Source organism: Pseudomonas sp. P4_C8 (genome assembly GCF_056401975.1).
This window is the reverse complement of sequence record NZ_JBFUIH010000018.1, coordinates 56,706-109,530: the sequence shown is the minus strand read 5'-3', so window position 1 is coordinate 109,530 and position 52,825 is coordinate 56,706. Positions and strand designations below refer to the sequence as shown.

The following is a 52,825-nucleotide window of genomic DNA, read 5'->3' as shown; positions in this document are numbered from 1 at the left end:
ATTCGCAAGCAACACACAAATCTATTGCATACCCATTCGCTGGAGCGTGAACCGAAAGGTAAACGACCTGGCTACCGAATTTCTTGACGACCATAGAGCATTGGAACCACCTGATCCCATCCCGAACTCAGCAGTGAAACGATGCATCGCCGATGGTAGTGTGGGGTTTCCCCATGTGAGAGTAGGTCATCGTCAAGATTAAATTCCGAAACCCCTATCTGCGTATGCAGGTAGGGGTTTTGTTTTGTCCGCAGGAAAGTTCGTATCGTAGTGGTCTGACTCAGTTGGGAGGGCCTCCTGCTTGAGGGGCGCGGTCTTATAGAGCGCCGGAATTGATCAGAAAAAAACTACCTGAGTCAGCGAGCACACCATCATCAAGGTCCCAACCATGGCTTAGAGGCCGCGTAGCAGGCCCTAGAGGCTCGAATCAGGGCTCGTGATACGGAGAATGGCGCCCAGCTTTCGCCAATGCCCCTGACGTAGTCGTATGCCTTCAAGCATGGTTCGCCCTCGAGCGATGCTTGGCCCCGGCCGAGGAATGGCATTGCCCGGAATTGGTTCACCATTACCCACAAAAAAGCCCCAGACCCTACGGTCTGAGGCTTTTTCATTTGCGACGTATGGTGCACCAGGCGGGATTCGAACCCACGACCCCTGCCTTCGGAGGGCAGTACTCTATCCAGCTGAGCTACTGGTGCAAGCGGGCGCCATGATACTCATATGTGCAGCAGTCGTCCATGCTGCTGAATCGGCTGACTTTTTTGAAAGCGTAACGTGCGATTGCTACGTTGATCAGAAAAACTAGGCAAATGCGGCGTTTTCGTTCTTTTTTTCGAACAGCCTATTGTCCTTTACCCCCTTTGATCCTAGGATTCGTTTGAGATTTCAAACGCTCTTGTCTGGGTGCTGAACCGCACGGTATCAATCAGTGCGCTATTTATGTGCTTCAGCCCAGTGAATGATTTCCCTGACGGCAGCCTATAGGGCGCCTTTCTACAATCATAATTTGCTCCGCGCTTGCCGCGGTGCTGTTAAGGAAAGCCGACATGCAGCTTAAAGACACCCAGTTGTTCCGCCAGCAAGCCTTCATCGATGGCGCGTGGGTCGACGCAGACAATGGTCAGACGATCAAAGTGAACAACCCGGCAACGGGCGAAATTCTGGGCACTGTGCCGAAAATGGGCGCTGCCGAAACCCGCCGTGCGATTGAAGCTGCTGATAAAGCGCTGCCGGCCTGGCGTGCACTGACCGCCAAGGACCGCGCGAACAAGCTGCGTCGCTGGTTCGAGCTGATTATCGAAAACCAGGACGACCTGGCTCGCCTGATGACCCTCGAGCAGGGCAAGCCATTGGCCGAAGCCAAGGGCGAAATCGTTTACGCCGCATCCTTCATCGAATGGTTCGCCGAAGAAGCCAAGCGCATCTACGGTGACGTGATTCCAGGCCACCAGCCAGACAAGCGTCTGATCGTGATCAAGCAGCCAATCGGCGTTACCGCTGCCATCACCCCGTGGAACTTCCCGGCCGCGATGATCACCCGTAAAGCCGGCCCGGCGCTGGCTGCCGGTTGCACCATGGTGCTCAAGCCTGCTTCGCAAACTCCGTTCTCCGCGTTCGCCCTGGCTGAACTGGCTCAACGTGCTGGCATCCCGAAAGGTGTGTTCAGCGTTGTTTCCGGAAGCGCCGGCGACATCGGCAGCGAACTGACCAGCAACCCGATTGTACGTAAGCTGTCCTTCACTGGCTCGACCGAAATCGGTCGCCAGTTGATGGCTGAATGCGCCAAGGACATCAAGAAAGTGTCCCTGGAACTGGGCGGCAACGCACCGTTTATCGTGTTCGACGACGCGGACCTGGATAAGGCCGTCGAAGGCGCGATCATTTCCAAATACCGCAACAACGGTCAGACCTGTGTCTGTGCCAACCGTCTGTACATTCAGGATTCGGTCTACGACGCGTTTGCCGAGAAGCTGAGAGTGGCTGTGGCCAAACTCAAGATCGGCAACGGTCTGGAAGAAGGCACCACCACTGGCCCGCTGATCGACGAAAAAGCCGTGGCCAAGGTTCAAGAGCACATTGCTGACGCGATCAGCAAAGGCGCAACCGTTCTGGCGGGTGGCAAGGTCATGGAAGGCAACTTCTTTGAGCCGACCATTCTGACCAACGTGCCGAAGAACGCTGCTGTGGCCAAGGAAGAAACCTTCGGTCCATTGGCGCCGCTGTTCCGCTTCAAAGACGAAGCCGAAGTGATCGCGATGTCCAACGACACCGAGTTCGGTCTGGCCTCGTACTTCTATGCTCGCGACCTGGGTCGTGTGTTCCGTGTGGCTGAAGCGCTGGAATACGGCATGGTCGGCGTCAACACCGGGTTGATCTCCAACGAAGTCGCGCCGTTCGGCGGCATCAAGGCCTCGGGCCTGGGCCGTGAAGGCTCCAAGTACGGCATCGAAGATTACCTGGAAATCAAATACCTCTGCCTGGGCATCTAAGCTCGCAAGACAAGAGCCGGGCAAGGCATTGCTTCAAACGCAAAGGGCACGAGAGCGCTGTCCCTTTGCGACGCTTCAAACGGAATTTTCTCTGTGGTCGGGAAAGCTGTGGCAGTCGATCATCGCATGCTGCCGTAGTTGCCTCCCCGCTGCATTTTCCTTGAACCACACCGCCCGATGAGCGGTGAATGAGGACTTTATGAGCAAGACTAACGCATCCCTGATGAAACGCCGCGAAGCCGCTGTACCACGCGGTGTTGGCCAGATTCACCCGATCTTCGCCGAGTCCGCGAAGAACGCCACCGTGACCGACGTTGAAGGTCGCGAGTTCATCGACTTCGCCGGCGGTATCGCTGTGCTGAACACCGGTCACGTGCACCCGAAAATCATCGCCGCGGTGACCGAGCAACTGAACAAGCTGACTCACACCTGCTTCCAGGTACTGGCTTACGAACCGTACGTAGAAGTGTGCGAAAAAATCAACGCCAAGGTGCCAGGTGATTTCGAGAAGAAAACCCTGCTGGTGACCACTGGTTCCGAAGCTGTGGAAAACTCGATCAAGATCGCCCGTGCCGCCACTGGCCGCGCCGGCGTAATCGCGTTCACTGGCGCGTACCACGGTCGCACCATGATGACCCTGGGCCTGACCGGTAAAGTCGTGCCTTACTCGGCTGGCATGGGCCTGATGCCAGGCGGCGTGTTTCGCGCGCTGTACCCGAACGAACTGCACGGTGTGAGCGTCGATGACTCGATCGCCAGCATCGAACGCATCTTCAAGAACGACGCCGAGCCGCGTGATATCGCTGCCATCATCATTGAGCCGGTTCAGGGTGAAGGTGGTTTCTACGTCGCGCCTAAAGAATTCATGAAGCGCCTGCGTGCACTGTGCGACCAGCACGGCATCCTGCTGATCGCTGACGAAGTACAAACTGGCGCTGGCCGTACTGGCACTTTCTTCGCCATGGAACAGATGGGCGTTGCTGCCGACCTGACCACGTTCGCCAAATCCATCGCTGGCGGCTTCCCGCTGGCCGGTGTGTGCGGCAAGGCTGAATACATGGACGCCATCGCTCCAGGCGGCCTGGGCGGCACTTACGCCGGTAGCCCGATTGCTTGCGCCGCGGCCTTGGCCGTGATGGAAGTGTTCGAAGAAGAGCATCTGCTGGACCGCTGCAAGGCCGTCGGTGAGCGTCTGGTCACTGGCCTCAAGGCTATCCAGGCCAAGTACCCAGTGATTGGCGAAGTCCGTGCCCTGGGCGCGATGATCGCTGTCGAGCTGTTCGAAAACGGCGACAGCCACAAGCCAAACGCTGCTGCGGTAGCGTCGGTTGTGGCCAAGGCTCGCGACAAGGGCCTGATCCTGCTGTCCTGCGGCACCTACGGCAACGTTCTGCGCGTCCTGGTACCGCTGACTTCGCCAGACGAGCAGCTGGACAAAGGCTTGGCGATCATCGAAGAGTGCTTCTCCGAGCTCTGATTGATTTGTGAGCTGATCGACAAAAAACCCGCTTCGGCGGGTTTTTTTACGCCTCATGAAACACATTGAGGCCAATTGTTCTGTCTCGATTCGCCAGTGTTGGTTAAGGTTCAAGCATTGCGAGGGAGCGTGTTGCATGACTGTCGTTGATTTACCCGCTGCACCGAGAGTGTTGATTGCCGAGGCCGACCCGTGGTCTCGAGACTTGCTCAAGCAAGTGTTATTGAATGTGCGTTGCGACGCGCGACTGGACCTGTGCACCGATGGCCAGCAGGCAATGGATAAGCTGGCTGAAATTCCTTACGACCTGGTGATCGTTGACTGGGAGTTGCCTTGCGTCGATGGCCTGAATGTTTTGCGCAATGTGCGCCAACGCAAACGCAATCCGCCGTTACCCTTCATTCTGATGAGCAGTCGTAATGACAGTGCCAGCGTGCGCGAGGCTTTGCCTATGGCGCCCACGGCGTACCTGACCAAACCCCTGAACATGGAAAACCTGACCCGGCGTCTGCAGGGCTTGCTGCTGAATGCGGGTGAAGAGGTGTCCTGTGAGGTGCCAACGTTGGCGCCGGGCATGACGTTGTCGGTGTATCTGGAACGTCGTCGAGAACTGACGGACGGCGCGCCGCTGATGACTGACGTGCAGGTAGCGGTCCAGCGCAGTCTCAATCCCGGCGGTCTCGATCTGAAGCGACTGGAAGACGAAGTTCGCACCGATCCGCAGATTACCGCTGTGCTGATCGCCGCCGCGAACAGCGCGGGGCATCACATTGGCGACCCCGTGCAGACCCTGTCTCAGGCCTTGCATCGTTTGGGCTCCGGGCAAAGCATGAACCTGATTCTGGGTTTGGCACTCAAGCGCAGTGCCCGGCTCGTAGATCCGTTACTGGCGGACTATGCCGAGCGTTATTGGGAGCTGTCGCTGCACACCGCCGAGTACGCCCGTACACTGGCGCGCTTGCTGGATCTTGAACAAGAGCGCTGTTACTGCGCGGGCATGCTGCATCGTCTTGGCGACCTGGCATTGCTGGGGTGTTTGCAAGAGTGGAAGCAGGCCGGAGGTGAGCTGGATGAGTGGGAAGAGGTGGGTGATGCGCTCGCAGTGTTCGGTGCAGGCTACGGTTCGGCGTTGCGCACTCGTTGGCGTCTGCCGCTTGAGTTGCGAGAGCTGATTGCAGCGGTCTATCAGCTCGGTGGCGGGGTTTACTCCCGCGAAGCGTTGGTGATGAACATGGCGGCTCAATTGGCGCGTCTGACCGAGCACGAGGGCGTTGAAGTGTTGGCGAAAAGCCGGGCGGCACGGTTGCTCAAGATCGGCTTGCCGGAACTCATGCGATTGCGCAAAAAGTAGGCATAACACCAATCCCCCTGTAGGAGCGGGCTTGYTCGCGATAGCAGTGATTCAGTCGACATCACTTTGACTGTCACTCCGCTATCGCGAGCAGGCTCACTCCCACAGGGGTCAGGTGGTGGACCATTAAGCAGAGATGATGCGGTTCTTACCCTGCCGCTTGGCTTTATACATCGCCGCATCCGCGCGGGCGAACAGGCTGTCGAGGCTTTCGTCTTCTTCAGTGAGGCTGGTTAAACCCTGGCTGACGGTGATACCGAAGGTCTGCTCATCATGGCTGAAGCGCAATTGCTGAATCTGCCGTTGCAGGCGCTCGGCCACTTGCATGGCCATGTCGGGCGCGCAGCCGGGAAATACCGCCGCAAACTCTTCACCGCCGATCCGGCCGAACACATCCCCACGACGTAATGCGCTGCGACCGCTCTCTGCGATCTGTTGCAGCACCGTGTCACCTTGCGGGTGGCCGTACGTGTCGTTAATCACTTTGAAATCATCGATGTCCAGCAGCAGGAACGCCAGTGGCACACCCTGTTTGCGCGCTTGGGCAAACTCGCGTTGCGCGCATTCGAAGAAGTGTCGGCGATTGCTGCTTTGGGTCAGTACGTCGGTGGTGGCCAAGCGTTGCAGCTCGGCTTCCGTGCGCTTCTTTTCGGTGATGTCTTCGGCAATTCCGACAATGATCACCGGTTGACCGGGCTCGGCCTGACGGTTGATGAAGCATTTGTCGCTGAGCCAACGCACCTGCCCATCGGCATTGATGATGCGGTATTCACGGTCTTCAACCGCGCCTTTGACCAGCACTTCGGCCAGGCTGCGTTCGGCATAGTCCAGGTCGTCGGGGTAAATGCTGTCGCGCCATTCGTTGTAGTCGGACAGCAAACTGCCGGTGGAGCGGCCGAAAATCCGCTCATAGGCCGGGCTGACGTAGAGCACCTGACGGGTTTCCCAATTGAATGCCCAAAGCACCGCGTTGACGCTCACCAGCAACGAGCTGAACAGCTGTTCACGCTCACTCAGGCGCGCCACTTCGCTTTGAGCATGCATCAGCGCCATCAAGGTTTGAGCGGTGTCGGGTAACTGCGGAAGGGATGAGTCAAGCAGGTGTTTGGAGACCATCGGGACAAATCTCAAAGGGCGTGTGCCGCTCGAGGTTCGAAAGCGGCTAAAACGAAGCCCGCCGGGCTGGCGAAGTGTCTTTGAGATAGGGGATTCGGAGCTAAGTTCCGAAGGGTGCGCCCACTAGCGGGGCGCACCGATCAACGGCATCAAGCAGCGGAAGGGCGCAGGGAGTAGGTTTTCAACTGGTCGGCGAAATCGCGCAGGGATTGAATCCCGCTGGCTTCAGCTTCGTGTACCCAGTCCTTGATGGCGGCGAGCATGTCGTGACCATTTGAGCTGGTCTTGACCCAGATCTGCTGCAAGGCCAGGCGTTTCTCGTAAATTACCTTCAGCGCCTGACTGTGCTCGAGCATAGCCTGGATGCGAACGTGGTGTTTTTCGTCCAGCAGGCTGGTTTCCCGCGAGAGCAGGCGCTTGGCGCGGTGGAATTGATGGCGGACCGAGTGATCGACCTTTTCCAGCTCTTGCTTGACCAGCGGCGCGATCACCAATTTGCGGTACTGGGCCATGATCTGAAAGCGGTTGTTGAGGATCGCCATGGCGGTGTCCATGTCCAGGTTGCCTTTGCCTTCAACTCGGTGGGCAATCGGTGCAACGCGCTGGACCTTCGCCAGGCGGAAGAAACTGAAGACCTGGATCCAGGCCCAACCGAGGTCGAACTCCCACTTCTTCACCGACAATTTTGCCGAGTTAGGGTAGGTGTGATGGTTGTTATGCAGTTCTTCACCGCCGATCAGGATGCCCCAAGGCACCAGATTGGTTGCGGCATCGCGACATTCGAAGTTGCGGTAGCCGACAGCATGGCCAAGGCCATTGACCACGCCAGCGGCCCACACCGGGATCCACATCATCTGGATAGCCCAGATGGTGATGCCGATGGTGCCGAACAGCAGCAAGTCGATGATGCCCATGATCGCGATACCCAACAGCGGGAATCGGCTGTAGAGGTTGCGTTCGATCCAGTCTTCGGGGCAGTTCTTGCCGTAGATCCGCAGGGTTTCCGGGTTTTCCGCTTCCGCGCGATACAGCTCGGCGCCTTTGCGCAGAACGGTGGAAAGCCCCTTGATGACCGGGCTGTGCGGGTCATCGACGGTTTCGCACTTTGCGTGATGCTTGCGGTGGATAGCGGTCCACTCGCGGGTATTCTGTGCCGTGGTCAGCCACAGCCAGAAGCGGAAGAAATGTTTCAGGCCGGCATTGAGCTCAAGCGAGCGATGGGCTGAGTAACGATGCAAATAGACCGTGACGCCAATGATCGTGACATGGGTCATCAGTAGGGTGACTGCTACCAGTGACCAGGGCGACAAGCCGAGTAAACCTTCGTACCACATAGGCTGTAGGGCCCTCGATAAAGAAAAAAATAGCCGTTGCATTATCACTAAGCCCACGGATAAAACCAGTCGCCCTTTCAGATAAGAGTGGCTGGATGTGTCCTTGACCTATTATTCCGACCCTTCTGTAGGGACATGGACGGCCAAATGTCTGCCACCTATCGCGATGCCTTGCGTGCAGCGCTGCTTTATCTGTTGTTTTCAGTCGCCTGGATGGCGTTGAGCGGCTATTTATTGAACAGTTTCTTCGATAGCTCTGCCGAGCTATTGCGATGGCAACTGATCAACGGTTATGTCTGGGTGGTACTCAGCGCCGGTTTGATCTTCATTGCCCGGGCCCGACTGTTCCAGTGCCTGGGGATCGGCGCCAAACTGCGCGAGCGTCAGGCCGACCGCGAGCGATTGCGCCAGGCGGCTGCGGTGTTCGATTGCACCCATGAGGGCGTGTTGGTCACCGATAGCAACGGGCTGATTGTCCATGTAAACCGGGCCTTCATGGCGATCACCGGTTATCGGCGAGATGAAGTGCTGGGCCAGCAACCCAGTCTGTTCAAATCCGGCCACCACCCACCAGCGTTCTACCAGGCGATGTTTGCGACGCTCAACAGCACCGGCGAGTGGAGCGGGGAAATCTGGAATCGTCGCAAAAGCGGCGAAATCTACCCGCAATGGCAAACCATCCGCATCATTCATGATGATAGGGGTCGGCGAAGCCAATACGTGGCGGTGTTTTCCGACATCAGTGCGATCAAAAACTCCGAACACGAGCTCAAACACCTTGCTCATCACGATCCGCTGACCGATCTGCCCAATCGGCTGTTGTTCACTGACCGCGTCGAACAGGCGCTGGCATCGGCGAAAATCCACAAACGGGGTTGTGCGTTGCTGATGATCGACCTGGATCACTTCAAGATGATCAACGACAGCCTCGGGCACACCGTCGGTGATCAGCTGCTCAAGGCCGTGGCCAAGCACTTGAAAGCCATGTTTGGCCCAGGCGTTACGTTGGCGCGTCTGGGCGGTGACGAATTTGCGGTGCTTGCCGAAAGCTGTCCGCAAGTTGCGCAGGCTGCGGCGCTGGCGCAACGGATCATCGATGGCCTCCGGGAGCCGTTTTGCATCGATGGGAATCGACTGTTTATTAACACCAGTGTCGGCATCAGCCAGTTTCCCAGTGATGCCTTGAGTGCCGAGCAAATGTTGCGCAACGCGGGTTCGGCCTTGTCCAAGGCCAAGAGTGCAGGCCGGGATGGCTACGCGCTCTACACTGAAGAGTTGACTGTCCATGCCCAGCAGCGGGTAGAAATTGCTTTCCAATTGCGCCGCGCCCTGGAGAAGCAGGAGTTGCGCGTCCATTACCAACCCGTGCATGACCTCAAAACTAGTCGCCTGGTGGGCGTGGAAGCGTTGGTGCGTTGGGCGCATCCGCAGCGCGGGCTGGTGTCGCCAGCAGCATTCATCCCCATCGCCGAGCGTACGGGGTTGATTGCCGAGATCGATGCCTGGGTCATGCAGCAGGCCTGCGAGCAAATGTGCCAGTGGCAAGCCGCTGGCGTGGTGCTGTCGTTTGTTGCGGTGAATATTTCATCGCGACTGTTTGCCCGGAGCGAGCTGTATCAGCAGGTGGCTCGTGTGCTTGATGCGACGGGGCTTGATCCGGCGCTTCTGGAGCTTGAAGTCACTGAAAGCGCGGTGATGGATGATCCGGAAGTGGCGCTGGAGCAGATGCATCGCTTGCGCGAATTGGGCGTGCGGTTGGCCATTGATGATTTCGGCACGGGTTATTCGTCGCTGCTGCGGCTCAAGCGTTTGCCGGTGCAAAAACTCAAGATCGACCAAGGGTTTGTCACAGGCTTGCCAGGGGATGAGGATGATGCAGCCATTGTGCGGGTGATCATTGCCTTGGCGCAGAGCATGGGAATGCAGGTGCATGCCGAGGGGATCGAGCAGGTCGAGCAGGCGGGATTTCTGCTGGAGCATGACTGCGATCTGGGGCAAGGCTACTGGTTTGGGCGGCCGGTGCCGGCTGAGCAATTGGATTGGATTTACGCGCCCGTTATTCGCTGATCCGCCTTAAACCCGCGCCCCATCAAATAATATTTTCTAGTTATATAAACATTCTTAAATAGTCTTTTTAAGAATATCAACTCCTCACTACTATTGGTCTCACGCCGCAAGCAGTACCGCCACTGCCAGGCAACCTCTCAGTTGAAGGAGCAGCACCATGAGCGCATCCCTACGTAGTGTTGATGGCCAGGACGAAGCAACCATTTTGCGTGAGATCCAGAGCGCATTGCGCGATCTGCGCTTTGGGGCTGTGGAGATCACTGTGCATAACGCCCAGGTCGTGCAGATCGAACGCAAAGAGAAATTTCGTCTGCAGAGCCCGAGTAACAAACCGAGCTAAGCAACCGGCAACCCGCTTCCAGCACCTCATAAAAAGCCACCACAACCAGAATTCCAGGAGCTTTCACCATGTCGTCGATTCGTCATTTCGCTTTGGCCGCCCTGGCCAGTGCACTTTTTGCGGGTTCCGCGGTTGCCAAGGATTACGAACTGCTCAATGTGTCATACGACCCGACGCGTGAGCTGTACCAGGACTACAACGCCGAGTTCATCAAGCTCTGGCAGAAGGATCACGCCGGCGACAACGTAAAAATCCAGCAATCCCACGGTGGTTCGGGCAAACAGGCTCGTGCGGTGATCGACGGTCTGCGCGCCGACGTTGTGACCCTGGCCCTGGCCGGAGACATCGACGAAATCGCCAAGCTCGGCAAGTCCCTGCCGCCCGACTGGCAGACGCGTCTACCGGATGCGAGCACACCTTACACCTCGACCATCGTGTTTCTGGTGCGCAAGGGCAACCCTAAAGGCATCAAGGACTGGGGTGACCTGATCAAGAACGATGTGGCGGTCATCACCCCGAACCCGAAGACCTCCGGCGGCGCACGCTGGAATTTCCTCGCGGCCTGGGCTTATGGTCTGAAAGCCAACGGCGGTGACGAAGCCAAGGCCAAGGAATACGTACAAACCCTGTTCAAGCACGTGCCAGTGCTGGACACCGGCGCTCGCGGTTCGACTATTACCTTCGTCAACAACGGTCAGGGTGACGTGTTGCTGGCCTGGGAAAACGAAGCCTTCCTGGCGCTGAAAGAAGACGGCGGTGCCGACAAGTTCGAAATCGTCGTGCCTTCTCTGTCGATCCTTGCCGAGCCACCGGTGGCCGTGGTTGACAAGAACGCCGAGAAAAAGGGTAACGAGCAGATCGCCGATGCGTATCTCAAATACCTGTATAGCCCGGCCGGCCAGGAAATTGCGGCGAAAAACTTCTATCGTCCACGTGACAAGGACGTCGCCGCGAAGTACGCCAAGCAGTTTCCGACCCTGGACCTTGTGACCATCGACAAGAACTTCGGCGGCTGGAAAACCGCGCAACCGAAATTCTTCAATGATGGTGGCGTGTTCGACCAGATTTACCAGGCGCAGTAATCTTAAATAGCCATCAACGAGCCCCGATTTAACCGTCGGGGCTTTGCGCGTTCTCAACCAAGGACTTTTATGTCGCGTCGTATTTCCCCCGTCATACCCGGCTTCGGGCTGACGCTGGGCTACACCTTGGTGTACCTCAGCCTGATTGTGCTTATTCCTCTGGCGGCAATGTTCGTCCATGCCGCCCAACTCACCTGGGACCAGTTCTGGGCAATTGTCTCGGCGCCACGAGTGCTGGCGGCGTTGAAGTTGAGCTTCGGCACCGCGCTCTATGCCGCGATCATCAACGGCATTATCGGCACGCTGCTCGCCTGGGTCCTGGTGCGCTACACCTTCCCGGGACGCAAAGTCATCGACGCAATGATCGACTTGCCCTTCGCATTGCCCACTGCGGTGGCGGGTATTGCGCTGACTGCGTTGTACACCCCTACCGGTTTGGTGGGTCAGTTTGCAGCTGATCTGGGTTTCAAGATCGCGTACACCCCCCTCGGTATCACCCTTGCCCTCACTTTTGTGACACTTCCATTCGTAGTACGTACCGTACAGCCAGTATTGGCTGATATCCCGCGTGAAGTGGAGGAAGCGGCAGCGTGCCTCGGTGCAAAACCGTTACAGGTTTTCCGCCATATTCTGGTGCCAGCGCTGTTACCAGCCTGGCTCACCGGTTTCGCTTTGGCCTTTGCCCGCGGGGTCGGCGAGTATGGTTCGGTGATTTTCATCGCTGGCAACATGCCGATGAAAACCGAGATTTTGCCGCTGCTGATCATGGTCAAGCTCGACCAGTACGATTACACCGGCGCCACGTCCATTGGTGTACTGATGCTGGTGGTTTCCTTCGTCCTGTTGCTGCTGATCAATTTGCTGCAACGTCGCATCGAAACCCCATAAGGAGGCGCGAACCATGTCCCAATCGTCTATTGCTGCCGCCTCTTCGGCCAACGCCGCCCACCGTGGCAGTGCCACCTCGCGAAGAATCCTGATCGGTCTTGGCTGGTTGATTTTTGCGCTGTTCCTGTTGCTGCCGCTGTTTATCGTGGTGTCCCAGGGTTTGAAGAATGGCCTGGGTGCGTTCTTCACCGCGATCTTTGAACCGGACGCGCTGTCGGCATTGAAACTCACGGTGATCGCCGTGCTGATTTCGGTGCCACTGAACCTGGTGTTCGGTGTCAGCGCCGCATGGTGCGTGAGCAAGTATTCGTTCCGTGGCAAAAGTATGCTGGTCACGTTGATCGACTTGCCGTTCTCGGTCTCGCCGGTCATCGCCGGCCTGGTCTATGTGTTGATGTTCGGCGCCCAAGGCTTCTTCGGGCCGTGGTTGCAGGATCACGACATCCAGATCATCTTCGCCTTGCCGGGTATCGTACTGGCGACGATTTTCGTCACCGTGCCGTTCGTGGCGCGCGAACTGATCCCGTTGATGCAGGAACAAGGCACGCAAGAAGAAGAGGCCGCGCGCCTGCTTGGCGCCAATGGCTGGCAAATGTTCTGGCACGTCACCGTTCCCAATATCAAATGGGGCCTGATCTACGGCGTGGTGCTGTGTACCGCGCGGGCGATGGGTGAGTTCGGTGCGGTGTCGGTGGTTTCCGGGCACATTCGCGGGGTGACCAACACCTTGCCGCTGCACGTCGAGATCCTCTACAACGAATACAACCACGTGGCCGCGTTCGCCGTGGCGAGCCTGTTGCTGATCCTGGCGCTCTTCATCCTGCTGCTCAAGCAGTGGAGCGAAAACCGTATTAACCGCCTGCGCGCCAGCGCCGCGGAGGAATGATTTCATGTCGATTGAAGTGCGTAACGTCAGCAAGAATTTCAACGCGTTCAAGGCGCTGGACAACATCAGCCTGGACATTCAAAGCGGCGAACTCGTGGCGCTGCTCGGCCCATCGGGCTGCGGTAAAACCACGCTGTTGCGGATTATCGCCGGTCTGGAGACGCCGGATCAGGGCAACATCGTGTTCCACGGCGAAGACGTCTCCGGCCATGATGTGCGCGATCGCAACGTCGGTTTCGTGTTCCAGCATTACGCCTTGTTCCGCCACATGACGGTGTTCGACAACGTCGCGTTCGGCCTGCGCATGAAACCGAAAAACCAGCGTCCGAGCGAAAGCCAAATCGCAACCAAGGTTCACGAACTGCTGAACATGGTGCAGCTGGACTGGCTGTCGGATCGCTACCCGGAACAGCTCTCCGGCGGTCAGCGTCAGCGCATTGCCTTGGCCCGTGCCCTGGCGGTGGAACCAAAAGTCTTGCTGCTCGATGAACCCTTCGGCGCCCTCGACGCGAAGGTCCGTAAGGAGCTGCGCCGCTGGCTGGCGCGACTGCACGAGGACATCAACCTGACTTCCGTGTTCGTGACCCACGACCAGGAAGAGGCGATGGAAGTCGCCGACCGGATTGTGGTGATGAACAAAGGCGTGATCGAACAGATTGGCTCACCGGGTGACGTCTACGAAAACCCGGCCAGCGATTTCGTTTATCACTTCCTCGGTGATTCCAACCGGCTGCATCTGGGGGAGGACAACCATGTGCTGTTCCGTCCGCACGAAGTGTCGCTGTCGCGGCATGAACTGGAAGATCACCACGCAGCTGAAGTGCGCGACATTCGTCCGTTGGGTGCGACGACTCGGGTGACGTTGAAGGTCGAAGGTCAGAGCGAATTGATCGAAGCGGAAGTGGTGAAGGATCACGACAGCCTGATCGGGCTGGCGAAGGGTGAAACCTTGTTCTTCAAGCCCAAGGTCTGGCAAAAACTGGCCAACATCTAAAGCAAAAGCTTCGCGAGCAGGCTCGCTCCCACAGGGGTTCTATGTGCGCCATAGATCTAATGTGGGAGCGAGCCTGCTCGCGAAGGCGTCTTATGCCGCAGCGCGATTCGGATTGATTCGTACACCCCCAGCCCGCGCCTCGATCTGCTCTTTGAGGTCATGCCGCAACCCCAGCAAAAACATCAACTCCACCACCACAAACAACGGCCCGACAATCAGCCCGCTCACATCATCAACAAACGCCGGCTTACGCCCTTCATAGTAATGCCCGACAAACTGAATCACCCAGCCCGCCACAAACATCCCGATACCGCTCGACAGCCAGACCAGCGTGCTTTGCTGCGCCAGTGTCTGCCCCGCCCAAACGGACAGTCCCAGCAATACGCTCATCAGCACCCCGAGGCGCAACTCCAGGCGCAGGTAAAACCACGCCGACGCCAGCGACACCAGCACCGCAGGTGACAGCCAGTCGCCAGCCCATTGCGGCCGCGACAGCAACACCGCGACGGCCACCATAATCAACGGAATACCGATAAAGTGGCTGGCGATGTTGCGCGGATCACGGTGGTAGGCGGCGTATTGACTGAGATGGTCAACGAGGCTTTTCATTGTTATTCCTCCTGTAGGGTGATTGATCATGCCCCGGGTTCACTTTTGGCTCTGTCGGGCAGGCGACAATCTCTAGGAGTTTCCATGGATATGCAGGCCTGGCGTGCGCGCCTGATGACGGGGCAATGGTTCAGTCATCTACCTGTTCCCTTACAGGATAGTCTGCTGGCTGCGGCCCGGATTCGGCGTTTGTCGTCGGGGCAATTGCTGTTCAAGCGAGGGGATCCGCCGTGCGGGTTGTATGCAGTGCTCGAAGGTTCGGTGCGCATCGGCGCAGTCAGCGAGCAGGGCAAGGAAGCGCTGCTGAGCCTGGTGGAGCCGCCCCACTGGTTCGGCGAAATCTGCCTGTTCGATGGTCAGCCGCGTACCCACGATGCCTTCGGCGTCGGCCAGTGCGTGCTGTTGCACATTGCGCAGGCGACACTGCTGAAGTTGCTCGACGAACAACCGGTGTATTGGCGGCAACTGGCGTTACTGATGAGCCATAAATTGCGCCTGACCTTCATCAACCTCGAACAGCTGAGCCTGATGCCCACCCCGGCGCGTCTCGCCCATCGCTTATTGATGATTGCCGAGGGCTACGGCGAAATCGAACCGCCGCGCCGGGTGCTGCAACTGCCCCAGGAGCAGTTAGCTTCGATGCTGTCGCTGTCGCGCCAGACGACTAATCAGATTCTTAAGGGTTTTCAGGGTCAGGGGATTCTGAATCTCAAGTACGGCGAGATCGAAATTGTCGATGCCGAGCGGTTGCGGGCACTGGCGATTTTTTGAAACGCAACGTTATGGGTGGGCTTTGTCGGTGAAGGCGCCTAGCCTGTGACGACGATAATCGAGGTGTGCCATGCGTGTACTGCTAGTAGAAGACGAACCGGAGACCGCCAAACTCCTGGCCAACGGCCTGAATGAGGCGAGCTATTCGGTGGATGTAGCGCTAAACGGCATGGACGGCCGGCGCTTTATCGAGTCCGGCGAATACGAACTGATCATCCTCGACGTGATGCTGCCAGGGCTCAACGGCTGGCAATTGCAGCAGCAGATTCGCAAGCTTGGCGACACGCCGGTGCTGTTCCTCACCACCAAGGACGGCATTGAGGATCGACTGCGCGGGCTCGAACTGCATGAGGATGATTATTTGCTCAAGCCGTTTGCGGTGAGCGAACTGGTGACGCGGGTGCGCAAGTTGTTGCGGCGGGATCGTGGGCGCTGAGGGAATTTTGTGGTGTCTGGTCTTGCCTCATCGCGAGCAGGCTCACTCCCACAATTGATCTCCAGTAAACACAAATTTCACAACGACGCAGAACCACTGTGGGAGCGAGCCTGCTCGCGATGAGGCCGGAACATACAACGCACCTTCCGGATCAGTCAGCGCAACCCATCCCGAAACTGCCCCGGCGTCATCCCGGTCCAGCGCTTGAATGCGCGGCTGAAGCTGCTGGTATCCGCAAACCCCAGCAGGTAACTGACTTCACTCAACGAACAATGCGGATCACGCAGGTGTAGCAGCGCCAGGTTTTCGCGGCTTTCATTGAGCAGCGTATCGAACCGACAACCTTCGTCCGCCAAGTGCCGTTGCAGGCTGCGCAAGCTCAGGTGCAGGGCTTTGGCGATGAGTTCGGCGCTGGGTTCGCCTTCGGGCAATTGCTCTTCGATGGCGTCACGGACTTTGCGTTCCCAGGTCAACGGTTTCAGTTGTGCCAGGGTGCGTTTGAGCACGGTTTCGTTGTGTTCGGCTAGTTCCGGATTGGCGTCATCCAAGTGGCTGTCGAAATCCACCAGAGAAAACTCCACGCGGTCTTCGTCAGCCGAAAAGTACACCGGTGAGCGGAAAACTTTATGCCATTGGTGCGCATCGGCCGGTTCCGGTCGGCGCAGGTATACCGCCAGCGGTGCATAGTCGCGACCGAGGCGATTGCGGCAGGTGCGCACATAGATCGCCGTGAAGGCGTCGATGGCTTCGAATGCCGGCGCCGGGTTGCCGGCAGGGATTTTCAGGTGAAAGCGGTAGCGATCCTCGGCGCGGGTCAGTTCCAGTTCCAGGGCATCGCTGACCACCTGGTGATACCGCACGATGCGCTCGAACACCTCGCGCAAACTGCCGCTGGCCACCAGTGCATAACCGAGCGCATGAAACGTGGTGGGGCTGACGAAACGCGACACGCGCAGGCCAATCGCCGGATCGCCACTGACCTGCACGGCGATTTCCCACAGGCGCGTGGTGCCGGACAACGGGTAACGGGCGTTCGGGTCGTCCATCAATTGCGGATCAAGCCCGGCCTGATGGCACAGGGCGGTGCTGTCGAGGCCCAGCGCATCGAGTTGTTTGCGCAGGGCGCGGGTCCAGCTGGCGAGGGAGGTCGGTTCAGTCATGCTGATTGGCGCTTCCGGTCAACAGGTTGGCGTTCTCGGCTACCACCTTGCGTGGGGTCGCAAGGCAGGATGCGAACATCAATAACCAGAGGATGGAAGCATGCACGGTACTTCTGCAAGTCCCCAGCGACTGAATGCATCGCAACGATCAGCACATATTCGGGAAGTGGTGCTGGCCAGGGGCGTTGAATTGCGTCAACGCTACCCGATTCTCAACCATCAGGACGCCCTCGGCGCAGGTATTCTGGCCTTCGCCCTGGCCGGGATGATCGGTTCGGCGACGCTGTACATGACCGGGCACATGGCCTGGTGGGCGTGTTTGTTGCTCAACGCGTTTTTCGCCTCGTTGACCCACGAGCTGGAACACGACTTGATACATAGCATGTACTTTCGTAAACAGCGCGTGCCGCACAACCTGATGATGGGGCTGGTGTGGTTGGCGCGGCCGAGCACCATCAATCCGTGGATCCGCCGTCATCTGCACCTCAATCACCACAAGGTTTCGGGCACTGAAACCGACATGGAAGAGCGCGCCATCACCAACGGCGAGCCTTGGGGGTTTGCGCGGTTGCTGATGATCGGCGACAACATGATGTCGTCATTCATCCGCATGCTGCGGGCCAAGACCTGGGCGCAAAAATTCAGCATCGTCCAGCGCACTTTGAAGGTCTACGCGCCGCTCGCGCTGGTGCATTGGGGCGCGTGGTACATGTTCCTCGGCTTCCATGCGGCCAACGGCATCGCGTCTCTGATGGGGGCGCCGATTGAGTGGTCGGCGCCCACCTTGTCGGTGATGCAGGTGATCGACATCGCGGCGGTGGTGATCATCGGCCCGAACGTATTGCGTACGTTCTGCCTGCACTTCATCAGCTCGAACATGCACTACTACGGCGACGTGGAACCGGGGAACGTGATCCAGCAGACCCAGGTGCTGAACTCTCCGTGGATGTGGCCGTTGCAGGCGTTCTGCTTCAACTTCGGCAGCAGCCACGGCATCCATCACTTTGTGGTGAAGGAGCCGTTTTACATTCGCCAGATGACCGTGCCGGTGGCGCATAAAGTGATGCGTGAGATGGGCGTGCGGTTCAATGATTTCGGCACGTTTGACCGGGCCAACCGGTTTGTTCGCAAAGACGCTGCACAACCTCGGGAGGTTCGTGCCGCTCAGGTGTGATGGATAAAATCGGAAACTCAATCTCGAAATAAGCGATGGCAAAGGCGCTCGTCATCAATTTGACCCAAAGAGGCGATACGTTAAAGCACAAGCAGGGAGGCTGGGGGTCAACGTTTCGTTAGTCGATATATGCGCTTTGGATCTAATAAAGTAATTAAATATTCCTTTATAAGATAAGCGTTTCAATCAATCATCGCTTCACAGATTTTGAGTTTCCGGGGCCGTCTCCTTGGCAGGGTGCGGTCCTTTTTTTATTCCCATAACGTTCCTGGCTTATCTGACTAATCGCTGATTTGTCTACGGACCTGTTATTTCTGACAGTAGACGAGAGGAGGGGCAGCCCTACACTGACAATGTGGCCCTTATGGGCAACCAAAGCAGGTCAGGAAACGTTTTCAGGGAGAAACCGCATGAGCTATTTCGCAGGCCATTACACGATGAACAGGGCAATGACTCATTTGGTGATAGAGGGCGATGAGCGGATATCGGGGCACCTGGATTTAGAGGACGCCCATCGCGACATCAGTGATGGGAGGGTCCGTTATCGGTGCGGCCGTAGCCTTGAATTTATCACTGTGGATGATATTCACGAGGTCAAGGAGCGGTGGTCGCTCATGTTCAGTACCAAGCGCATGTCGCTTGTCGGGACATGCGAGCAGACCTTCAAGAACGGCAAAACCAACACCCGGACCGTGTTGTTTAAACGAGACGAGCCCACTGCAAAAGCGTGTTGAGTCCAGCTGACCCAAGATCTTTCCTTAGCGCATCAACCCGACAGTGATCGGGTTGAACATCTGCTGCTTGAAATACCTTGTATATTCTTTATAGATCTTAATAAATAGCTTCTTATTCCTTAACGAATATAACTCTCCTCCCTATACTCGACCAAGTACAGACACGCAGCAGGAGAGCTCCCCCATGCGCAACGAATCAATTCGCTACCTGATTGTGCCGGGCTGGCAAGGATCGCCGGACGATCATTGGCAAAGCCACTGGCAGAACAGCCTGCCGAATAGCGCGCGGGTGGAGCAGGCGGACTGGCTGACACCGCGTCGTGAAGACTGGGTCGCGGCGCTGGCCGAGGCGATTGCCGCCGATAGCACGCCGGTGATCCTGATCGCGCATAGCTTGGGTTGCATCACTGTCGCCCATTGGGCCGCCGCTGCACCCGTGCAGTTTCTGCGTCAGGTGCGCGGGGCCTTGCTGGTCGCTCCAGCGGATGTCGAGCGCCCGGCGTGTGCGCCGGCGTTGCGTAACTTTGCACCGATTCCCACCGACCTGCTGCCGTTCCCGAGCCAGATCGTCAGCTCCGACAACGACAGCGCCGTGAGCGCGCCGCGAGCCCTTGAGCTGGCGCGCAACTGGGGTGCCGAGGCGGGGATTTTGTCGGGTGCCGGGCACATCAATGTGAAGTCCGGTCACCAGCGCTGGGAGCAGGGTTTTGCCTACCTCTATCGCTTGCAGAACCGCATGGAACATCACGCCCTGCGACGCGCTTGAACCTTTTGTTTTTTTAAACGCCTGCCCGTCTCCCGGCGGTCTTTGGCGGGAGTCTGCCATGAGTCTTGAACACTTCGGTCAGCCGCTGCTGACTTTCCCTGACGCAGAAAAAAGCCCCCTGAGCATCCGCGCCAAGGCGCTGGTGTTTGTCGATCCGCGCTCGCGCCAGTTGCGTCAGGACCTGGAGGAACTGGCACCGCGCTCGATCTCGGTATTGATTCGCGGCGAAACCGGCAGCGGCAAAGAGCTGCTTGCGCGCCATATCCATCGCGCCAGCGATCGCGCCGGGTTGTTCGTCTCGGTCAATTGCGGGGCGATCAGCCCGACTTACGCTGATGCCGAATTGTTCGGTTATGTCGCGGGCAGCTTCAGCGGTTCGGCCAGCAGCCGCGCCGGGTGGTTCGGTTCGGCGAATGGCGGCACGCTCTATCTGGATGAGATTGGTGATTTGCCGCTGCCGATTCAAATCAAACTGCTCGCCGCGCTGGAAAACCATGAAGTGACCCGAGTTGGCGCGCACCAACCGAGCCCGGTGGACGTGCGTCTGGTCGCCGCCACCAGCATTGATCTGGCTCAGGCCGTGGCCGCCGGCAAATTCCATGAGCGGCTTTATCACTACCTCAGTGAAGGCCATCTGGAGCTGYCGGCATTGCGTGACCGCGTGGGCGATATTCTATCGCTGGCCGAGTACTTCCTCGGCATCTACAGCCATCGCCTCGACCTGCCGGTGCCGTTGATCAGTGAGGCCGCGCAGCTTGTGCTGGAGCGGCACAGTTGGCCGGGAAATACCCGCGAGCTGGAAAACGTCATTCACTTTGCGTTGTTGGTGAGTACCGGCGACGAAATTTTGCCGGGGCATCTGAATTTGCCTGACACGGCCGTGTCGCTGGCGCAGATCGAGCAGCAGCTCACGCGGATTCTCGGCAGCGGCACTGTCGCCGAAAAAGCAGCCTTGAAGCACCTTCTGCAAGACGCCGGCCTCCTGTAGGAGCAAAGCTTGCTCGCGATGCGGTTCACACGGTTTTCTGAAAGGACGCCTTCGCTGGCAAGCCAGCTCCTACACGGAATGCGCGAGCCAGAGCTGTATGAGCAAAATGGAATATGAAAGTGAATAAAAGATATTATTCGGGAATATAAAATCCCGGTATTGTCCGCGTCACGTCAGCGATAGCACATCACTGGCACTTGTATTTAAAGCCGTCGTCGATGACGACCGAGATTTTCGATAAGGACACTGCATGAAAAAGGTTCTGTTGTTCACCGCACTGGCGGCTGCCCTGACCGCGGGCCTGGCCCAGGCTGGCGAGAAACTGGTGGTTGCGGCGACCCCGATTCCACACGCCGAGATTCTGGAACTGATCAAACCAGCCCTCGCCAAAGAAGGCGTGGACCTGGAAATCAAAGTTTTCACCGACTATGTACAGCCAAACGTACAAGTTGACCAAAAACGTCTGGACGCCAACTACTTCCAGACCCTGCCGTACCTGAAAAGCTTCAACGAAGGCAAAGGCACGAACCTGGTGACCGTGATCGGCGTGCACGTCGAACCGTTCGGCGGCTACTCGAAGAAAGTCAAAACCCTGGCTGAACTCAAAGATGGCGCGACCATTGCCATCCCTAACGAAGGCAGCAACAGCGGCCGTGCCCTGATCCTGCTGCAGAAGGCTGGCCTGATCGAGCTGAAAGACCCGAAAAACGCTTTGGCGACTCCGAAAGATATCGCCAAGAATCCACACAACTTCAAGTTCAAGGAACTGGAATCGGCCATGCTCCCGCGTGTGCTGGATCAAGTCGACCTGGACATGATCAACACCAACTACGCGCTGGAAGCCGGTCTGAACCCGGCTAAAGACGCGCTGGTGATCGAAGGTGCGGATTCGCCGTACGTGAACTTCCTGGTGGCGCGTCCCGACAACAAGGACAGCGTTGCCATCCAGAAACTGGCCAAGGCATTGACCAGTCCTGAAGTGAAAGCCTTCATCGAGAAGAAGTACAACGGCGCGGTTCTGCCGGCGTTCTGATTCGACGCAGCATCAAAACCTTTCAAGGTTTCAAACGCCGACGACTGATAAAGCGTCGGCGTGATCGTTCCCACGCTCCGCGTGGGAATGCCTCTAGGGACGCTCTGCGTCCTGTGACGCGGAGCGTCACGGGCTGCATTCCCACGCGGAGCGTGGGAACGATCAACTCTCTCAGGCCACCCCGGCCTTCAACGCCCGGTGCAACGCCACCAACAATTTCACGATCTCCTGCGGATCCAGTCGCTGCGGCACTTTTACGTCAGCCATTTCCTCTTCCTTGTGATGGTTCGGCCGGGGAAGTCTGGCCAAAAGCTGTGGGTCCTTGGAGGGGCATTATGAAAAAAAGATCCCTCCTGCAGCGCAAAGAAAAGTAGTCGTCTTACGTTGCGACCGCAAATCAACGGATAGTTTTTTGCGTGATATCAATATGCTTTAACGGTATTTAAATTCTAATTTTTATACCTTTAAAGTCGGTATCCGCCGGGCCGTTATCCACGACCCATGGACTGCGCCACCGTCGCTTACCGAGCGGCGTTCAGGATCTTCAATGAACTTCGATTACGCGTTTATCCTCAGCACTCTGCCGGCGTTTCTCAAGGCTGTGGGCGTGACACTGCAGGTCGGCTTTATCGCCATCGGTACATCGCTGCTGGTGGCGCTGCTCAACGCGACGATACTGGTGTTTCGCACGCCTTACTTGCAGCGCTGCGTCGGCCTGTATGTGGAACTCGCGCGCAACACGCCCCTGCTGATTCAACTGTTCTTCGTCTACTTCGCTTTGCCGGCGCTGGGCATCAAGGTTTCAGGCTTCGCGGCCGCGATCATCACCATGACTTTTCTCGGTGGCGCGTATCTCACTGAAGTGCTGCGCGCCGGTGTGGATGCCGTGCCCCAGGCGCAACTTGAATCGGGTCGCTCCATTGGCCTGTCACACGGGCAATTACTGCGTTACGTGATCCTGCCGCAAGCCGGCATCCTCAGCCTGCCATCGCTGTTCGCCAATTTCATTTTCCTGCTCAAGGAAACCACCGTGGTCTCGGCGGTGGCGGTGCCAGAAATTCTCTACACCACCAAAAGCTACATCGCGCTCTACTACAAAACCTACGAAATGCTCGCCGTGCTGACGCTGATTTGCGTGCTGTTGTTTTTGCCGCTGTCGCTGCTGCTCAGCCGTCTGGAAAGGAGGCTTCAGCATGGCCAGTTCGGGTCTTGAATTGCTCTGGGTGTCGTTGCCGCAACTGGGTAAAGGCGCCGCGCAAACCTTGTCGATCTCTTTTCTGAGCATCGCCATCAGCACCGTCGGCGGCGTGTTCTACGGCGTGTTGCGCACGCTGAATTCGAAATGGCTGAACGCGATTCTGCGGGTGTATCTGGAGTTGTTCCGGGCGATCCCGGTGCTGGTCTGGCTGTATCTGCTGTTCTTCGGCCTGCCGATTTTCTTTGGCCTGAGTCTCCCGAGTTTCTGGTGCGCGGTGCTGGTGTTGTCGCTGTGGGGCGCCAGCGAAGTCGGCGAAGTGGTGCGTGGCGCGTTGCACTCATTGCCGCGCGGGCAACGTGAGGCCGGGCTGTCGATTGGCCTGGACGGGCCGCAACTCTACGGTTATGTGCTGCTGCCGCAAGCGTTGAAGCGCATGACACCGCCGACCCTCAACGTTTACACGCGCATCATCAAAACCAGTTCCTTGGCGGTGCTGATCGGTGTGGTGGACGTGATCAAGGTCGGCCAGCAAATCATCGAGCGCACCTACGAGTCGGTGCTGATCTACGGCGCCCTGTTCCTGTTTTTCTTTTTCATTTGCTACCCGCTTTCGGCCGCTTCACGCGTGCTGGAGCGGCGCTGGACACACGCATGAATGCTTTGATCGAGTTCAAGGGTTTCAACAAATTTTTCGGCGAGCAGCAGGTGCTGAACGGCATCGACTTGCAAGTGAAAGCGGGCGAAGTCATCGTCATCCTCGGCCCTAGCGGTTGCGGCAAAAGTACCTTGCTGCGTTGCCTCAACGGCCTGGAAGTCGCTCACAGCGGCAGTTTGAATTTTGCCGGCCGCGAACTGCTGGACAAGGGCACCGACTGGCGCGAGGTACGCCAGCAGATCGGCATGGTGTTCCAGAGTTATCACCTGTTCCCGCACATGAACGTGCTCGACAATTTGCTGCTCGGCCCGCTGAAAGTGCAGAAGCGTGATCGCGGCGAAGCCCGCGATCAGGCCGAAGCCTTACTGGCGCGCGTGGGCCTTTCGGACAAGCGCGATGCGTTCCCGCGTCAGCTCTCCGGTGGCCAGCAGCAACGCATCGCTATCGTCCGTTCCCTGTGCATGAACCCCCAGGTCATGCTTTTCGATGAAGTCACTGCCGCCCTCGACCCGGAAATGGTCAAGGAGGTGCTGGAAGTCATACAGGGCCTGGCCCGCGATGGCATGACCCTGTTGATCGTCACCCACGAAATGGCCTTCGCCCGCGCCGTGGCCGACCGCATCGTGTTCATGGATGGCGGGCGAATCCTTGAACAAAACCCTCCCGAGATTTTCTTTACGAACCCGCAAACCGCACGAGCGCAGCAGTTCCTGGAGAAGTTCTCCTACGTCGCCGCACTACCCCAAACGACTCAAACAAAGGAACTGGAACTGCTATGAAAACTGCCAAGGCTTCACTACTGCTACTCCCGCTGCTTGGCCTCGCGTTGCTGGCCGGTTGCAACAAAAACGAAGAACCGGCCAAGCCTGTCGCGACCAGTGCCAGCTACCTGGAGAAAATCAAAGCCCGGGACAAGTTGATCGTTGGCGTCTTCACCGACAAGCCACCGTTCGGCTTCGTCAATGAGGCGGGGCGCTACGTGGGTTTCGATACCGACATTGGCCGTCAATTCGCCAAGGACTTGTTGGGTGATGAAAACAAAGTCGAGTTCGTCGCGGTGGAACCGGCCAGCCGGATTCCGTTCCTGCAAAGTGACAAGGTCGATCTGATCCTGGCCAACATGACCGTCACCCCCGAGCGCAAGGAGGCGGTGGAATTCACCAACCCGAACCTCAAAGTCGCGGTACAGGCTTTGGTGCCACAGGCCAGCACGGTGAAAAACCTCGATGACCTGGCCACGCGCACGACCATCGTCACCACCGGTACGACCGCGGATATCTGGCTGACCAAAAACCACCCGGACTGGAAACTGCTGAAATTCGAGAAAAACTCCGAATCGCTGCAAGCCCTGGCCAATGGTCGCGGTGATGCGTATGCGCAGGACAATCTGGTGCTGTTCAGCTGGGCCAAGCAGAACCCGGGCTATCGCGTATTGACGCAGACCTTGGGCGCCGAAGCACCGATTGCGCCGGCCGTGAAGAAGGGCAATATCGAGCTGCGGGATTGGGTGAATAGCGAGTTGGCCAAGCTGGGTGAGGAGAAATATCTGCTCAAGCTTTACGACCAGTATGTACGCAAGGAACTGAGCGATGACACCAAGCCTGAGAGCGTGATTGTCGAGGGTGGGAAGTGGCAGGGGTGAGTCTGCGATTCATGCGGTGATTTCTTAGCCGCCTTCGCGAGCAGGCTCGCTCCCACATTGGATTGCGTCAGACGTTGATGTTGTGTCCTCTGGAGATCAATTGTGGGAGCGAGCCTGCTCGCGAAAGCGGTGTCTCAAGCACAGACTAATCCGGCCAGTTCCACGCCGGCTCATCCAGCATCCTTTGCCCGACAATGCCGGTCTGGCCGAGGTTTTTCTCCAGCACGATGCAATTGCATTCCGGGTCTTCCTGCAACGCTGAAATCAACCGCCGCGCATGAGACACCACCCACACCTGGCACTGCTCCGAGGCACGGATAATCAAGCGTGCCAAGGCAGGCAACAGGTCCGGATGCAGACTGGTTTCCGGCTCGTTCAGCACCATCAACGTGGGCGGGCGTGGTGTCAGCAGTGCGGCGACCAGCAGCAAATAACGGAGTGTGCCATCCGATAATTCGGCGGCCGATAACGGCCGCAATAGCCCTTCCTGATAAAACTCGATGGAAAACCGTCCGCCGGCCAGCGATTCGATGTGGAGTCTCGCACCGGGAAAGGCGTCGCTGATCGCGGTTCGCAGCGCCTCGGGGTCGCCGATTTCAATGATGGTCTGCAAGGCGGCCGCCAGGTCGCGACCGTCGTGGTGCAACACGGGTGTGCGGGTGCCGAGTTGCGGTTGGCGCACGGGCGCGTCGGCGTCACTGCGAAAGTGATCGTAGAAGCGCCAGCGACGAATGAACTCGCGTAATTCCAGAACCTCCGGCGAAGAACGCAAGCTGCCGACCTGGTCGAACAGGCTGTCGAAGTTCGGTGTGTGTTGGGCAAGCACGTCCCAGCTGCGATTGGCTCGGGCGCGGATCATCGGGCCGTTGCGATCCACCAGCAGGCTGGCCGGACGATAGATCGGCCCGGCCCAGACGCATTCACGCTTGATTTGCGGGTCCAGGCTGAAACGCGACGGAATAGGGAGAGGGTGTTCGGGCAGCATGAAGTGGCCGTTGGAATCGGGCAGCCCAAGACTGATCGAATAGCTGAAATCCTCACCGGCAAACCCCAGCCGCAGTCGTTTGACGCCGTGTCTCACCGTTGCCTCGACCGGGACTTCACCATTGCGCATGCGTCGGGTGATGTTTTCCGGCCCGGCCCAGAAGGTCGAGTCCAGCCCACCCTCACGGGCCAGCGCATTGACCACGCCACCCTGAGCGGTTTCCGCCAGCAGGCGCAGGGCGCGGTAAAGGTTGGATTTGCCGCTGCCATTCGGGCCGGTAATCAGGTTCAACCGACCCAGCGGGATGACCAACTTATTGATCGAACGGTAATTGGCTACGGCGAGGGTGTTGAGCATGTGGGTTCCTTGGGCCGGATCAATCGGCGAGCATTGTCGGGTACGCGCAGGCGTCTACGGCAAGTGTTTTCAGCAGAAACCATTACAAATTTTTTCTTCATAAGTCGGGCGTGCAAGGTTACAACTGTGTTCTAAGCTTTCTGTCGAGTTGCCCATAAAAAAGGCCAAGGAGTTTGCATGGCGGTTCCCGGATTGAAAGTCATCCTGGCCTTGAGCGTCGTCACTCTGCTGACGGCGTGCGATAAAAAAGAACCCGTAAAGGAATACTTGCCACGGGTGTTCATACAAGTCGTCCAGCCGGCGGATTACGCCGCCGCGGTGACCCTCACCGGTGACATCCAGGCTCGGATACAGACCGAGCTGTCGTTCCGCGTGGGCGGCAAGATCATCGAGCGTTCGGTCGATGTCGGTGACCGGGTGACGGCCAAACAAGTGCTGGCCCGGCTCGATCCCAAGGACTTGCAGAGCAGTGTCGATTCGGCCCAGGCCCAAGTGGCCGCCCAACAGGCGCTGGTCAAACAGAATGCCGCAGCGTTCGTGCGCCAGGAAAAACTCCTGCCCAAGGGCTACACCAGTCAGAGCGAATACGACGCGGCCCAAGCGGCGTTGCGCAGCAGTCAAAGCGCCTTGAGCGCGGCTCAGGCGCAGTTGGCCAATGCCCGCGATCAACTGAGCTACACCGCACTGATCGCCGATGCGCCCGGCATCATCACCGCACGTCAGGCTGAAGTCGGCCAGGTGGTGCAGGCAACGATGCCGATTTTCAGCCTGGCTCGCGATGGCGATCGGGACGCGGTATTCAACGTTTATGAAGCGCTGCTGGCCGACAAGCCGACGGATGACACCATTGTCCTCAGCTTGCTTGATAACCCCGAGATCAAAACCACTGGCACCGTGCGCGAAGTGACCCCGGCAGTGTCCGCACAGTCCGGCACTGTGCAGGTCAAGGTAGGCCTCGACAGCCTGCCGCCGGGCATGCAACTGGGTTCGGTGGTGAGCGCCACGGCCAAGGGTGCGGGCAAGTCGGCGGTCGAACTGCCGTGGTCGGCCCTGACCAAAAATATCAGTGAGCCCGCCGTCTGGCTGGTCGACGACAAGGGGCAGGCCCAGTTGCACAGCGTCACGGTTGGCCGCTACCTGACAGGCAAGGTCATCATCAGCAAAGGGCTTACAGGTGGGGAAAAAGTCGTGATCGCCGGGGGGCAGCTGTTGCACCCGGGCATGGAAGTCGAGATTGCCGAAAATACTTATAAGGATCAGAGTTGGGGAGCCAAGCCATGAAGCCTTTATGGGCGTTGTCCCTTGGGCTGGTGCTGAGCGCCTGTTCCAAAAACGAACCGCCACCGGAGCCGATACGTCCCGTGCTGTCAGTCAAGGTCAAGGCCTTGAACGAAGAGGATCTGGGCCGGTTTGCCGGTAGCATCCAGGCACGCTACGAAAGCAATACCGGGTTTCGCGTGGGTGGGCGAATTGCCAGTCGTAACGTGGATGTCGGGACCGAGGTCGCGAAGGGCACGCTGCTGGCCACGCTTGACCCTTCCGACCAGCAAAACCAATTGCGTTCGGCCCAGGGCGACCTGGCGAAAATCCAGGCGCAACTGATCAATGCCCAGGCCAACGCCGAGCGGCAGCAGTCGTTGTTTGATCGCGGGGTCGGCGCGCAGGCGCAACTGGATGATGCCCTGACTCAGCTGAAAACCACCCAGGCTTCCCTCGATCAGGCCAAGGCGGCGGTCAACCAGAGCACAGATCAACTCGGCTATACCGAATTGCGCTCCGACCATAAAGCCGTGGTCACTGCGTGGAACGCCGAGGCCGGGCAAGTGGTGACCGCCGGCCAGCAAGTGGTGACCCTGGCGCAACCGGACATCAAGGAAGCGGTGATTGACCTGCCCGATACCCTGGTCGATCAACTGCCCAAAGATGTGGTGTTCCAGGTTGCGGCGCAACTCAATCCGAACACCAACACCACCGCAATCATCCGCGAAATCGAACCCCAGGCGCAGAGCGCAACGCGCACCCGTCGCGCTCGCCTGACCCTGGCCGAAACGCCGGAAGGGTTCCGGCTGGGCACAGCGATCAGCGTCACCCTGAGTTCGGCGGTCAAGCCGCGTATCGAACTGCCCCTTACCGCGTTGCAGGAGGTCGACGGCAAACCCCGCATCTGGGTGATTGATCCCGAGAAAAAAACCGTTTCACCACGGGACGTCAATGTCATCAGCCGCACCGACAGCACGGTGACGCTGGCCGATGGCGTGAAAAACGGCGAGCGAGTGGTCAGTGCCGGCGTAAATAGCCTCAAACCGGGGCAACAAGTGAAATTTGACGAGGACAGTCAATGAAAGGGCCTTTCAACCTCTCCGAATGGGCCCTCAAGCATCAGTCGTTCGTCTGGTATCTGATGTTCGTCGCGTTGCTCATGGGTGTGTTTTCGTATTTCAACCTGGGGCGCGAAGAAGACCCTTCGTTCACCATCAAGACCATGGTGATCCAGAGCAAATGGCCGGGGGCGACCCAAGAGGAGACCCTTAAACAGATCACCGACCGCATCGAGAAAAAACTCGAAGAACTCGATTCTCTCGACTACGTGAAAAGCTACACGCGGCCCGGCGAATCCACGGTGTACGTGTACTTGCGCGACACCACCAGTGCCAAGGACATCCCGGAAATCTGGTACCAGGTCCGCAAGAAGATCAACGACATCCGCTTCCAGTTCCCGCAAGGCATACAGGGGCCGTCGTTCAACGACGAGTTCGGTGACGTCTTCGGGTCGATCTACGCTTTCACCGCCGACGGCCTGACCCTGCGTCAGTTGCGCGACTACGTGGAACAGGCCCGCATGGAAATTCGCGGTGTGCCGGGGCTGGGCAAAATCGAAATGGTCGGCCAGCAGGATGAAGTGCTGTACCTGAATTTCTCCACGCGCAAACTCGCGGCGCTGGGCATCGATCAGCGTCAGGTGGTGCAGAGCCTGCAATCGCAGAACGCCGTGACCCCGGCGGGTGTCATCGAGGCGGGGCCGGAGCGGATATCGGTGCGCACTTCAGGGAAGTTCGCCTCGGAGAAAGACCTGGCCGAAGTCAACCTCAAGCTCAACGACCGCTACTATCGTCTGGCCGACATCGCCGAAATCAAGCGCGGCTACGTCGATCCGACCTCACCGGAATTCCGCTTCAATGGCAAACCCGCCATCGGCCTGGCGATTGCCATGCAGACGGGCGGTAACGTCCAGGCCTTCGGCAAGGCCTTGCACGAGCGTATCGACCAACTGACCGCCGACCTGCCGGTGGGTGTTGGCATCTACAACGTCTCGGATCAGGCCGTGGTGGTGGAGGAGGCCGTTGGCGGCTTTACCCGTGCGCTGTTCGAGGCGGTGATCATCGTGCTGGTGGTCAGTTTCATCAGCCTCGGTGTGCGTGCCGGGCTGGTGGTGGCGTGCTCGATCCCGTTGGTGCTGGCGATGGTGTTTGTGTTCATGGAGTTCAGCGGCATCACCATGCAGCGGATCTCCCTTGGCGCACTGATCATTTCCCTCGGCCTGATGGTGGACGACGCGATGATCACCGTGGAGATGATGGTCATGCGCCTGGAAATGGGCGAGACCAAGGAGCAGGCGGCCACGTTTGCCTATACCTCCACCGCGTTCCCGATGCTCACCGGTACGCTGGTGACGGTGGCGGGGTTTGTGCCGATCGGCCTGAACGCCAGCTCCGCCGGTGAGTACACCTACACGCTGTTTGCGGTGATTGCCTGCGCGATGCTGGTGTCTTGGGTGGTGGCGGTGCTGTTTGCGCCGGTGATCGGCGTGCACATCCTCAGCACCAACGTGAAACCTCACACAGGCGAACCCGGGCGCATCGGCAAAGCCTTCAATGGCGGCATGCTGTGGTGCATGCGCAATCGCTGGTGGGCCATTGGCATCACCGTGCTGTGTTTTGTGCTGGCGTTGTTTTGCATGCGCTATGTGCAGAACCAGTTCTTCCCGTCTTCGGATCGCCCGGAAATCCTGGTCGACCTGAACCTGCCGCAAAACGCCTCGATTGAAGAAACCCGCCGGGCCGTCGATCGTCTAGAAGCCACGCTCAAGGACGATCCGGATATCGTGCGCTGGAGCACCTACATCGGTCAGGGCGCGATCCGTTTCTATCTGCCTCTGGACCAACAACTGCAAAACCCGTTCTATGCACAGTTGGTGATCGTCAGCAAAGGCAAGACCCGTGAGGCCATGATGGAGAAGCTTCGCGAGCGCTTGCGCAACGACTTCGTCGGCATCGGCGGTTATGTCCAGGCACTGGAAATGGGCCCGCCAGTAGGGCGTCCGATCCAGTACCGCGTCAGCGGCAAAGACATCGATCAAGTGCGCCGGCATGCCATCGACCTGGCCTCCGAACTGGACAAGAACCCGCACGTTGGCGAGATCATCTACGACTGGAACGAACCGGGCAAAGTACTGCGCATCGACATTGCCCAGGACAAGGCGCGGCAGTTGGGGCTGTCTTCCGAAGATGTGGCCAACCTGATGAACGGCATCGTCAGCGGCCAGGCGGTGACCCAGGTCGATGACGATATCTATCTGATCAACGTAGTCGGTCGTGCAGTGGACTCCGAACGTGGTACGCCGGAAACCCTGCAGAACCTGCAAATCGTCACGCCTAGCGGCACGTCGATTCCGCTGCTGGCGTTCGCCACCGTGCGCTACGAACTGGAGCAGCCGCTGGTGTGGCGTCGCGATCGCCTGCCGACCATCACCATCAAGGCGGCGATACGCGACGAGGTCCAGCCGACCGACCTGGTGAAAATCCTCAAGCCGTCCATCGATGCCTTTGCCGCCAAGCTGCCGCCCGGGTACAAGGTCGCCACCGGCGGTACGGTCGAGGAAAGCGGCAAGGCCCAAGGGCCGATTGCCAAGGTTGTACCGTTGATGCTGTTCTTGATGGCGACGTTCCTGATGATCCAGTTGCACAGCGTGCAGAAGATGTTCCTGGTCGCCAGCGTCGCGCCGCTGGGTTTGATCGGCGTGGTGCTGGCGTTGGTGCCAACCGGTACGCCAATGGGCTTCGTGGCGATCCTGGGGATATTGGCGTTGATCGGCATCATCATTCGTAACTCGGTGATTCTGGTGACCCAGATCGATGAATACGAGAAGAATGGCTATGCGCCGTGGGACGCAGTGGTCGAAGCCACCGAGCATCGACGCCGGCCGATCCTGCTGACGGCCGCCGCCGCGAGCCTGGGGATGATTCCGATTGCACGGGAAGTGTTCTGGGGGCCGATGGCTTACGCGATGATCGGCGGGATTGTCATCGCGACCTTGCTGACGCTGCTGTTCTTGCCGGCGCTTTATGTGGCCTGGTACAAAATTCGCGAGCCGAAGAAAGAGGTGGCTTAAAAAAAGCGAGCGCTTCGCGCTCATCGCGAGCAGGCTCGCTCCCACAGTGACCGCGTACCCCTGTAGGAGCGAGCCTGCTCGCGATGGCGTCCTGACGGCCTACACAGCTCTACGCCATACACTCGCCAACCAAGGCTGCTGCTCCCGCGGCAGCCCCGCCGGCCGATAGTAATGCTCCAGCTCCACAAACCCCGCCTCGGTCAGCAGTTGCTGCCACGCCGCAAGATCGTGATAAGCCCCATACCGCGGCCCATTCCAGCCTTCCTGATTCTCCCCGCGAGGATTGGAGCTGAACAACACCCCACCCGGTTTCAACGCCCCACGCAATTGCTTCAACACTCGCGGCAATTCCTGACGCGGGATGTGAAACAGCACCGCGTTGGCAAAAATTCCGTCGAAGCGCTCGTCCGGTAAATCAAGCTTCAAAAAGTCCTGCTGCCAGACCTCGCAACCGCTGTCCTCACGCGCCATCTGCGCAAACTTTTCCGACCCGTCGAGGCCGACGGCGGTATGCCCCATGCGCGTGAAGGTTTGCAGATCGCGGCCGGGACCACAGCCGAAATCGAGAATGTCGAACGGTGCCTCGCCTTGAATATGCCGCAACAGGGCATCGATGTTCTGGCTGACATCGTGATCACGAGTGCCTTCGCGAAAATCTTCGGCCACCGAGTTGTAATGGCCCAGGGTGGTGGCGGTGATCTGCTGGAGGTCGTCGGGGGTCTGTTTCATGGGCGGCTGCGCAGGCAATTGGGGTTTGTCGAATATACGCCATGAGGCCGGTGGCTGCTGCGCAGCCAATCGCGAGCAGGCTCGCTCCCACAGTGGATTTTTGTCGAACACAAGTTTTGTGTTCACTGCAGATCAACTGTGGGAGCGAGCCTGCTCGCGAAAGCGGTGTAACTGACAACCAATGACTCAGCCCTGCTTCATCCCCAGGCAATCAATCGAGCGATCCACCATGGCTTTGGCGATCTCCAACAAATGCCAGACCGAAAACACCATGGCGCGTTCCGCACCTTTGAGGTGATCACCACACTGATACGCCGTCACCGAAGCACAGCGCAGCAGATCGGCGACATAAAGCTGGGTGTCTTCGAAACTCACGTCTTTGCTGACGTTGTAGAAGCGCAGTTCATCGGGCGGTGAGGGTTGATCGCCAGTGAGGTAGAAATCAATGGCACGGTAGAGCGCTGATCGATCCCTGGGCGGGTCTTCAGTACCGGTTTCGTTGGTGGAGGTTTCGGGAGGTGGATCGGGTACGGATTTCTTCATTGGTAAAACTCCTAGAGCTAATTGGAGCCAACCGATATCGCGACTAAACGACCAGGGGTGGCGGCTGCACACAGGTTAGTCGACCGGCCTCCAGGCAATACCGGCGCACCCGAGGGTGCCCTGCGCACAGCCACCATAACTTTCAGGCAAGGAAAACACCTGGAACGAGGTGGCGCTGTGCGCCTAGAGAGATCCGGGCGACTAAACCCAATCACTGATGAGCAGTGACGGACCGAGACTAGCCACGGAAATTGACAGGCGCAAGCGAGCGGAATGATCTAGGAAACTTCCTGCAAATGAAAGGGAGCGGACCTTCGGAACCTCTGATTTTCCTGTACGAAAACTTCCCTTCTAGCGTCGGTTATTGCCCATCTCGTTCGCCGACGCAGTTCTCTGAAAATCGGAAAGGTCTCGCTGTATTCGAAGACCCTTCCTACATCAATCCTTTTTCCCCGTTGGTACCTTGCCCGCCCATTTCGCGTGCACAGACCATGGACGGTTTGGACATCGCGCTTCATTTCCTCTTTGCTTAAGGATAAGCGTATGTTCGGTTCGGCCAACACGGCGCATTTCACGCTACACATCCCTGCTGTTCGCAATGATTTCAAAGTCCTCGCCTTCGACGGTGTCGAGGCCATCAGTGCCTTGTACGCGATCCAGGTTGAACTGGTCAGCGAAAACCCGGATTTCGATCTGGAAAGCTTGCTCAGCCAACCCGCATTTCTCCAGTTCGGTCATAACGGCGAAGGCATTCACGGCCGTATCGAAGACGCGCTCGTCGGAGAGTCCGGCAAACGCCTGACCCGCTATCAGCTGACCCTGGTGCCAGCGCTTCACTATTTGCAGTTCAGTTACGACCAACGGATTTTCCAGCACCTGACCGTGCCGCAAATCATTACCAAGGTGCTCAAAGGTCACGGCATTCAGGCCGATGCGTTTACCTTCCATGTCAGTACCAGCGCCGAGCGCGAGTACTGCACGCAGTATGGGGAAAGTGATTACGAGTTCGTCCAGCGGCTGTGTGCCGAAGACGGCATCGCATGGCATTTCCAGCATTCCCTGCAAGGCCATGTGCTGGTGTTCACCGACGACCAGACCTGGTTTCCCAAACTGGGCGAAACCGCTTATCAACAAGACTCCGGCATGGTGGCTGACGAACCGGTCGTCAGCCAGTTCTCGATGCGCTTCAGCACCCGTACCAGCACCACCACGCGCCGCCACTACGACTTCCAACGCCCGAATCTGCTGCTGGAAAACCGCTTCACGGCCGAGTTCACGCCTGAGCTTGAAGACTACCGTTACCGGGTTTTGCTCGATAACGAACAGCGCGGCAAACAACACGTTCGCCAGGCCCTGGAGCGGCACCGTGCCGATTACCAGTTGATCGAGGGCCAGAGCGATCAGCCGAGCCTGCGCAGTGGCCACTTTTTTGACCTGACCAATCACCCCCGAAAAGCCCGCAACGACTTGTGGCTGTTGCTCAGCGTGACGCACTGCGGAAAACAGCCTCAGTCATTGGAAGAGGCCATCACCAGCGACGTCCAACCCGCAGACGGCTTTACACAAGGCTACCGCAACAGCTTTAGCGTCCTGCCATGGGACGTGATTTACCGGCCGCCGATGCGCTCACGCAAAACGCTACTGGTGAGCCAGACCGCCCGCGTCACCGGACCTGCCGGCGAAGAGATCTACTGTGATGAACATGGTCGCGTGAAGGTCGAACTGCCGTGGGACCGGGCCGAACTCAACAGTGAGAAAAGCAGCTGCTGGCTGCGCGTCTCGACGCACTGGGCGGGTCCACATTTTGGTGCGATGACGATTCCGCGTGTCGGCATGGAAGTCATCGTCACCTTTCAAGACGGCAATCCCGATCATCCGTTCATTACCGGGTGCGCGCCGAACAAGGTCAATGCGGTGCCATACCCCTTGCCCGAACACAAAACCAAAACCGTCCTGCGCAGCCAAAGCTCCCCGTACAGCGGTGGTTACAACGAACTGTCGCTTGAAGACCGCGCAGGGCAGGAGAAAATCTACCTGCGCGCCCAACGCGACCTCGAACAACTGATCCTCAACGACAGCGATACCCAGATTGGCAATGACCGCCGCGAACAGATCACCCATGACAGCCACAGCCTGATCAGCAACGACCGCTTCGAACAGGTCGACAACCACAGCGCCGGCCTGATCAAGGGCGACGAGTTGCACACCACCGAAGGTGCGCGCAACACCGTGATCGGCGGCAACGAATTGATCACCATCAGCGGCAACAGCAGCACGACGGCAGAAGGCACGCTGGTGATTCAGGCCGGGCCTCAGGCTCATGTCACCGCCAGCCATGTGGTGATCAAGGGCGATTCGAGCTTGACGATTGAGTGTGGCGGTCAGCACATCGTGATCAACGCCGCCGGTATTTTCAGCAGTGTGGTTATTGTTCAGGGTGGGGCGCCGATGGCCGGGGTTCCACCCACTTCGGCGCTATCGGCTGAGCAGGCCGCATCTATCGCTCTTCAAGTGCCCTTGTTACCTCCAACGCAGCGTTTGGCCTTGATGGCCAAAAAGCCGATCTGTGCGGTTTGCGAAGCCGATCAACTACAGGGGGGGCAAGCCAATGTTTGAGTTACCACCACTGCCGGATGATTTGCCTTGGACAATGCCTGCCTACTTGCTCCTGGACGGTGTCAGCGCGTCAAAACTGGCGCACCGTCTGCTCCGCTGGGATAACCCGGCAGTTTGTCTGTACCAAGGCTCCCGATTGCGGGAACTGTCGGACATCTCACCCTATTTGATCTCGCTCAAAGGTGCGCACGATCCATTGCTGGCGTACTACCAGGAAAACGCCGCACTTGAATGGGGCTATCTGCTGTTCAGCGCCGTTGACGCGTTAATGCTCAGTAAGCATTGGCGTCGCCTGCTGACCGTCGAACACCCGAGTGGTATTGAGGTCATGCCGCGTATCGCCGACCCGGCGGTCATGCATCAATTGCTCGGTCTTGCACAGCAAGCACAAAGCGCACGCTGGTTTGGTCCTATCGAACACGTGTGTTTGCCTGATGCCCTTCAAGCGACATGGCACCAGCACGCACGTCCCGCTCACGCAGCGCCAGAACCTTGCGACACCTATCGGCTGACAGACCAGGAACTCACGGCGCTAGGGGAGGTTGAGTTTCGTCGTTCGGTGTTGGGTTTGAGTGAGCACTTGCACACGTATTTCCCCGAGTTTATGGCGTCATATCCGGCGCAGGAACGCCTGCGTTATGCCCAGCAAGTGGCTCAAGAGGCTTACCAGCAGGGCTTCACGTCGGAGCAGGAAATCACCCTTTACGCCAATGTTCTCGGTTACTTGGCCGGGCGACCGTTGACCGATCACGCGGACATTGTCGAGCTACTGACGGTATCAACCCAGCATTCCCCTCTGACGCGTGTGCAACGCGCTGCCGAACTGGCTCAAAGCCGGGCCGCAGACCCACAAGGGAGCCGACAATGACTGCCCAACAACCGCCAAAAAACAGTGCCAATACCGCCGCCATGGCCAAGAGCGCCAAGGACGTCCGCTCCCCGGTAGGGCAATGCTCGTTGATGAGCAAAAAAGTGCAGTTGCTGCCGTTGCGTTACGGGTTGGTCGAATACCTTGACCCATCCTCCGAACTGTCCATGCCGTTCACACTGGACAGCCAGCCCCTCGGTATCCGGTTGTTGCGTGATGGCTTCCTGTACCTCATCGACACCGGCACGGGCCATCTGCATGAATACGCCCTTGAACAAGGGCAGATCACCAAACTGCTATGGAACAGCCAAGAAGTCGCCGCCGACTCGCGCACCGCTTCGGTAGGTGATCCTCATTTGGTCTTTGTTCGGCAACACACCTTGTACGCCAGCTATTCGGAAATGCAGTGGACGGCGTACAAGTGCTCGCAAGTCCTGAAAAACAGCACCGAACGTGAACGCTTGATGCAACGCATCGATCTGGCGAGTGCTTGCCCGGTAAAGGGTGGGACTGACTTGCTGAGCAAACAGCAGGCCGAAAACTGGCTGGCGGAAGTGGCAGAGAACACTTCGCAAACTGATGCGAAGAAGGTATTGCCCGAAGGCGCCAACCCGCAAGAGCGTCAGCCGTATAGCTGGGAAGATACGCCGCTGTTTCAAGAAACAGCGATTGAAGCGTTCACCAGCCAGGTGCTCGGTCCTTATCAGGACGATTACCTGTTTTTGGTTTTGCGCGATGACATTGGCGTCATGCGCGATCTGGCCAGTGCACAACTGAAGGTGGCCGACTGGATTGAGCAATGGAGTGCCGACGACGAAGGTCAGCGGCAGTACCTCACGGGCGCTTACATCCAGTCTTTGTACGATGCGAGTCCAGCGCGACTGGAGGCGTTGAGCGCAACGGATCCTGGGGTTCAAGCCCTGACGCAGGACACCACGCCCGAGCAGCAGGCCGCGATTCAGGAGCACCTGCAAAAAAGACGCGAGTCGGGAGGGCCGAGTCAATACGACGATATCGCGTTTTGGCGAAACTCCCCTAATCCGGGGGTTCAGGCATGGTTCACCATGTACGACACCTTGGGTGAGGCTAAGTGGCAAAAACACGCCAAAACCATCGGCCAGCTTGAGCAACAATCGAAGGACGCCCTGTATGGCGAAAAAATCGGCCAGCGTGGAATCGATGATCTGGTCAACCGACCCGCGATGGAGGCCTTCGTCAGCCAGCAGCAAACCCTGCTGAGTCATTGGCATCAGCGGCTTCAGGCCATCCGCGAAGATCGTTTGAAGATGATTACCGGTGGCTATTTTCACCGTGCCGCCTGGTATTACGACTTCCAGCACGATGGGCTAATCAAGCATCGCCTGGAGACCGAATTCGTCTGCGTGGCCGCGCTGTGCTCGAATCGCGCGGCGACGGAAAAACTGGCCGCCTACCTGGAAAACAACCTGCTCACCGTCGTGCCTGGACTGGACACCCTGACACTGGCTGACCAGTTGGAGGTGGGCAAAAAGCTGGCGGACTTGAGCAGCTTCTCGATCAAAGTAGGCACGGCCCAGGAGAGTCTTGCCAACGTCAACCTGCTCGCCAACCAGTTCAACAGCCTGATGACCGAACGACTGCCCAACTTTGTGGATCTGAATACGCGGTTCAGGGGGCTGCAAAGTTTGCTTGATGGCGCCTACATCCCGGCGCATCAGCTCATTGCTGCAGACCAGCTAGACCGAGCGCACAGCGAATTTAAACGGAAACAGCTAATTGACCCCAACAACTTCATACGCGACATCGGCATCCCGGCACGCCTGCAATTGCTGCGTGAGTTCTCCCGCAGTGGTTTGACATTGCGGGCAGCGTCGGCCTCTGAAATTCAAGCGTTCAACCAGACCCGCGATGCCGCCCTCGACCTGCGGGGCCAGCTCAAGGACACCTACAAACAGCGCCAGCGCGAATTGTCGCGGCTCACCAATGGTCTTGTGGTTCCCGGCGGCGAGCAGGTTTACAACCAGCGCATCAATCAACTCAAGGCCAGGCTGGCGCCGTTGGAAGACAGCCTCAGCCGCGCCTTGACCGTCGGCAGCGGCAGCCCGGGGYAGATCGGCACGGTGGTCGATGGCATGGCGCCGCCACTGCGTGACGAAATGCACCGGACCGTGCGTGATTTTCGGGCGACAGGGACGTTTGGCAAGCCATTGGGTAGCGCGATGAAATCCGGGGGTGACGGGGTTGCGCTGTTGTTGTTTGTGTTTCAGGGGCAGAAGTTTGTTGAGGCGTTGAATGCGTTTAATAGAAAAACTGATCGATCGTTCTCTGACCTGGGCCCTATCGCTGAATCGTTCATTGGTATGTCGGCGGCCGGTTTTGCGGCGGTGCAAGGTCTGTCGGTGACGATCCTGCAAGCGCATATCGAGCAAATGGACAGTGCCGCTGGCAAGCTCAATACCATGAGTCGCCTGGGGCGCTGGGCCGGTATTGCAGGGGATGCGGCTTTTGTATTCGGTGCTTTGGCCGCCGCAATCGATTCAGGTAAACATTCTCAGCAATGGGCTAAAGCGTTGGCCGAAGGCAATTCCCAGGGCTTGGCGGCCACGACCCTGCAAATCGCCGGTGACGGCGTCCTGCTGGGCACCAATCTCTGGGGGGCTAAACACACGACGTCGATCATTAGCCAAATTCTAAAAAAACCCACCGAGCTGCGGGCCCTGGCCTGGGCCGAAGCCAGCCCACGACTGCTGAGTATCGGCGTGCGCGCCAACCTGGTCGGTCTGATCGGCACCGCCCTGCAACTAACGGGTGAAGGTTTTTATAACTACTTCAATCTGGACGCCCTGCAAAAATGGCTACAAGCCAGTGCCTGGGGGACGCAAAACCTGCAACGCAGCCTGCCGGATGACTGGAGCGCATTGGCGAAGGTGGTACAACAACCGACCTGCGAACTGATCCGCGACGATAAGCGCACCTACCTGAAACTGGTGCTGCCCGGTGTTCGTACACGGGAAATGGACAGCCGCCAATTGCAGTTGCAGGCGTATCAGCAAACCCGCGATCTGCATATCCCTCGCCCCTACAGCGCCCATTTACCGCCCGTGCGCTGGCAAGAGAGCAGCGCGGCGTGGGCCGCTGTTTCCTTGGTGGTCAGCCAGGAGGAAGAGGCTCTGACCCTTCATCTGCCACTCAGTGACTCTATGCAAACATCGGATTTTGCCCTGGCCCTCAACATTGGTTACCAACTGGAAACCGAGCGGGATTTGGTTCACCGCACCTGTTTTGTGCTGCGTGACCTGCGTATAGCGACGGAGCGGGGTGTACGCCTGCCAGCCAAGGGCCGGTATAAACTCGACCCGGTGGAGAGCTTGCCGAGCGGCACTGGCAAGGCTCCCTTCTGGTTGTTCACCCGAGAAGAAATGGCGACGGTCGATGTTTAAAAGCCTGTTCAAACGCAACAAAAAATCTGAAACCACGGATCCCGCACCGGATATTCGCAGCCAGCGACCCAGTGCCGGGCAACTGCGGATCAAGGGCTTGAATGAAACTTTGTTTCTGGCGCCGTTACCGGTGTACACCGGGCAGGCGCAAGTGTCTCGCCGTAATTTCTCACAGATGAACGAGACCTTTCTGGAGCTGGGCGGGAACAACCGGGGGATGGTTGAGCTGGGAAAAAGACTAGCGATCATGATCTGGATGGTTTTGTTCACCGCATTTGTAGTCCCTTGTTTTGTGATCATGCAGGGAGTGTTTTTCTATCCGGAAAATTTCCCTACACCGTTCAAGGATCTCATCGATGCGGTCAAGGTATTTTCCAGTTACATGCTTTTATCCATCCTCCCAATTGGAGCCATGGTTTACGGCATGCTCTCCAACGTCTGGGCCTCGGCCAAAAGCTACCCGGTCCGGTTCAACCGTCAACGCCGCGAAGTCTGCTACATCGACGACACCACCCACCGCGTCTTGATCGTCCCTTGGGAAAGCGTGGTGGCCTGGGTCGCGAGCAGTCAGGGCATCACCAGCTACGGCGCCATGCGCGATCACACCTTTGGCATGGGCCTGGAAGACGAAGCGCACGACACCGTGCAGTTTGTGCTGTCAGCCCAACCCAGCGATGCCCATGCGCTGGGCCTGTGGACGTCCATTCGTAACTACATGGAAGAGGGGGAGTTGGTGGATGCGCCCAACCCCATGCTCGTCATTTTGGGACTGACGCCGACCGAGGATGAACTCAAACCCTATGAGGGCCTGCATACCTTTGAGATCGAACGTAAAGGCGCACGCTTCATGGGTTCTTTAGATGACGATGGCGCGCACCTAACCGCCGAACAGCGACACCGTTACGGCTACGGAAAACGGACGCGCTGGCCTTTGCGCTGGTGGTACATCAGAAGAGTGCTGGTGTTCTGGAAAATGCCCTACCTGATCGCCGAATGGGCCCACCGCAAGGGTCGCCCGACGCTGCCCGAACAGGTGCAGGCCTGGTCCCAGCCGCTGCCTCCCGAACAATGGGCCAAACCCAGCCCGGCACTGCAAAAAGCCAACGCACAGGTGAAAACCGCCATGGACAAAAAAGGCGTGAACTTTGTCGATGCCTGCAAAGCGGCGGGGCTGCATTGAGTACGTCGGATTTCTCCTTGGCCCTCCGTATGGATGACCCACTGGAAGCCGAGCGTAATTTGTACATTGCGACGGAGCGCGGCGTCCGTCTGCCGGCCAAGGGCCGGTTTGAACTCAACGCGGTGGAAAGCATGCCGAGCGGTACCGGCAAGGCCCCTTTCTGGTTGTTTACCCGAGAAGAAATGGCGACGGTCGATGTTTAGGACACTGTTCAAACGCAAGAGCAAAGCTGACAGCACAGAGCCCGCACTGGATATCCGCAGCCAGCGACCCAGTGCCGGGGAACTGCGGGTCAAGGGTTTGAATGAAACTTTGTTCCTAGCCCCGTTACCGGTGTACACCGGGCAGGTGCAAGTGTCCCTCCGTAACTTTTCGCAGATGAATGAAACCTATCTGGAGCTGGGCGGGAACAACCGGGGGATGGTTGAGCAGGGGAAGATCCTGGCATTTGGAATCTGGTTGCCTTTGCTCACTGCATTTGTAGCCCCCAGTTTCGTAATCATGCAGGGGGTGCTTTTCTATCCAGAAAATTTCCCTACACCGTTCAATGATTTCATCGATGCGATCAAGGTATTTTCTAGTTACGCACTTCTATTCATCCTCCCAATTGGAGCCATGGTTTACGGCATGCTCTCCAACGTCTTCGCCGCGGCCAAAAGCTACCCGGTTCGGTTCAACCGCCAACGCCGCGAAGTCTGCTACATCGACGACACCACCCATCGCGTCCTGATCGTCCCCTGGGAAAGCGTGGTGGCCTGGGTCGCGAGCAGTCAGGGCATCACCAGCTACGGCGCCATGCGCGATCATACTTTTGGCATGGGCCTGGAAGACGAAGAGCACGACACCGTGCAGTTTGTGCTGTCGGCCCAACCCAGCGATGCCCATGCGCTGGGCCTGTGGACGTCCATTCGTAACTACATGGAAGAGGGGGAACTGGTCGATACGCCCAACCCCATGCTCGCCGCGCTAGGCATTACCTTGAGCGAAGACGAACTCAAGCCCTATGAAGGCCTGCACACGTTTGAAATAGAACGGCTTGATGCCAGAGCGCTAGGGCGTCTGGACGACGGCGGAGGCCATTTGACGCCCGAGGAGCGAGAGCGCTGGGGATACTCCAAACGATCCCGATGGCCCTTACGCTGGTGGTACATCAGAAGAGTGCTGGTGTTCTGGAAAATGCCCTACCTGATCGCCGAATGGGCCCACCGCAAGGGTCGCCCGACGCTGCCCGAACAGGTGCAGGCCTGGTCCCAGCCGCTGCCCCCCGAACAATGGGCCAAACCCAGCCCGGCACTGCAAAAAGCCAACGCACAGGTGAAAACCGCCATGGACAAAAAAGGCGTGAATTTTGTCGATGCCTGCAAAGCGGCGGGGCTGCATTGAGTACGTCGGGTTTCTCCTTGGCCCTCCGTATGGATGACCCACTGGAAGCCGAGCGTAATTTGTACATTGCGACGGAGCGCGGTGTACGCCTGCCGGCCAAGGGTCAGTTCAAACTCGACCCGGTGGAAAGCTTGCCGAGCGGTACCGGCAAGGCCCCTTTCTGGTTGTTTACCCGAGAAGAAATGGCGACGGTCGATGTTTAGGACACTGTTCAAGCGAAAAAACCAATCCCCGGCGCCAGAGCTCGCACCGGATATTCGCAGCTTGCCTTATCCCGAGATCATCGAATGGTCAAAACCACTCTCCCCGGAACAGTGGGTCAAACGGTCCCCGGAGATGGAACAAGCCATCGCCAAACGCGAGGCTGAACTGGCCACGATGGTCGAGCAACCGTTGCTGTTGGAAAGGTCTTAGAGACTGTCATGCCTGCACCTTCCTCCATACCAATCCCCGGACACGCTGATTTACCGGATTACGACGTGTGCCTCCCGGCGAATCTGCGCCCCGACGCCAATCGCTTGATCCGCTATCTGCACGAGTTGCCGTATCGGCGAGTGAAGTACTGCCCTTGGTGTGGCAATACCAACTTGACTCGCCAGACTCATCTGGTCCGGCAACGACTCCCGCGTTACTACTGCTGTTCCTGTCGCAAGAGCTGCAACAGTTTGAGCGATTCGCCCTTTGCACACCTGCGCCGGATGGACCTGTGGTCAACGTTTGCGGTGTACCTGCTGGCCGGTTGGTCCAGCGTCCGGATAGCGCCTCGTTTGAGGGTGAACCACAAAGTCTATTTCAGTTGGGGGCAGGCGGTCCGGGAGGTCATGGCTGAGGAGTGTCCAGAGCTGCACCAGTGGTGGACGACACGTCATTACCGGGAAAATCTGCAACCACCCGAGCACATTGCGGCGCAACAGCAAGCAGTCATCACCTGGATCGAGACGACGTTGAATGCCCAGCACGCGACGTGCCCAAGATGTGGCGGGACGAGGACCTACCGAATTAAAGGTATTCGCCCGAAGTTCAAATGTGATCCCTGCGTGACCTGCTTTTCCATTCTGTCCGGGACTCCGCTGGCCGGGATGATTCGAGCTGAACTGTGGGTCGATTTCATGAAAGGGGTGATGGATGGCGAAAGTATCCACGATCTGAAACGGCGCTCAGGTTTGGGCATGGGCGGTAGTACACGCTGGCGTGAGCAGTTTTTGTTATTGATCGAAGCGTTGGGGCACCCTGAGCTGCTGGGGTGGATCACCTGGATGCGCAGTCGTCGGCACAATGAAGTGTCCACCTTTGCGCGCCAGGGGGCGCATTTGGACAAGGCCACGCGCTCCATCTATCCACAAGGGACGCGAAAGGGCAGGTTTGTTTCCCAAAAATAAGAACTGCGCTTTTTGAATTTTCCTTTCTCGCGTTATTTACGCGACAGCGCGGCGTCGAAGACGGGGAGGGGACTCCCTCGCCACAAAGGCCCTTTAACCGCACCGTATTCAACGCTTGTTGAGCCCCCGCGCCAACCGATCCCCGCCCAGTTGAATGACTGCCACCAACACCACCAGCAACACAATCACCGTCAACATGATCTGGCTGTCAAAGCGCTGATACCCATACCGATACGCGATGTCGCCCAACCCGCCGGCCCCAATCGCCCCGGCCATGGCTGACGAGTTGATCATCGTCACCAGCGTAATCGTGAACCCTCCGACAATCCCCGGCAGCGCCTCAGGCAGCAGCACATGCCAGACAATGTGCCAACGCCGACATCCCATCGCCTGCGCGGCCTCGATCAAGCCGAAATCGACCTCGCGCAAGCTGACTTCGGCAATCCGTGCAAAGAACGGCGTCGCGGCGATGGTCAGCGGCACGACGGCCGCCCAGACGCCATACGTGGTGCCGACGATGAGTCGGGTAAACGGAATCAGCGCCACCATCAAAATCAAAAACGGTATCGAGCGGAACAGGTTCACGAACGCGCCCAAGGCGCGGTTCAGTGTTGGTGCTTCGTAGATGCCACCCTTGGAACTGGTCACTAAAAACACCGCCAGCGGAATGCCCACCAGCAGCGCGATCAATGACGACACGCCGACCATCAGGAAGGTGTCGATGAAACCTTGCAGCAAGCGATCAAACCACATAACCCAGCACCTCCACCTGTTGCGCCCACTGGCTGGCACGCTGGCTCAAGTCTTCGGCATCCAAAGTCGAGCCGGTGACCGCCAACAACAATTGCCCCAACGCATGGCCCTGAATCCGTTCCACGCCACCTTGCAGCAAGCGCACGCGACCGCCGAGGGCGCTGAACAATGCGGCCAGGTCCGGCTCGTCGGTGGCTCTGCCGGTGAACTGCAACCGCAGCACCACCGCGGCATCCGGGCTCGGCGGTTGCGACCGCAAGCGACTTTTCAGTTCTTCCGGCAGTGCGTGTTGCAGCGGCGCGAGCAGTGTTTTGCTGACCTCATGCTGCGGGTTGCCGAACACTTCCCACACCGGTCCCTGCTCGACAATTTTTCCGTGTTCGAGCACCACGACGCGGTCGCAAATATCGCGGATCACCGCCATCTCGTGAGTGATCAAAACGATGGTCAAACCCAGGCGCTGGTTGATCTCGCGCAGCAGGCCGAGGATCGATTGGGTGGTCTCCGGGTCCAGCGCTGAAGTGGCTTCGTCGCACAGCAAAATCGCCGGGTCATGCACCAGCGCGCGGGCGATGCCGACGCGCTGTTTCTGTCCGCCGGAAAGCTGCGCCGGGTAGGCCTTGTGCTTGCCTTGCAGGCCCACCAGCTCCAGCAGTTCACGTACCTTTTGCTCGCGTTGGTCCTTGGGTACACCGGCGACTTTCAGCGGCAGTTCGACGTTCTGCCACACGGTTTTGGCCGACATCAGGTTGAAGTGCTGGAAGATCATGCCGATCCGTCGACGCAGCGCCACCAGGCGATCTTCATCGAACTCGCCGATGTCCACCTGATCGATCAGCACGCGCCCGGTGCTCGGTTGCTCCAGACGGTTGATGGTGCGGATCAGCGACGATTTGCCGGCACCGCTGCGGCCGATAATGCCGAACACTTCGCCGTGCTGGATCGCCAGGTCGATGCCGTGCAACGCCGCCACCGGGCCTTGCTGGCCGTTGTAGGTTTTGCCCAGGCCGATGAAGCGCACATGAGCCCGATTGAGCTCCGGGTGCAGTTCGGTGTGTTGAGCGTTTTTGAGCTCTGGAATTTCCAGTCGCAGTTGGGTGGCTGCCGTCATTCTCAGCTTTCCCAACCGGCTTGGTAGAGCTTGCCATGGGCCTTGTCCAAGGCTGCGCGAACGGCCGGCGAGTGCTGATAAATGTCGACGAACTTGATCAGGCGCGGGTCGGTTTTACTCTTGGGCTGGATCACGAACTGGATCACGTATTCCTTGTGGTCGAGGCCGTCGAACAGCAGGGCAGAGCCGGCATCGAAGGTCTTCGCCAGGCGAATGTAGGCCGGGTAGCCCTGGACCAGATCGGCATCGTCATAGGCGCGCACCAGTTGCACGGCTTCGACCTGAAGGATTTTGATGTTCTTCGGGTTAGCGATGATGTCGTCTTCGGTGGCCTTGTAGCCGACGCCCGGTTTCAGAGTGATCAGGCCGGCCTTGGCCAACAGTTGCAGACCGCGACCGCTGTTGATCGGGTCGTTGGCGATGGCGACGCTGGCGCCTTGCGGGAGTTCGTCGAAGCTTTTGTATTTCTTCGAGTACAGTCCGACGTTGTTGATGATCCCCGGCGCGAACGGCACCAGGTCAAAACCGGAAGCGGCCTTGGCGTTTTCCAGGAATGGCACGTGCTGGAAATAGTTCACGTCGATGTCACCGGCCGCCAGGCTGACGTTGGGCGCGATCCAGTCGCTGAACTCCACCAGGTCGACTTGCAGGCCTTGTTTTTTAGCTTCTTCGACGGCGGCTTCCAGGGGGATGGCGAAGGCGGCGGTGGTACCGATTTTCAACGGCGCGTCGGCGGCGAATACCGCAGAGCTGAACAGGCCGAGGGCCAGGGCCAGTGCTTTGACTGGTTGAGAGAGGTAGTTCTTGGTCATGATGGTTATTCCAGTCAGGGCATTAGATGCGGGGTGTTTGTTAGGGCCTCATCGCTGGCAAGCCAGCTCCTACAGGGTTTTGTGAACGCCACAGATCCACTGTAGGAGCTGGCTTGCCAGCGAATCTTTTAGCGGCGAAACGCCGATCCGGTGTGTTGCTCAGGCAAATGCGCTTCGCCCTGAAACAGCTTCTGCCGCAAGCTGCCCTGGTCATAAGCGGTCTTGTAGGACCCTCGGCGCTGCAACTCCGGGATCACCAGTTCAATGAAATCCACATAGCTTTCCGGGGTGACAATCCGTGTCAGGTTGAAGCCGTCCAGGCCGGTTTCGGCGATCCACGATTCCAGTTCGTCCGCCACTTGCCCGGGCGAGCCGACCACCGTGATGTAGCGCCCGCCTAGGGCGTGTTGTTCGAGCAATTTGCGCCGGGTCCAGTCGTTGTTTTGCAGGTTTTTGGTCGCCGACTGGATCGCGTTGCTCTTCACGTACTGGATCGGTTCGTCGATGGCGTATTCGGAAAAATCGATCCCGGTCGACGCCGAAAAATGCGCGACGCCGGCCTCGGCACTGGCATAGCTCAGGTACTCGGCGTGCTTGGCCCAGGCCAAGTCTTCAGTGGCGCCGACAATCACGTTCAGGCCCATGAACACCTTGATGTCCTCGGGATTACGCCCGGCCTCGACGGCGCTGGCGCGAACCTTGTCCACCTGGATTTTGGTCGACGGTTTGTTCTGGCCGCTGATGAACACGCACTCGGCATGGCGCCCGGCGAACAGCAAACCGCGATCAGAACTGCCGGCCTGGAACAACACCGGTGTGCGCTGCGGTGAGGGTTCGCACAGGTGATAACCCTCGACCTGATAGAACTCGCCCTTGTGCTCGACCTTGTGCACTTTCTCCGGTTGCGCGTAGATCCGCTGCTCACGGTCGTTGAGCACCGCGCCGTTTTCCCAGCTGCCTTCCCAGAGTTTGTAGAGCACCTCCAGGTATTCATCGGCCTGGTCGTAACGGCGGTCGTGCTCGACCTGTTCGCTCAGGCCCATGGCTTTGGCGGCGCTGTCGAGGTAGCCGGTGACGATGTTCCAGCCGACCCGGCCACGGCTCAGGTGATCGAGCGTCGACATGCGTCGGGCGAACAAATACGGCGGTTCGTAAGTGAGGTTGGCGGTCAGGCCGAAGCCGAGGTTTTTGGTCACGGCAGCCATGGCCGACACCAGCAGCAGCGGGTCATTGACCGGCAACTGGATCGACTCTTTCAGTGGCACATCCACCGAGTTCTGATAGACGTCGTACACACCAACGATGTCGGCGATGAACAAACCGTCGAACAGCCCGCGCTCCAGCAGTTGCGCCAGTTCGGTCCAGTATTCGATGGTCTTGTACTGCGTGGAATTGTCCCGTGGATGCGTCCACAGGCCATGGTTGATGTGCCCGATGCAGTTCATGTTGAACGCGTTGAGCAGGATCTTCTTTTTGCCATTGGCCATCAGATGGTCCCTCGTAATGGAGGGTTTTCATCGTTCAGGTAGTAATTGCCTACTGCGTGATACTTCCAGCGCACCGGGTCGTGCAAGGTGTGCACGCGAGCGTTGCGCCAGTGGCGATCCAGTCCGTGCTCGATCAGCGTCGCCTGGCTGCCGGCCAGTTCGAACAGCGTGCTGCCGGCGGCGAGGGATATTTCGGTGCTGATTGCCCGGGCTTCCGCGACGGCAATCGAGGCGGCGGCGACGGTTTCGGCGTTGGTTTCGGCTTGAGCCTTGTCGAGGAATTCGCCGGAGCGTTCCAGCAGGGCTTCGGCGGCGTGCAGGCGAATGCTCAAGTGACCGAAACTTTTGAGGGTCAGCGGGTCGTCGGTGGCTTTTTCATGCGTGGCGTCGATCCACGGCCGGGTTTTGGTCCGTACAAAATGCAGCGCATCTTCATAAGCTGCGCGGGCGATGCCGGTGTCGATGGCTGCGTGGAGGATCTGCGCCAGCGGGCCGACAGTGGTCGGGCGTTCGAAAGCGCTTTGGAACGGGATCACGTCCTCGGCTGCCACAGGCACGTCTTCGAACACCACCGAACCGCTGCCGGTGGTGCGCTGGCCAAAGCCGCTCCAGTCGTCGATAACCGTCAGGCCTTGGCTGTCGCGAGGCACGAACGCCAGTTGCTGCACGCCGTTTTCATCCACCACCGAGGTCGGGATGCGTTGTGCGTAAATCGCGCCGGTCGAGTAGAACTTGCGACCGTTGATGCGATAGCCGTCACCGTCGCGTTTGAGGCTGGTGACGCGGTCGTGAGCGGTTTTCGTACCGAGCTCGGCGAGCGCATTGCCGAAGCGCTGGCCGGCCAAGACTTCGGCATACAGGCGTTGTTTTTGCTCATGGCTGCCGTTCACGCGCAGCACTTCGAGGGCATAAAAATGGTTTTGCGGGATTTGCCCGAGGGAACCATCAGCCTGGGCAATCAAGGCGATCACCTTGGCCAGCGTCACGTTGGACACGCCGGCGCCGCCATACTCCTTCGGTACGCTGATACCCCAGAGGCCTGAGCGGGAAAACACCTCCAGTTCCGGGTGCGGCAAACGGCGTTCGCGGTCGCGTAGCGCGCTGTCGCGTTTGAAGTCGTCGGCCAGATCACTGGCGACGACCAGGGCTTGCTCATCGCTGGTGATGACCGCGACGTGGTGAGAAAAAGTCATGTGTTTCTCCAGAGATCTGGTCAAAAGGGTACTGGTCGTCAGATCCAGGAATGCCGCGCCGGCAAGGTGCCGTTGAGGTGATAGGTGCCGACCGCGTGATATTTCCAGCGCACCGGGTCGTGCAGCGTGTGCACGCGGGCGTTGCGCCAGTGGCGGTCCAGGTTGAATTCGGCAAGGGTGGCGCGGCTACCGGCCAGTTCGAAGAGCTTTTCGCTGGCCAGCAGCGAGATTTCGGTGGTCAGCACTTTGGCTTCGGCCACGGCAATCGACGCGCGGGCCGCAGACTCTACTGTGAGGGGCGCGGCGTTGACCTGATCAAGCACATGCCCGGCCTTGCGCAGCAGCGCTTCGGCGGCGTGCAACTCGATTTTCAACTTGCCGATATCCGCAATCACGTAAAGGTCATCACTGGCTCGTTCGACCTTGGCGTCGATCCACGGACGCGCTCGGGTTTTCACGAACTCGATGGCATCGTCGATGGCCCCGCGGGCAATCCCCGCATCGATGGCGGCTTGAATCAGTTGCGACACGGCGCCCTGGAGGTTCGGCTTCTGGTTGATCTTCCAGTTATCCACCACCAACTCTGCGTCGACCCGCACGTTATTGAGCAAAATGGTGCCGCTGGCGGTGGTGCGTTGACCGAAGCCCGACCAGTCATCAACGATGCGCAGCCCCGGCGTGCCGCGACGGACGAAGGCCAGCACTTGCTTGCCGTCATCGTTCAACGCTTTGACCGCGACCCAGTGGGCGAACAGCGCGCCCGTGGAGTAAAACTTCTGGCCATTGAGGACAAAACCGTCGCCGTCGGCGGTGATTCGCGCCTTGAGTTCCAGAGTGTTTTTTGTGCCGCGCTCGGGGCCCGCATTGCCGATACGCCAGCCGTCGAGCACGCTTTTGAACAGCTGTTTTTTCTGCGCTTCTGTGGCGCTGCCCAGCACCAGGTTGAGAATGCCGAACTGGTTCTGCGGGATCTGTCCCAACGCCGGGTCTGCCGCGGAAATGATCGCGAAAACCTCGGCAATTGTGACGAACGCAACCTGTGGGCCGCCGTATTCACGCGGGATGGCAATGCTGCCTAAGCCGCTGCGGGTGAACTGTTCGATTTCCGACCATGGCAACTTACGCTGGCGGTCACGTTTGGCCGCGTGAAGACGGGCGACGTGCGCCAGTTCATGGGCAGCTTCGATGGCTTGAGCGTCGTTGCGCAAGACCTGTGCGGGCAACAACAACGGGGCGACGTCCAGATCACTGTGGACGATTGCATCTGCCAGACTGGACATCAGTGCCGCTCCTTGGCTGCACGCAATGCCCTGGCGATCTGCACTGGGGTGATTGTGTTCCGGACCATACCTACCTACCTCACATCTCATGGGATCGTCGCGTGGGTTGCGACGAATAAAAACAAGAATGTCCGGTGGTCCGGTTTATATACCCTAAGCGCGTATAAAAAATTAATAAACTAACTTTTAGGAATATGCATAGAAGGGGTGTCGCACACCCATTTGATGAGGTGGCACATACCCCCGTAGCAGCTGGCGAAGCCTGCGTCCGGCTGCGAAGCAGTCGTAAATCCTCAGTCCGCGATCAACCTGAATGACCGCATCGCTTGATTTTGCGACTGCTGCGCAGCCGGACGCAGGCTTCGCCAGCTGCTACAGGATCGAGCTCTCCCAGTGCCACAAGGATTTCAGCGTTTGCGGGGTTCAGCCGCCATCAGCAACTCCTTTGGCCGAACCTTCAGGTACGGATTGGCGCAGCCAATCTTCAGCCAGCGCGGCGGCGCCCAGCGCGAGTTGTTACCCACGCGGTCGAGGATGCAATACGTCACTTCCAGCCGCAGGTCTTCGCCGGCTTCGAGGATTATCGCCGGCGGCACCCAGACCTGAATCGGCTGACCCACCTCGCTTGACTTGAGTCGGGGCAGGTCCATGCGCACGTCGCCCCAGCGCAAGGTGATTTCGTCGTCGGTGGCCATGTTCAGGTAAGGCTCGATGGTCAACGGTACGCCGCGCTTGATCTGGTTTGGGTTGACCCCTTGGCGGCGGATAGTCTCGGGGATACCCACGGGCGCCAGGCTTTGGTTTTCGTCGCCGCACTGGGCCGATAACGGGCCGCCAGGGCAATCCAGTTTGATCTGCACGCGCGTCGCCGGTGACAGCGCAGGCCCTTGCCCAACCTGCATGATCTTGTAGTGGATGCGTGCGCAACCGTTGGCAATGAAGCTTTCCGGCACTCGCAGACTGAGCACGTTGCCGCGGTCGTCGGCAGTCAGCACCCTGGAGGCGACGTAGCAGTTGTTCCAGTACAGTTCGATGAGGTCGCCTGCGTCCATCCCGGGGTAGGGCGCCACGTCGATCATAAGATGAGCCGCCGAGATCATGTTGACGCCGGCCTTGTGCGATTGCGCCAGGGTCGGGGCCGCAAGTTCGGGTGTATTCGAAGTGCTTGTCATGGGGTTTCTCCTTGAGGCCTTGCAGCGAAGTTCCGTTTCTGAAAGATCAAAAGGCGTGCATTACCCAGCAACAAATCTGCTTATTATTTGAATGTTAAATAATGCTGAAGTGCAAAGGTTTACGCCTGTTGGTGACTAGATAAGAGTGCGCTTGAATAGGTGTCAATAGAGCTTGCTAGTTAAGTGTTGGATCTCCTGTTATTCAGAATAATCCTACAGGCTGAAGTTAATATGCTGCATCGCGCTGTCGAACATGGCTACGAATTTAGCGGTGTTCGACGCAGATGGTGGCTTGGGCTCGCTCGGCGGCGAGCGTCGGGTTTAGCGAATTCTAGGCGAGAAAGATCTGTTGCAGGACATATATATGTACCGCACAAGGCATCAGTTGAATTATTTAAAGTGCGAGTGTGGCGAGTAGGCCGGAAGAGATTTTGCTGGCGGGATAGTTGTCACTTCCGTCCATGGAAGTTAACAAGTAGTGATGATGCTTCTCAGGCGTGAGTGTTGTTCAGAAACTTGCTGAGGAACTGTTTTGTCCGCTCTTCTTTCGGATTGGCAAACAACGCTTTTGATTCGCCTTGCTCGACGATTACTCCCTTGTCGAAAAACACCACGCGATTGGCCACGTCCCGGGCGAAGCCCATTTCGTGGGTGACGATGACCATGGTGCGTTTCTCCTCGGCCAGGCCGCGGATAGTTGCCAACACTTCACCGACCAATTCCGGATCGAGCGCCGAAGTCGGCTCATCGAACAGGATCACTTCCGGCTCCATCGCCAGCGCACGGGCAATCGCCACACGCTGTTGCTGACCACCGGACAGGCGTCGCGGGTAAGCATCTTCCTTACCCGCCAGACCGACCTTGGCCAAGAGCTTTTTGCCCAGGGCAACGGCTTCGGCGCGGGGGATCTTCTTTACGATGATCGGGCCTTCGATGACGTTTTCCAGAGCGGTGCGATGCGGGAACAAGTTGAAGTTCT

Annotated in this window: 47 protein-coding genes, 1 tRNA gene and 1 rRNA gene (1 of these 49 running past the window's edge); 33 read left to right on the top strand and 16 right to left on the bottom strand. The window is 58.4% G+C overall.

Going from position 1 to position 52,825, the window contains the following annotated elements:
- Window positions 1-82 precede the first annotated feature (82 nt).
- Window positions 83-198, top strand: a 5S ribosomal RNA gene (rrf, locus tag AC1DWM_RS13660).
- Between the two features lie 423 nt (window positions 199-621).
- Here rrf and AC1DWM_RS13655 read toward each other — a convergent pair.
- Window positions 622-698: transfer RNA gene (locus AC1DWM_RS13655), tRNA-Arg, on the bottom strand.
- 348 nt (window positions 699-1,046) lie between these two features.
- Here AC1DWM_RS13655 and gabD point away from each other — a divergent pair.
- The 3 genes from gabD (at window position 1,047) to AC1DWM_RS13640 (ending at window position 5,317) form a co-directional block, all read left to right on the top strand.
- On the top strand, window positions 1,047-2,489 hold the full coding sequence (gene gabD, locus AC1DWM_RS13650; protein WP_223514491.1) for an NADP-dependent succinate-semialdehyde dehydrogenase: 1,443 nt from the start codon (window positions 1,047-1,049) through the stop codon (window positions 2,487-2,489).
- 199 nt (window positions 2,490-2,688) lie between these two features.
- Window positions 2,689-3,966: a 4-aminobutyrate--2-oxoglutarate transaminase gene (gabT, locus tag AC1DWM_RS13645; protein WP_223514494.1), complete on the top strand. Its 1,278-nt coding sequence runs from the start codon at window positions 2,689-2,691 to the stop codon at window positions 3,964-3,966.
- Window positions 3,967-4,102: 136 nt separating this feature from the next.
- Window positions 4,103-5,317, top strand: coding sequence for an HDOD domain-containing protein (locus tag AC1DWM_RS13640; protein ID WP_477795399.1), 1,215 nt, complete (start codon window positions 4,103-4,105; stop codon window positions 5,315-5,317).
- A 126-nt stretch (window positions 5,318-5,443) separates the two neighbouring features.
- On the opposite strand, the gene AC1DWM_RS13635 is transcribed toward AC1DWM_RS13640, so the two are convergent.
- Together AC1DWM_RS13635 and desA are read right to left on the bottom strand one after the other, a co-directional pair.
- Window positions 5,444-6,433 carry a GGDEF domain-containing protein gene (locus AC1DWM_RS13635; RefSeq protein ID WP_477795398.1) on the bottom strand — a complete coding sequence of 330 codons (990 nt, stop codon included), beginning with the start codon at window positions 6,431-6,433 and terminating at the stop codon, window positions 5,444-5,446.
- 149 nt (window positions 6,434-6,582) lie between these two features.
- Window positions 6,583-7,767, bottom strand: coding sequence for a delta-9 fatty acid desaturase DesA (gene desA / locus AC1DWM_RS13630; protein WP_223514501.1), 1,185 nt, complete (start codon window positions 7,765-7,767; stop codon window positions 6,583-6,585).
- A 147-nt stretch (window positions 7,768-7,914) separates the two neighbouring features.
- Between desA and dibA the strand changes: the two genes are divergently transcribed.
- The 6 genes from dibA to AC1DWM_RS13600 all read left to right on the top strand — a co-directional run bounded on the left by dibA (window position 7,915) and on the right by AC1DWM_RS13600 (window position 14,024).
- Complete coding sequence (gene dibA, locus AC1DWM_RS13625; protein ID WP_477795397.1) at window positions 7,915-9,834, top strand: phosphodiesterase DibA; 1,920 nt, start codon at window positions 7,915-7,917, stop codon at window positions 9,832-9,834.
- A gap of 157 nt (window positions 9,835-9,991) precedes the next feature.
- Complete coding sequence (gene oscA, locus AC1DWM_RS13620; protein WP_134419279.1) at window positions 9,992-10,174, top strand: sulfur starvation response protein OscA; 183 nt, start codon at window positions 9,992-9,994, stop codon at window positions 10,172-10,174.
- A 68-nt stretch (window positions 10,175-10,242) separates the two neighbouring features.
- Window positions 10,243-11,256 (top strand): sulfate ABC transporter substrate-binding protein, encoded by a 1,014-nt coding sequence (locus tag AC1DWM_RS13615; RefSeq protein ID WP_477795396.1) that lies wholly within the window; start codon window positions 10,243-10,245, stop codon window positions 11,254-11,256.
- A gap of 69 nt (window positions 11,257-11,325) precedes the next feature.
- A complete protein-coding gene (gene cysT, locus AC1DWM_RS13610) occupies window positions 11,326-12,144 on the top strand; it encodes a sulfate ABC transporter permease subunit CysT (RefSeq protein ID WP_223514509.1) in 819 nt (272 codons plus the stop codon).
- Window positions 12,145-12,157: 13 nt separating this feature from the next.
- Entirely contained in the window at window positions 12,158-13,030 is an 873-nt protein-coding gene (cysW, locus tag AC1DWM_RS13605; RefSeq protein ID WP_477795395.1) for a sulfate ABC transporter permease subunit CysW, read from the top strand.
- 4 nt (window positions 13,031-13,034) lie between these two features.
- Window positions 13,035-14,024 carry a sulfate/molybdate ABC transporter ATP-binding protein gene (locus AC1DWM_RS13600; RefSeq protein ID WP_223514515.1) on the top strand — a complete coding sequence of 330 codons (990 nt, stop codon included), beginning with the start codon at window positions 13,035-13,037 and terminating at the stop codon, window positions 14,022-14,024.
- Between the two features lie 90 nt (window positions 14,025-14,114).
- On the opposite strand, the gene AC1DWM_RS13595 is transcribed toward AC1DWM_RS13600, so the two are convergent.
- Window positions 14,115-14,633, bottom strand: a complete 519-nt coding sequence (locus AC1DWM_RS13595; protein WP_223514517.1) for an Mpo1 family 2-hydroxy fatty acid dioxygenase — start codon at window positions 14,631-14,633, stop codon at window positions 14,115-14,117.
- A gap of 84 nt (window positions 14,634-14,717) precedes the next feature.
- Between AC1DWM_RS13595 and AC1DWM_RS13590 the strand changes: the two genes are divergently transcribed.
- On the top strand, window positions 14,718-15,404 hold the full coding sequence (locus tag AC1DWM_RS13590; protein ID WP_477795394.1) for a Crp/Fnr family transcriptional regulator: 687 nt from the start codon (window positions 14,718-14,720) through the stop codon (window positions 15,402-15,404).
- A 70-nt stretch (window positions 15,405-15,474) separates the two neighbouring features.
- A complete protein-coding gene (locus tag AC1DWM_RS13585) occupies window positions 15,475-15,840 on the top strand; it encodes a response regulator (protein ID WP_223514522.1) in 366 nt (121 codons plus the stop codon).
- 155 nt (window positions 15,841-15,995) lie between these two features.
- Here AC1DWM_RS13585 and AC1DWM_RS13580 read toward each other — a convergent pair whose 3' ends face one another.
- Entirely contained in the window at window positions 15,996-17,000 is a 1,005-nt protein-coding gene (locus AC1DWM_RS13580; protein WP_477795393.1) for an AraC family transcriptional regulator, read from the bottom strand.
- Between the two features lie 100 nt (window positions 17,001-17,100).
- Here AC1DWM_RS13580 and AC1DWM_RS13575 point away from each other — a divergent pair, with 100 nt between their 5' ends.
- From AC1DWM_RS13575 to AC1DWM_RS13535, 9 genes are all read left to right on the top strand, one after another.
- Window positions 17,101-18,174 carry a fatty acid desaturase gene (locus tag AC1DWM_RS13575; RefSeq protein WP_477795392.1) on the top strand — a complete coding sequence of 358 codons (1,074 nt, stop codon included), beginning with the start codon at window positions 17,101-17,103 and terminating at the stop codon, window positions 18,172-18,174.
- A gap of 410 nt (window positions 18,175-18,584) precedes the next feature.
- Window positions 18,585-18,908: a hypothetical protein gene (locus tag AC1DWM_RS13570; protein WP_477795391.1), complete on the top strand. Its 324-nt coding sequence runs from the start codon at window positions 18,585-18,587 to the stop codon at window positions 18,906-18,908.
- A gap of 184 nt (window positions 18,909-19,092) precedes the next feature.
- On the top strand, window positions 19,093-19,674 hold the full coding sequence (locus AC1DWM_RS13565; RefSeq protein ID WP_223514534.1) for an alpha/beta hydrolase: 582 nt from the start codon (window positions 19,093-19,095) through the stop codon (window positions 19,672-19,674).
- Window positions 19,675-19,732: 58 nt separating this feature from the next.
- Window positions 19,733-20,662: a sigma 54-interacting transcriptional regulator gene (locus AC1DWM_RS13560; RefSeq protein WP_477795390.1), complete on the top strand. Its 930-nt coding sequence runs from the start codon at window positions 19,733-19,735 to the stop codon at window positions 20,660-20,662.
- A gap of 250 nt (window positions 20,663-20,912) precedes the next feature.
- Window positions 20,913-21,695 (top strand): MetQ/NlpA family ABC transporter substrate-binding protein, encoded by a 783-nt coding sequence (locus AC1DWM_RS13555; RefSeq protein ID WP_223514540.1) that lies wholly within the window; start codon window positions 20,913-20,915, stop codon window positions 21,693-21,695.
- A gap of 547 nt (window positions 21,696-22,242) precedes the next feature.
- Window positions 22,243-22,908 carry an amino acid ABC transporter permease gene (locus AC1DWM_RS13550; protein WP_223514542.1) on the top strand — a complete coding sequence of 222 codons (666 nt, stop codon included), beginning with the start codon at window positions 22,243-22,245 and terminating at the stop codon, window positions 22,906-22,908.
- Window positions 22,889-23,548, top strand: a complete 660-nt coding sequence (locus AC1DWM_RS13545; RefSeq protein ID WP_477795389.1) for an amino acid ABC transporter permease — start codon at window positions 22,889-22,891, stop codon at window positions 23,546-23,548. Before AC1DWM_RS13550 ends, AC1DWM_RS13545 begins: the two co-directional genes overlap by 20 nt.
- Window positions 23,545-24,327: an amino acid ABC transporter ATP-binding protein gene (locus AC1DWM_RS13540; RefSeq protein WP_477795388.1), complete on the top strand. Its 783-nt coding sequence runs from the start codon at window positions 23,545-23,547 to the stop codon at window positions 24,325-24,327. Before AC1DWM_RS13545 ends, AC1DWM_RS13540 begins: the two co-directional genes overlap by 4 nt.
- The gene (locus AC1DWM_RS13535; protein WP_477795387.1) at window positions 24,324-25,190 is read left to right on the top strand and encodes a transporter substrate-binding domain-containing protein; all 867 of its coding nucleotides are present in this window, start codon (window positions 24,324-24,326) and stop codon (window positions 25,188-25,190) included. Before AC1DWM_RS13540 ends, AC1DWM_RS13535 begins: the two co-directional genes overlap by 4 nt.
- A gap of 145 nt (window positions 25,191-25,335) precedes the next feature.
- On the opposite strand, the gene AC1DWM_RS13530 is transcribed toward AC1DWM_RS13535, so the two are convergent.
- A complete protein-coding gene (locus AC1DWM_RS13530) occupies window positions 25,336-26,532 on the bottom strand; it encodes an AAA family ATPase (protein ID WP_223514553.1) in 1,197 nt (398 codons plus the stop codon).
- 177 nt (window positions 26,533-26,709) lie between these two features.
- On the opposite strand from AC1DWM_RS13530, the gene AC1DWM_RS13525 reads away from it, so the two are divergent.
- From AC1DWM_RS13525 to AC1DWM_RS13515, 3 genes are read left to right on the top strand one after another with little or no spacing between them, the layout of a single operon-like run.
- Window positions 26,710-27,813, top strand: a complete 1,104-nt coding sequence (locus AC1DWM_RS13525) for an efflux RND transporter periplasmic adaptor subunit (RefSeq protein ID WP_477795386.1) — start codon at window positions 26,710-26,712, stop codon at window positions 27,811-27,813.
- Complete coding sequence (locus AC1DWM_RS13520; protein ID WP_223514556.1) at window positions 27,810-28,874, top strand: efflux RND transporter periplasmic adaptor subunit; 1,065 nt, start codon at window positions 27,810-27,812, stop codon at window positions 28,872-28,874. The genes AC1DWM_RS13525 and AC1DWM_RS13520 overlap by 4 nt, the downstream gene beginning before the upstream one ends.
- Complete coding sequence (locus tag AC1DWM_RS13515; RefSeq protein WP_477795385.1) at window positions 28,871-31,921, top strand: efflux RND transporter permease subunit; 3,051 nt, start codon at window positions 28,871-28,873, stop codon at window positions 31,919-31,921. Before AC1DWM_RS13520 ends, AC1DWM_RS13515 begins: the two co-directional genes overlap by 4 nt.
- 99 nt (window positions 31,922-32,020) lie before the next feature.
- Here AC1DWM_RS13515 and AC1DWM_RS13510 read toward each other — a convergent pair whose 3' ends face one another.
- The gene (locus AC1DWM_RS13510) at window positions 32,021-32,650 is read right to left on the bottom strand and encodes a class I SAM-dependent methyltransferase (RefSeq protein WP_223514560.1); all 630 of its coding nucleotides are present in this window, start codon (window positions 32,648-32,650) and stop codon (window positions 32,021-32,023) included.
- 186 nt (window positions 32,651-32,836) lie between these two features.
- Complete coding sequence (locus AC1DWM_RS13505) at window positions 32,837-33,193, bottom strand: DUF6124 family protein (RefSeq protein ID WP_223514562.1); 357 nt, start codon at window positions 33,191-33,193, stop codon at window positions 32,837-32,839.
- A gap of 543 nt (window positions 33,194-33,736) precedes the next feature.
- Here AC1DWM_RS13505 and AC1DWM_RS13500 point away from each other — a divergent pair.
- The 9 genes from AC1DWM_RS13500 to AC1DWM_RS13460 all read left to right on the top strand — a co-directional run bounded on the left by AC1DWM_RS13500 (window position 33,737) and on the right by AC1DWM_RS13460 (window position 44,038).
- Window positions 33,737-35,809, top strand: a complete 2,073-nt coding sequence (locus AC1DWM_RS13500) for a type VI secretion system Vgr family protein (RefSeq protein WP_477795384.1) — start codon at window positions 33,737-33,739, stop codon at window positions 35,807-35,809.
- On the top strand, window positions 35,802-36,677 hold the full coding sequence (locus tag AC1DWM_RS13495; protein WP_477795383.1) for a DUF4123 domain-containing protein: 876 nt from the start codon (window positions 35,802-35,804) through the stop codon (window positions 36,675-36,677). Before AC1DWM_RS13500 ends, AC1DWM_RS13495 begins: the two co-directional genes overlap by 8 nt.
- Complete coding sequence (locus tag AC1DWM_RS13490) at window positions 36,674-40,096, top strand: toxin VasX (protein ID WP_477795382.1); 3,423 nt, start codon at window positions 36,674-36,676, stop codon at window positions 40,094-40,096. The genes AC1DWM_RS13495 and AC1DWM_RS13490 overlap by 4 nt, the downstream gene beginning before the upstream one ends.
- Window positions 40,089-41,276 (top strand): hypothetical protein, encoded by a 1,188-nt coding sequence (locus AC1DWM_RS13485; protein WP_477795381.1) that lies wholly within the window; start codon window positions 40,089-40,091, stop codon window positions 41,274-41,276. The genes AC1DWM_RS13490 and AC1DWM_RS13485 overlap by 8 nt, the downstream gene beginning before the upstream one ends.
- A gap of 29 nt (window positions 41,277-41,305) precedes the next feature.
- The gene (locus AC1DWM_RS13480) at window positions 41,306-41,479 is read left to right on the top strand and encodes a hypothetical protein (protein ID WP_477795380.1); all 174 of its coding nucleotides are present in this window, start codon (window positions 41,306-41,308) and stop codon (window positions 41,477-41,479) included.
- Window positions 41,472-42,659, top strand: a complete 1,188-nt coding sequence (locus AC1DWM_RS13475) for a DUF6708 domain-containing protein (RefSeq protein WP_477795379.1) — start codon at window positions 41,472-41,474, stop codon at window positions 42,657-42,659. Before AC1DWM_RS13480 ends, AC1DWM_RS13475 begins: the two co-directional genes overlap by 8 nt.
- Window positions 42,660-42,688: 29 nt before the next feature.
- Window positions 42,689-42,862, top strand: coding sequence for a hypothetical protein (locus AC1DWM_RS13470; protein WP_477795378.1), 174 nt, complete (start codon window positions 42,689-42,691; stop codon window positions 42,860-42,862).
- The gene (locus tag AC1DWM_RS13465; RefSeq protein WP_477795377.1) at window positions 42,855-43,073 is read left to right on the top strand and encodes a hypothetical protein; all 219 of its coding nucleotides are present in this window, start codon (window positions 42,855-42,857) and stop codon (window positions 43,071-43,073) included. Before AC1DWM_RS13470 ends, AC1DWM_RS13465 begins: the two co-directional genes overlap by 8 nt.
- A gap of 251 nt (window positions 43,074-43,324) precedes the next feature.
- Entirely contained in the window at window positions 43,325-44,038 is a 714-nt protein-coding gene (locus AC1DWM_RS13460; RefSeq protein WP_477795376.1) for a transposase, read from the top strand.
- A gap of 108 nt (window positions 44,039-44,146) precedes the next feature.
- Here AC1DWM_RS13460 and AC1DWM_RS13455 read toward each other — a convergent pair whose 3' ends face one another.
- From AC1DWM_RS13455 to tcyN, 8 genes are all read right to left on the bottom strand, one after another.
- Window positions 44,147-44,791 (bottom strand): methionine ABC transporter permease, encoded by a 645-nt coding sequence (locus AC1DWM_RS13455; RefSeq protein ID WP_046031334.1) that lies wholly within the window; start codon window positions 44,789-44,791, stop codon window positions 44,147-44,149.
- Window positions 44,781-45,902: a methionine ABC transporter ATP-binding protein gene (locus tag AC1DWM_RS13450; protein WP_477795375.1), complete on the bottom strand. Its 1,122-nt coding sequence runs from the start codon at window positions 45,900-45,902 to the stop codon at window positions 44,781-44,783. Before AC1DWM_RS13450 ends, AC1DWM_RS13455 begins: the two co-directional genes overlap by 11 nt.
- Window positions 45,903-45,904: 2 nt before the next feature.
- Window positions 45,905-46,714: a MetQ/NlpA family ABC transporter substrate-binding protein gene (locus AC1DWM_RS13445; RefSeq protein ID WP_477795374.1), complete on the bottom strand. Its 810-nt coding sequence runs from the start codon at window positions 46,712-46,714 to the stop codon at window positions 45,905-45,907.
- Window positions 46,715-46,842: 128 nt separating this feature from the next.
- Window positions 46,843-48,201, bottom strand: coding sequence for an LLM class flavin-dependent oxidoreductase (locus AC1DWM_RS13440; RefSeq protein WP_477795373.1), 1,359 nt, complete (start codon window positions 48,199-48,201; stop codon window positions 46,843-46,845).
- Window positions 48,201-49,394, bottom strand: coding sequence for an SfnB family sulfur acquisition oxidoreductase (locus AC1DWM_RS13435; RefSeq protein WP_477795372.1), 1,194 nt, complete (start codon window positions 49,392-49,394; stop codon window positions 48,201-48,203). Before AC1DWM_RS13435 ends, AC1DWM_RS13440 begins: the two co-directional genes overlap by 1 nt.
- A 38-nt stretch (window positions 49,395-49,432) precedes the next feature.
- A complete protein-coding gene (locus AC1DWM_RS13430; protein ID WP_477795371.1) occupies window positions 49,433-50,674 on the bottom strand; it encodes an SfnB family sulfur acquisition oxidoreductase in 1,242 nt (413 codons plus the stop codon).
- Between the two features lie 407 nt (window positions 50,675-51,081).
- A complete protein-coding gene (locus AC1DWM_RS13425; protein WP_477795370.1) occupies window positions 51,082-51,846 on the bottom strand; it encodes a hypothetical protein in 765 nt (254 codons plus the stop codon).
- Window positions 51,847-52,337: 491 nt separating this feature from the next.
- Window positions 52,338-52,825, bottom strand: the 3' portion of a protein-coding gene (gene tcyN, locus AC1DWM_RS13420) for an L-cystine ABC transporter ATP-binding protein TcyN (protein ID WP_223514592.1). The gene runs 268 nt beyond the window's last position; 488 of the gene's 756 nt are visible here — the last part of the coding sequence; its start codon lies off the right edge, out of view — the gene reads right to left on this strand; the stop codon is at window positions 52,338-52,340.

Coding starts and splice junctions, on each gene's coding strand:
- AC1DWM_RS13535 (WP_477795387.1), top strand. CDS start 24,324: ATGAAAACTGCCAAGGCTTCACTACTGCTACTCCCGCTGCTTGGCCTC.
- AC1DWM_RS13515 (WP_477795385.1), top strand. CDS start 28,871: ATGAAAGGGCCTTTCAACCTCTCCGAATGGGCCCTCAAGCATCAGTCG.
- AC1DWM_RS13545 (WP_477795389.1), top strand. CDS start 22,889: ATGGCCAGTTCGGGTCTTGAATTGCTCTGGGTGTCGTTGCCGCAACTG.
- AC1DWM_RS13600 (WP_223514515.1), top strand. CDS start 13,035: ATGTCGATTGAAGTGCGTAACGTCAGCAAGAATTTCAACGCGTTCAAG.
- AC1DWM_RS13635 (WP_477795398.1), bottom strand. CDS start 6,433: ATGGTCTCCAAACACCTGCTTGACTCATCCCTTCCGCAGTTACCCGAC.
- AC1DWM_RS13540 (WP_477795388.1), top strand. CDS start 23,545: ATGAATGCTTTGATCGAGTTCAAGGGTTTCAACAAATTTTTCGGCGAG.
- desA (WP_223514501.1), bottom strand. CDS start 7,767: ATGTGGTACGAAGGTTTACTCGGCTTGTCGCCCTGGTCACTGGTAGCA.
- cysW (WP_477795395.1), top strand. CDS start 12,158: ATGTCCCAATCGTCTATTGCTGCCGCCTCTTCGGCCAACGCCGCCCAC.
- oscA (WP_134419279.1), top strand. CDS start 9,992: ATGAGCGCATCCCTACGTAGTGTTGATGGCCAGGACGAAGCAACCATT.
- AC1DWM_RS13440 (WP_477795373.1), bottom strand. CDS start 48,201: ATGGCCAATGGCAAAAAGAAGATCCTGCTCAACGCGTTCAACATGAAC.
- AC1DWM_RS13435 (WP_477795372.1), bottom strand. CDS start 49,394: ATGACTTTTTCTCACCACGTCGCGGTCATCACCAGCGATGAGCAAGCC.
- AC1DWM_RS13580 (WP_477795393.1), bottom strand. CDS start 17,000: ATGACTGAACCGACCTCCCTCGCCAGCTGGACCCGCGCCCTGCGCAAA.
- AC1DWM_RS13525 (WP_477795386.1), top strand. CDS start 26,710: ATGGCGGTTCCCGGATTGAAAGTCATCCTGGCCTTGAGCGTCGTCACT.
- AC1DWM_RS13445 (WP_477795374.1), bottom strand. CDS start 46,714: ATGACCAAGAACTACCTCTCTCAACCAGTCAAAGCACTGGCCCTGGCC.
- AC1DWM_RS13430 (WP_477795371.1), bottom strand. CDS start 50,674: ATGTCCAGTCTGGCAGATGCAATCGTCCACAGTGATCTGGACGTCGCC.
- gabT (WP_223514494.1), top strand. CDS start 2,689: ATGAGCAAGACTAACGCATCCCTGATGAAACGCCGCGAAGCCGCTGTA.
- AC1DWM_RS13470 (WP_477795378.1), top strand. CDS start 42,689: ATGGATGACCCACTGGAAGCCGAGCGTAATTTGTACATTGCGACGGAG.
- AC1DWM_RS13530 (WP_223514553.1), bottom strand. CDS start 26,532: ATGCTCAACACCCTCGCCGTAGCCAATTACCGTTCGATCAATAAGTTG.
- AC1DWM_RS13505 (WP_223514562.1), bottom strand. CDS start 33,193: ATGAAGAAATCCGTACCCGATCCACCTCCCGAAACCTCCACCAACGAA.
- AC1DWM_RS13615 (WP_477795396.1), top strand. CDS start 10,243: ATGTCGTCGATTCGTCATTTCGCTTTGGCCGCCCTGGCCAGTGCACTT.
- AC1DWM_RS13455 (WP_046031334.1), bottom strand. CDS start 44,791: ATGTGGTTTGATCGCTTGCTGCAAGGTTTCATCGACACCTTCCTGATG.
- AC1DWM_RS13425 (WP_477795370.1), bottom strand. CDS start 51,846: ATGACAAGCACTTCGAATACACCCGAACTTGCGGCCCCGACCCTGGCG.
- AC1DWM_RS13475 (WP_477795379.1), top strand. CDS start 41,472: ATGTTTAGGACACTGTTCAAACGCAAGAGCAAAGCTGACAGCACAGAG.
- AC1DWM_RS13495 (WP_477795383.1), top strand. CDS start 35,802: ATGTTTGAGTTACCACCACTGCCGGATGATTTGCCTTGGACAATGCCT.
- AC1DWM_RS13510 (WP_223514560.1), bottom strand. CDS start 32,650: ATGAAACAGACCCCCGACGACCTCCAGCAGATCACCGCCACCACCCTG.
- AC1DWM_RS13590 (WP_477795394.1), top strand. CDS start 14,718: ATGGATATGCAGGCCTGGCGTGCGCGCCTGATGACGGGGCAATGGTTC.
- dibA (WP_477795397.1), top strand. CDS start 7,915: ATGTCTGCCACCTATCGCGATGCCTTGCGTGCAGCGCTGCTTTATCTG.
- AC1DWM_RS13500 (WP_477795384.1), top strand. CDS start 33,737: ATGTTCGGTTCGGCCAACACGGCGCATTTCACGCTACACATCCCTGCT.
- AC1DWM_RS13570 (WP_477795391.1), top strand. CDS start 18,585: ATGAGCTATTTCGCAGGCCATTACACGATGAACAGGGCAATGACTCAT.
- AC1DWM_RS13595 (WP_223514517.1), bottom strand. CDS start 14,633: ATGAAAAGCCTCGTTGACCATCTCAGTCAATACGCCGCCTACCACCGT.
- cysT (WP_223514509.1), top strand. CDS start 11,326: ATGTCGCGTCGTATTTCCCCCGTCATACCCGGCTTCGGGCTGACGCTG.
- AC1DWM_RS13485 (WP_477795381.1), top strand. CDS start 40,089: ATGTTTAAAAGCCTGTTCAAACGCAACAAAAAATCTGAAACCACGGAT.
- AC1DWM_RS13575 (WP_477795392.1), top strand. CDS start 17,101: ATGCACGGTACTTCTGCAAGTCCCCAGCGACTGAATGCATCGCAACGA.
- AC1DWM_RS13585 (WP_223514522.1), top strand. CDS start 15,475: ATGCGTGTACTGCTAGTAGAAGACGAACCGGAGACCGCCAAACTCCTG.
- AC1DWM_RS13450 (WP_477795375.1), bottom strand. CDS start 45,902: ATGACGGCAGCCACCCAACTGCGACTGGAAATTCCAGAGCTCAAAAAC.
- gabD (WP_223514491.1), top strand. CDS start 1,047: ATGCAGCTTAAAGACACCCAGTTGTTCCGCCAGCAAGCCTTCATCGAT.
- AC1DWM_RS13465 (WP_477795377.1), top strand. CDS start 42,855: ATGTTTAGGACACTGTTCAAGCGAAAAAACCAATCCCCGGCGCCAGAG.
- AC1DWM_RS13550 (WP_223514542.1), top strand. CDS start 22,243: ATGAACTTCGATTACGCGTTTATCCTCAGCACTCTGCCGGCGTTTCTC.
- AC1DWM_RS13640 (WP_477795399.1), top strand. CDS start 4,103: ATGACTGTCGTTGATTTACCCGCTGCACCGAGAGTGTTGATTGCCGAG.
- AC1DWM_RS13555 (WP_223514540.1), top strand. CDS start 20,913: ATGAAAAAGGTTCTGTTGTTCACCGCACTGGCGGCTGCCCTGACCGCG.
- AC1DWM_RS13480 (WP_477795380.1), top strand. CDS start 41,306: ATGGATGACCCACTGGAAGCCGAGCGTAATTTGTACATTGCGACGGAG.
- AC1DWM_RS13565 (WP_223514534.1), top strand. CDS start 19,093: ATGCGCAACGAATCAATTCGCTACCTGATTGTGCCGGGCTGGCAAGGA.
- AC1DWM_RS13520 (WP_223514556.1), top strand. CDS start 27,810: ATGAAGCCTTTATGGGCGTTGTCCCTTGGGCTGGTGCTGAGCGCCTGT.